Source organism: Pseudomonas frederiksbergensis (assembly GCF_003732705.1).
GTDB classification, from domain to species: domain Bacteria; phylum Pseudomonadota; class Gammaproteobacteria; order Pseudomonadales; family Pseudomonadaceae; genus Aquipseudomonas; species Aquipseudomonas frederiksbergensis_F.
The window spans coordinates 353,287-408,996 of record NZ_MOBR01000006.1; the positions used below are offsets into that span (position 1 = coordinate 353,287).

Here is a 55,710-nt window from a genome sequence, read left to right on the forward strand (position 1 = left end):
TTCGGGTTATGAGCCCGACGAGCTACCAGACTGCTCCATCCCGCGTCTGTGTGTCGGCATTCTACAGAGGAACGCAGGGGTGTCAACCTTCAATGTGAAGAAAACCTGTTCCTGTTCAATCGCTTAGGTGCAAAAAGGAGAGGGCGGCAGCGCTGCAACGCAGGCATGGCAAGGCTTTCAGCTCTATCGACAGGTGTTATTCGATTGAGAAAATAAATTCATCGGGCCTTTTCCTACAGCAGATAAAGAAGATTCAGAGTACTGGTGCTATATACAGGTGTCAGTGAGATACTGCCGATCCGGCTCGTCATTACGTCATTTCTTTACCATGAACACCGCTTTTATATGACTCAACGCAAAATCATCCACGTCGACTGTGACTGCTTCTACGCCGCCATCGAGATGCGTGATGACCCGCGTCTGGCCGGCAAGCCACTGGCGGTGGGTGGCTCGGCGGACCGGCGCGGGGTGATCGCCACCTGCAATTACGAAGCCCGGGCCTATGGCGTGCGTTCGGCGATGTCCTCCGGGCATGCCTTGAAGCTGTGTCCGGACCTGACCATCGTCAAGCCGCGGATGGACGCCTATAGAGAAGCGTCGAAGGAAATTCATACGATCTTCAGCGATTACACTGACTTGATCGAGCCGCTTTCCCTCGATGAGGCTTACCTGGACGTGTCGGACAGTGCGCATTTCGGCGGCAGCGCCACGCGAATCGCCCAGGATATTCGGCGTCGGGTTTCCAATCAGTTGCACATCACCGTCTCGGCGGGCGTGGCGCCGAACAAGTTCCTGGCCAAGATCGCCAGTGACTGGAAGAAGCCCAACGGCTTGTTCGTGATCACGCCGGATCAGGTGGAAGACTTTGTCAGTGGTCTGCCCGTGAGCAAGCTGCACGGCGTGGGCAAGGTGACTGCCGATAAGCTCGCCCGGCTCGGCATCATTGATTGCGCGCATTTACGTGAATGGAACAAGTTGGCGCTGGTGCGTGAATTCGGCAGTTTTGGCGAGCGACTCTGGAGCCTGGCCCGTGGGATCGATGAGCGCCTGGTACACAACGACAACCGTCGACAGTCCATCAGTGTCGAAAATACCTACGACGTGGATCTGCCGGATCTGGTGAGCTGTCTGGATAAGCTGCCCGAATTGCTGGAAACCCTGGCCGGGCGCATGGCGCGCATCGACAGCAGCTATCGGCCGGGCAAGCCGTTCGTCAAAGTGAAATTCCATGACTTTACCCAAACCACACTGGAGCAGGCCGGGGCAGGGCGGGATCTGGGGAGTTACCAGTTGTTGTTGACCCAGGCATTCAATCGCGGCGGCAAACCGGTGCGGTTGTTGGGGATCGGGGTGCGGCTGGAGGATTTGCGGGGAGGGTTTGAACAGATGGAGTTGTTTGAGCGGTAGTTCGGTGTTGAAGGTCCGGGCCTCTTCGCGGGCAAGCCTCGCTCCTACAGATAAATGTCGTGCGCGATATTGCGTTCAACCGATTACCTGTAGGAGCGAGGCTTGCCCGCGAAGCTTTTGCCTTTAATTCGGGTTCGGATCTGCAACCAATCGCCCGGCATCCTTGGTCAGCGACTTGAGGAATTCGGTCTGCAGTTCAGGATCGTTGCGAGTCAGTTCGATCAGGCTCTGCTCCAGCTCACTGGCTTCTTCTTCCAGACCCAATTCCGACAGGCGTTTGACCCGGTGTACCCACTGGCTCACTTCGTCGTCTTCGAGGTCATCGTAAATTAACCCGTGAGCTTCGAGCAGCTTGCCCCGCAAGCCGCTGCTAACCGCCAAAGACGAGTCGGTGTGCACGTCGTCCTGGGCGTCGGCGACCGTAATTAGCAGCCGGCTCAGATGGTTGATGTCATGTTCAGCGAACGGACTGTCCAACAGGTTCAGGCGTAACACGCCGTTTTTGTCGGTATTCAGGTCGAAGGTTTCCTTGCCGGCCTTGACCTGTACCGGGCGCTCGCTCCAGGGCAGGCTCGAGTATTCCGTGCGCTTGTCACGCTGGACTTCGTCGATGCCGGCCAGGTTTTGCTGGGCGCGACCATGGGACTGCACGTTCATGAACGGGTTGATCCCGGCGAACCCGTAGCTCAGCCAATCCTTGGTCACGCTGTCCGGCAGGTTGCCGAGGGCAAACACGTTGACCACGTTCGCGCCCACGCCGGCCACGATGGCCACCATGCCCAGCGGGATCTCGTAGACCTCCCGCCAGGGTTGGTATGGCGTATAGCGGTCGTAGTGACGCGTGACTTCGAATTCGGTGACTTCGAAGGTCTTTTGCTCGTGGATTTTCACCCGTCGTTGCGGCAGCTCAAGCACCTTGGGCTCACCGACATCGATCTGCAGGCTGTGATCGAGCAATTTTCGCTCGACCCGTTCCTCGTGCTCGCTGCGTTGTGACATGTGATTGGCACAGCCGCTGACCAGCAGGGCGCCGCACAGGGCGGCACCACCGAGGCCTAAGGTGTTTCGCTTGAACATGACTTCTCTATCTGGTGTCAGCGGCGGATACGGGCCTGGAGGAAGGACAGCACGTCAGCGACCGGTAGGGCTTGCGCCTCGGCCTCGGTGCGGCTCTTGTATTCCAGATTGCCATCGGCGAGGCCGCGGTCGCTGACCACGATCCGGTGAGGAATGCCGATCAGCTCCATGTCCGCGAACTTGATGCCCGGGCTGGTTTTCTTGTCGCGGTCGTCCAGCAGCACTTCGAAACCGGCCGCAGTCAGTTCTGCGTACAGCTTGTCGGTCGCTTCGCGAACCTGTTCGTTGTCGTAGCGCAGTGGTACCAGGGCAATCTGGAACGGCGCCAATGTGTCGCTCCAGATGATCCCGTTGGCATCATTGTTCTGCTCGATGGCCGCAGCCACCACGCGGGAGACGCCAATACCGTAGCAACCCATTTCCAGGGTGACCGGCTTGCCGTTCTCGCCCAGCACTTCGCACTTCATCGCTTTGCTGTACTTGTTGCCCAGCTGGAAGATGTGCCCGACTTCGATGCCGCGCTTGATTTCCAGGGTGCCCTTGCCATCCGGGCTTGGGTCGCCGGCCACGACATTGCGCAGATCGGCCACGGTCGGAACCGGCAGGTCGCGTTCCCAGTTCACGCCGAAGTAGTGCTTGTCGTCGATGTTCGCGCCAATGCCGAAGTCGCTCATCAGCTCGACCGAACGGTCGATGATAATCGGCAGCGGCAGGTTCAACGGGCCGAGGGAGCCGGCGCCGGCGCCAATCGCGTCGCGCAGTTCGGATTCGGACGCCATGACCAGCGGGCTGGCAACGCCTGGCTGTTGAGCGGCCTTGATTTCGTTCAGCTCATGGTCGCCACGGATGATCAGGGCAATCAGCTTGCCTGCTTCTTCAGCGTGAACCACGAGGGTCTTGATGGTTTTTTCGATCGGCAGGCCAAAGCCTTCAACCAGTTGCGCAATGGTCTTGGCGTTCGGGGTGTCGACCAGACGCAGCTCTTCGGCCGGCGCGGCGCGTGAAGTTTCGCGCGGTACGGCTTCGGCTTTCTCGATGTTCGCGGCGTAGTCGGAACCGTTGCTGAAGGCGATATCGTCTTCGCCGGACTCGGCCAGTACGTGGAACTCGTGGGAACCGGCACCGCCGATGGAGCCGTTATCGGCTTCCACCGGGCGGAACTTCAGGCCCAGACGGGTGAACACGTTGCAGTAGGCCTGGTGCATGCGATCGTAGGTGATCTGCAGCGAAGGCTGGTCCGCGTGGAAGGAGTAAGCGTCCTTCATGATAAATTCGCGACCGCGCATCAAACCGAAGCGTGGACGGATTTCGTCACGGAATTTGGTCTGAATCTGATACACGTTGATTGGCAGCTGTTTATAGCTGCTCAACTCGTTGCGCATCAGGTCGGTGATCACTTCTTCATGGGTCGGGCCGGCGCAGAAGTCGCGACCGTGACGATCCTTGAAGCGCAGCAGTTCAGGGCCGTACTCTTCCCAGCGACCGGATTCCTGCCACAGCTCAGCCGGCTGAGTGCTCGGCATCAACACTTCAAGCGAGCCGGCGGCGTTCATTTCTTCGCGAACGACGGCTTCGACCTTGCGCATTACCCGCAAGCCCATGGGCAGCCAGGTGTACAGGCCCGAGGCGAGTTTGCGGATCATGCCGGCGCGCAGCATCAGCTGGTGGCTGATGACGACCGCGTCGGAAGGCGTTTCTTTCTGTGTGGCGAGCAAAAATTGACTGGTGCGCATGGTTGGCCGTTGTCGGTTGCTGATGACGAGAAATGACGGAGCATTGTACGGGCGAGATCCGCTGACGTACAGAAGTGCGGCCCGCGGTGAGGCTTGATGGCGGGAAACCTCCCGCCAATCGGGAGGTTTCCTACAGCTCTTCCACGGCCGGCGTCTGCACGGGTTCAGGCTTGGGCGTCGGGCCGGCCCGGCGGCTCTCCTGGAACCAATGCAGAGCGATCAGCAGCAGCGTCGGAACGCCGAGCAGGGCGGTGATCAGGAAGAAGCTGTGATAGCCGAACTTCTCCACCATGACCCCGGAATAACCGCCAATCAAGCGTGGCAGCAAGAGCATGATCGAACTGAGCAGGGCGTATTGGGTGGCGGAGAACTTGAGGTTGGTCAGGCTCGACAAGTAGGCGACGAACGCTGAGGTCGCCATGCCCGAACTGAAGTTGTCCAGCGAGATGGTGACGATCAGCATGTTCAGATTGGCGCCCATGTCGGCGAGCATCACGAACAGCAGGTTAGTGCCGGCGGAGGCTACACCGCCTATGAACAGGATCGGCAGGATGCCGAAGCGCACAATCAACAGACCGCCCATGCCGGCACCGACCAGGGTCATGATCAGGCCGAAGATCTTGCTGACGCTGGCAATCTGATCCTTGGTGAAGCCCTGGTCGATATAGAACACGTTGGCCATCACACCCATGACCGTGTCGGACATCCGGTAGGTGGCGATCAGTCCGAGCAGCAGAAAGGCTTGCCAGCGATAGCGCAGAATGAAGTCGTTGACCGGTGTCAGCACCGGCGCCAGGCCACGGCGGCCAATGGAGGACAGGCACAGGACGGTCAGCGTGGTGTAGAGGATCGCCCGCAGGAACGCGCGGTCTTCGAGCAACAGATCGAGCAGGCTCACGCCGTTGAACAGCACGCTGGCGAAATCAGTGTTGTAGAGCTGGGTGAACATGGCCGGTACGGACACCAGCAGTACGATCAATACAAACACCGACGCCAGTTGATGCACAAAACTGTAGCGTCCGGCCTGCAACTGAGTGCGCAGTGGCACCGGCGGCTCGCGCATGAACAGGGTGGTCAGCAGTGCCGGGATCATCAAGGCGCCAAACAGCACATAGGTGCCGGTCCAGGCCGAGTGCTGGTAGTTGAAGCCGGTGGAGCCAAAGCCTTCCGCGAAGAACAGCGCGCCGGCAGTGGCCAGCAGTGCTGCGATTCGATAACCGGACATGTAGCTGGCAGCCAGCGCAGCCTGGCGACTGTCTTCAGCGATTTCCAGGCGATAGGCGTCTACGGCGATGTCTTGGGTCGCCGACGCAAACGCGACGACCACGGCAATGGCGATCAACCAGGACAGGTGCTTTTGCGGGTCGCAGAAACCCATGCCGATCAGACCGAGGATCACCAGCGATTGGGCCAGCACCAGCCAGGAGCGGCGGCGGCCGAGTTTGCCGAGCAGTGGCAGGCGCCATTGATCGAGCAGCGGTGACCACACCCATTTAAAGGCGTAGGCCAAACCGATCAGGCTTGCATAGCCAATGGTTTCGCGGGCCACACCGGCCTCACGCAACCAGACCGACAGCGTCGAAAACACCAGCATGTAGGGCATGCCGGCGGCGAAACCAAGCAGCAACAGCACGAGCGTTGATGGGCTGGCATAGGCGGCGAGCGCGGCGCGCCAGGTTTTACGGGGCATGGGCTGAAGTCTGCCTCAAGATTACGGAAACAAAGCGCGCACTCTAACCGCTGTGCTCTACCGGGCGCCAGCCATGACGCTGAATATCAACACGATTGTTCAGGATACTGATGCCCTCCATGCGCAAACGCGCCCGTTGTTCATCCCCTGAAGGACTGCCAACCGGCAGACTGATCCGACCGCCGGCACCCAGCACTCGGTGCCAAGGCAGTTTGGTGTCGCCGGGCAACTGACTCAGCGTGCGCCCGACCCAGCGCGCCGCGCGGCCCAGACCTGCCAGCTCAGCCAATTGTCCGTAGCTCACGACTTTGCCCTCAGGCACTTGGGCCAGGGTCAAGTAGAGCGCCGTGCGTCGGATTTGCGCCGGGCTTTCGGTTTCGGTGGTCGGGTCTGTCACGTCCGCAGTTCCTGAAGAAATTCGATTTTGCGCCCACAGATTAAGTCCAGAAGTGGCAATTGAGAAATGAACTCAATAGAAATAGTCGGGTCAGTCCTTGCTAGCGCCTTATTCCTTGGGATAATGCCGACTTTTTTTCGCAAACCAGAGCCTTCGATCTGCTTATGTTGTCCAGAACCTTGTTGTGCCTCGCTGTCTTCAGTGCTTCCACGCCTTTGCTCGCCGACACCGTATGGTTGAAAAACGGTGACAAATTGAGTGGCAAGATCACCGTGTTCGACGGCGGCAAACTGTTGATCCAAACCGAGTACGCCGGTGCGATACCGATTGACTGGAAACAGGTCAAAACCCTGGAAAGCGATCAGGAGTTGCTGGTCAAGCAGGATGCCTATAACGGTGAGAAAGCCAAATCATTGAAGGCGGCCGAAGATGGCAAGGTAACCCTGGCCAATGGCGAGGCGCCGAAAACCGTCGAGCTGGCGAGTATCCAGCAGATTCTCAAGCCCAAGCCGATCGTTGAAGATCTGGTATGGAAAGGCAATGTCGACATGGCCCTGGATTACCAGCGCGCCGAGAAGGACACCGACGACTACGATGTCGGTTTCAAAACTTCGGCCCGTCATGGCCGCTGGCGGCATACCGCAGAGGGTGAGTACAACCGTGAATTCCAGAATGATGTAGTCACCACCGACAACTGGCGTGCCGAGTATTCCCTTGACCGATTCCTCACCGAACACTGGTACTGGGATGGTCGCGTGAACTACAAGCGCGACAAGGTCGAAGAGCTGTCCCGTCAGCGCGTGGTCGGTACCGGTCCGGGGTATCAGTTCTGGGATAACGAGCTGGGTGCGTTCTCGCTGGGTTCGCTGCTCAACCGCACCGATTACGAGTACCGCGATGGCGGCAAGGACAACTTCTATTCCGTGGCCATGAAGTGGGATTACAACCGCTACCTGATTGGCAAGAAGGTGGAGTTCTTCACCAACGGCGAAGTGGGCAAGCCGCTGTCCGGCGTGGCCGATTACTCCCTCGATGCGGAAATGGGCTTGCGCTACAAGGTCACCGACTGGGCGTCGCTTAACCTCAAGGCCGAACGGGACATCATCAGCGGGACCGACGATGCTGATTTGAACAAGACGCGCTATACCGCAGGGTTTGGCGTGGCTTGGTAATACGCTAGACGATCAAGACACAAGAGCAAAAGATCGCAGCCTTCGGCAGCGCCTGCACGGGATGGACGTTCACCCTGTAGGCGTTGCCGAAGGCTGCGATCTTTTTTTTTGCGCGGGCAAAAACATACGCCCACAAAAAAGCCCCGCTTTTAAGGGCGGGGCTTTTTACTAAAGCAAGTACAAGTTAGATAACTTGAACTTCTTCAGCTTGCATGCCTTTCTGACCGCGGGTAGCGATGAAAGAAACCTGTTGGCCTTCTTTCAGGCTTTTGAAGCCGTCGGATTGGATAGCTTTGAAGTGAACGAACAGGTCGTCACCGGATTGTGGAGTGATGAAGCCGAAGCCTTTTTCATCGTTGAACCACTTAACGGTACCAGTTTGGCGATTAGACATGGTGTAACTCCTTGAACAAAGATAACTGCGACACAGGAAGAACCCTGGCCGAGACTGAGTGCAAAGAGCAGGAAAAATTCTTGTAGATGGTTGGATCGAAATTCAACATATCGTGTAGAGATTCTCAGTGACACAAGCAGCACAGTGGCGCCACCTTAACCCTTTTTCCGGAACGTGCCAATGCTTCCTGCGAAGGTTTCTCTGTTTTCGTGACTGACGGTGCATCGTTTCGACGGGAAGGCCCGGCAATCAGGGGGGATCGGCGAGAATTACGCCTCGCACTTTGAACCCGAGGCGCGCGCCTTGTAAGATGCCGGACAGAATTTTTCCACCTCGCTATTCAGGACACCCGCCATGAGCATCAAATCGGACAAGTGGATTCGCCGCATGGCGCAAGAGCACGGCATGATCGAACCGTTCGTCGAGCGCCAGATGCGCGGCGAAGGTGCCGAGCGGCTGATTTCCTATGGCGTGTCGAGCTACGGCTACGACGTGCGCTGCGCCGGTGAATTCAAGGTGTTCACCAACATCAACTCGGCGATCGTCGACCCGAAGAACTTTGATGAGAAGAGCTTCGTCGATGTCACGAGTGACGTCTGCATCATCCCGCCGAACTCGTTCGCCCTGGCCCGCACCGTGGAGTTCTTCCGCATTCCGCGCAACGTGCTGACCATCTGCCTGGGTAAAAGCACCTACGCCCGCTGCGGCATTATCGTCAACGTGACGCCGCTCGAGCCTGAGTGGGAAGGTCACGTGACCCTGGAATTCTCCAACACCACCACCTTGCCGGCGAAAATCTACGCCAACGAAGGCGTCGCACAGATGCTGTTCTTCGAATCCGACGAAGAGTGCGAAGTCTCCTACAAGGACCGTGGCGGCAAGTATCAGGGCCAGCGCGGCGTCACCCTGCCACGCACCTGATCCATCCATCTGACAGTTGCCGGGAATTCTTGAGCGGGTAGACACTCTATTGGGTGTACTGCCCGGTTCGCGTACAGCGGACGGGGCCATTGCTCAGGAGTGCCCTATGAAGATCGATCCCCGAATAAGTGCCGAACTGGCAAGGCTTGAGCCCAATCAGATTGGCGTTTTGGCCTGGTCATTGTTGGCACATCCGCCAATCAACATGGCAGGGGGCATCCCCGGCCAGCCTGATCCTGATACCCCCAACGAACAGCCGACCGAACCCGGTGAACCCACCCTGCCGGATGAGCCGCCTCCTGCTCCGGTGGCTTGATGCGCGTCCTGCGTTTGTCGCACGATGCGTCATCCTGTAGGAGCAAAGCTTGCTCGCGAAGGCCGTGTATCAGTCAAAAATGATGTCGACTGATATACCGTCTTCGCGAGCAAGCTTTGCTCCTAGAGGGTGAGCGTCGGTCGGGTGAGCGTCAGTTCACGGGCCATATTTCGTTGTCGCCGATAACGAAAATCCGACAACGCTCGTCGATATCGACTTGATACCCGCCGGTAAACGCGCCGAACGCGGGCAATAAACTGATTTCCATCCCGAGCCTGAAACACGCCAGGCGCAAGCTTTGACGACCTCTGCCGTTCAGCCGATAGACCGGATGCACATGCCCCGCCAGAACATGACGGCTCGGGTGCGGATCCGGTTCATGCTGCAGGGCAAACGGTCCCAGCAGTAAAGGCTCGGGCACCACGCGGATGTTCAGCGAGGCCGGCGGATCCCCGGCCCGTTTGTCATGATTGCCGCGAATCAGCGTCATCGGCAGATCGCGATGGCGTTCTCGCCAGTCTGCCAGCGCCCTCAAGGTGTCCACCGCGTGCGAGCCAGGTCCGTGGAGAAAATCCCCGAGGAATATCAACTGGCGACAGGGCAGGGCGGCCAGCAATTCGTCCAGTACCGCGATGTTTTGCGCGGTCGTGCCCCGTGGCACAGGCTGGCCGAGGTTGCGATAGGCCGCTGCCTTGCCGAAATGCACATCGGCGATCAGCAAGGCTTGCTGGGCAGGCCAGTAGACCGCTTTCTCGGGTAGCAACCAGAGTTCTTCACCGGCCAGACGCACAGGATAAGGCGTGCCCATCAAACTTTCCCGGTCTGGGCGGTTTTCTCGAGATCGCCGACCATTCGTCTGATGCGATCCGCCAGTTTCTCGGAACTCATGCTTTCGCGCATCCGCTCCACCAGCAGCGGAAAGCCCAAAGGCGTAGGACGTTTGATCTGATGCAGATCGAATTTAAGACGGTTGATGCGGGCCAAGGTCTGCTCCAGTCGCCGAATATCCAATTCTTCCCGTAGGACTTCTTCCCCGGCCTGTGCCAGCAACAGGTTGTCGGCGTCGTATTGCTTGAATACTTCGAAGAACAAACCGCTCGATGCCTGGACCTGTCGCGTACTTTTGGGCGCGCCGGGGTAACCGGCGAACACCAATCCGGCAATCCGCGCGATTTCCCGGAAACGCCGAAGCGCCAGTTCACCGGCGTTGAGGCTGGCGAGAACGTCGGGCAGCAAGTGCTCGGCGCTGAATAAATCGGGATTCAAATGAAGGGACCAGTCAATGGGCGTTGCACTGAGCAATTCCAGGCCGTAATCGTTGACCGCAATCGAAAACGTCACGGCCTGCCGCTGACTTACCCGCCAGGCCAACAGGCTCGCCAGGCCCAGATGCACCTGGCGCCCGGCGAACGGGTAGAGGAACAAGTGCCAGCCTTCACGGGACTTGAGTGCTTCCGCCAGCAGGGAATCAACGGTCGGCAGCCCTGACCAGCGTTCCTGCACCTCTAACAGCGGACGCAGCGCCGTCATCTCCGGGCCGACAAACTGACCCGCTGCCGCCGCACTGAACCGCGCGACCACCGCCTGGGCCAACTCGCTGGACAGCGGCATCCGCCCGCCATTCCAGCGCGGCACCGCGGCTTTTTTCACGTTGCTGCGCCGCACGTACGCGGTCATGTTTTCCACGCGCACCAATTCCAGCAAACGCCCGGCGAACAGAAACCCATCCCCGGGTTTCAGGCGAGCGATAAAGCCTTCCTCGACACTGCCCAATTGCTTGCCGCCACCACCCTTGCTCCAGAACTTCAGCTGAATGCTCGCATCGCTGACGATGGTGCCGATGCTCATGCGATGCCGCCGTGCCAGCCGCGCATCTGGCACACGCCACACGCCGTGTTCATCGGGTTCGACCCGGCGATAATCCGGATAGGCTGTCAGGGAAAATCCGCCGTGGCGTACGAAAGCCAGCGCCCAGGCCCAATCCGCCGGCGTAAGGTCCCGATAAGCCCAGGCGCCGCGTACTTCTTCGTACAGCTCATCGGGTACAAACCCACCGCCCAACGCCATGCTGACCAGATGCTGCACCAGTACATCCAGCGGTTTGTAGGGCGATTCCCGCGGTTCGATCCGCCGCTGCGCCACGGCGTCCTGCGCGGCGGCGGCTTCGATCAGTTCCAGGCTGTGGGTCGGCACCAACGTCACCCGAGATACGCGCCCCGGTGCATGCCCGGAGCGCCCCGCACGCTGCATCAGTCGCGCCACGCCTTTGGCCGAGCCGATTTGCAGCACCCGTTCCACCGGCAGGAAATCTACGCCCAAGTCGAGGCTGGAGGTGCAGACCACCGCTTTGAGTTGCCCGTCCTTGAGTGCCCGCTCGACCCAGTCACGTGTTTCCCGTGACAGCGAACTGTGATGCAAGGCAATCAACCCGGCCCAATCCGGACGCGCTTCCAGCAACGCCTGATACCAGATCTCCGATTGAGCGCGGGTGTTGGTGAACACCAGCGTGCTGGGGCTGGAGTCGAGTTCGGCGACCACCTGCGGCAACATCTTCAACCCGATATGCCCGGCCCAGGGGAAACGCTCGATAGCCGGCGGCAGCAGCGTATCGACGCGTAGGTCTTTTCCGTTCTGGCCCTGAACGCTGACGCCGCTACCCTGTGGGATCAGGACCTGTTCGGCGTGGGACTGATTACCGAGCGTCGCGGAAACGCCCCAGACGATCAACTCGGGATGCCAGCGGCGCAAACGGGCAAGGGCCAATTGCAGTTGCACCCCGCGTTTGTTGCCGAGCAGTTCGTGCCATTCGTCGACCACCACCATGCGCAAGGTTGATAGCGCGGTTTGCGCATCGGCACGGGCGAGCATCAGGGTCAGGCTTTCCGGGGTGGTGATCAGTGTGGTGGGCATGCGCCGGCTCTGACGGGCGCGTTCGCTGCTGCTGGTGTCGCCGGTGCGCAGGCCGACGCTCCACGGTATGTGCAAATCAGCCAGCGGCGCTTCCAGCGCACGGGCGGTGTCGGCGGCCAACGCACGCATCGGGGTTATCCACAGCACTGTCAGCGGTGGCGCAATGAATTTGCGTTTGCGAGGTGTTTCAACGGGGGCGACAGCAGAAGCGAAGCGATTGAGCGCACCGAACCACACCGCATAGGTTTTACCGGCACCGGTGCTGGCATGCAGCAACCCGGACTCGCCGCGTTTAACCGCCATCCACACCAGTTTCTGGAAGGCGAACGGCTTCCAGCCGCGGGCGGCGAACCAGTGTTTTGCGTAGTCGGGGGAGGTGCCCATGCCCGCGGTGTGCGCTCTGAAAGTCCTCTTTCAGTGACCGCAGCGGGAGGCGAAAGGTTTAATGACGTAACGCAGGCTTGTAGGAGCAAGGCTTGCCCGCGATGGCGATCTCAGGGGCGCCATCGCGAGCAAGCTTTGCTCCTACAGGGGCACGGTGGCAGGTTACTTGAGGTTGCCGCTGAGGAATTGCTTGAGCCGCTCGCTCTTCGGACTGCCCAACACATCCTCCGGCGCGCCTTCTTCCTCCACCAACCCCTGGTGCAGAAACAACACCTGACTCGACACCTTACGGGCGAAGCTCATTTCGTGAGTCACCATAATCATGGTCCGGCCTTCTTCGGCCAGCCCCTGAATCACGCGCAGTACCTCACCCACCAGTTCCGGGTCGAGGGCCGAGGTCGGTTCGTCGAACAGCATGACTTCCGGCTCCATCGCCAGCGCGCGGGCAATCGCCACACGTTGTTGCTGACCACCGGAGAGAAACGCCGGGTACTGATCGGCAACACGCGCCGCCAGCCCCACCTTGTCGAGGTAGCGCCGGGCGCGGTCTTCGGCTTCCTGCTTGCTGCAACCCAGCACCCGGCGTGGCGCCATGGTGATGTTTTCCAGCACGGTCATGTGGCTCCACAGGTTGAAGTGCTGGAACACCATGGCCAGGCGCGTACGAATCCGTTGCAGTTCATCGGCATCGGCCACGTGCATGCCGTGACGGTCCTGAATCATGCGGATGTTCTGGCCATCCAGGCTCATGGCGCCATCGTTGGGCTGTTCGAGAAAGTTGATGCAGCGCAGGAAGGTACTTTTCCCCGAGCCGCTGGCGCCGATCAGGCTGATGACGTCGCCGGTCTTGGCCTTGAGTGAAACACCTTTGAGTACCTGGTGATCGCCGTAGCTTTTATGCAGGCCTTCGATGGTCAATTTGTACATGGGGCATGCATCCTCAAGGCGAAAGTAGGTAGCCGCTGCGATAGGCTTCGGTGCCCGCGACGTGGGCGATCACCATGCCGGCAGTGGCCATGCGTCGCAGCGAACGGGCGTACATCAGCCCGGCGGCGGTGCAATGGATTGGGGTGACCTGATCGTTGATCGGGTCGATGACTTCGGCAATCAACTGCCCGGCTTCCAGGTATTGCCCAGGCCGCGCGGTGAACACCAGCAACCCGCCGACCGGCGTGGCTACCGGTTCGACGCCGGCCAGCGGCGTGGCCGGGTAGGGCAGCTCGGGCAGGGGCGCCGCTTCGCCAGCGATGGCGCCGAAGTGAATCAGGTAATCGATCAAGGCCTGGCAGTCATTGCTGGCCAACGGGTGATACACATCCCCTTGGCCACGCAATTCGACGGTAACCGAGAAACTGCCCAGCGGAATATCGAAGTGTTCGCCGAAGCGCTCCTTCACCTGCCACCACAGCAACGTGAAGCATTCATCGAACGACTGACCGCCGGAATCGGTGGCCAGCAGACTCGCCTCGGCACCGATGTAGCGCGCCAGCGGCTCGACCTGCGGCCAGGCCTCGGGCGTGGTGTAAAGGTGCGCAACGGCTTCGAAATCGCAATGCAGGTCCAGCACCATGTCGGCATCGCAGGCCAGCCGTTGCAGGGTCAGGCGCTGGGATTGCAGTTGAGTGCTGGCGCTCTGCCGGGCGAGGGCGTTGCGCAGACTGGTGCGGATCAGTTCGAGGTTGTGCCGCGGATCGTCGCCGAGCTGGCCTTCGATCTCGTTACCGACTTCTTCGCTCAAATCGACAAACCAGCGATTGAAATTCTGCCCGCTCTCCAGCTCGTAGCGGCCCAATGGCACATCCATCAGCACCTGTTCCAGGCCGACCGGGTTGGCCACCGGCACCAGCACGATTTCGCTGCGCAGGCGGCCGGCGGCTTCCAGTTCCGCCAGGCGTTGCTTGAGGTGCCAGGCCACCAGCATGCCGGGCATTTCATCGGCGTGCAGGGACGACTGGATGTAGATCTTGCCTTTGCCCGACGCGGGGCCGAAGTGAAAGCTGTGGATCTGTCGTGCGGTCCCCGGCAGCGGGGCCAGCAAGTCATGTTTCTGGTGGCGCATTGTGTGAAAAATCCTAGTGAGTCGGCCCGAGGAAGGCCAGCCATCGGCGTTCGGCGAGGCGGAACAGGCCGACCAAGGCAAAGGTCACGGTCAGGTAGATCAGCGCGGCAATGCCGAACGACTGGAAGGTCAGGAAGGTCGCCGAGTTGGCGTCCCGCGCAACTTTCAGGATGTCCGGGATGGTCGCGGTGAACGCCACGGTGGTCGAGTGCAGCATCAGAATCACTTCGTTGCTGTAATAAGGCAACGAGCGACGCAGGGCCGACGGCATGATCACGTAGGCATACAGCTTCCAGCCTGTCAGACCATAGGCCTTGGCCGCTTCGACTTCACCGTGGTTCATGCTGCGGATCGCCCCGGCGAAAATCTCCGTGGTGTAGGCACAGGTGTTCAGGGCGAAGGCCAGGATGGTGCAGTTCATCGCATCGCGAAAGAACGCATCCAGTACCGGTTGTGCACGGATGGCCGCCAGGCTGTAAATCCCGGTGTAGCAGATCAGCAACTGGATATAGAGCGGTGTGCCACGGAACAGGTAGGTGTAGAACTGCACCGGCAGGCGAATGTAGAAGTGCGGCGAGACCCGGGCGATGGACAACGGGATCGACACCAGGAAACCGATGAAGATCGAGGCGCTGAGCAGCCACATGGTCATGGCCAGGCCGGTGATGTGGTAACCGTCGCTATAAAGGAAGGGTTTCCAGTATTCCTGCAAGAGTTCGATCATCGTACGGCCTCCCGGGAGCCGGCGGCGTAGCGGCGTTCAAGCTTGCGCAGGACGAAGTTGGATACGCTGGTGATCAACAGGTAAATCAACGCGGCGAGCACCAGAAAGTAAAACAGTTGATAGGTGCTTTTACCGGCGTCCTGGGCAGCCTTGACCAGATCGGCGAGGCCGATGATCGACACCAGGGCGGTGGCCTTGAGCATCACCATCCAGTTGTTGCCGATGCCCGGCAGGGCGAAACGCATCATCTGCGGGAACACCACGATCCAGAAGCGCTGGCCGCGTTTGAGGCCATAGGCCGTGGCGGCTTCGACCTGACCCCGCGGCACGGCAAGGATCGCCCCGCGGAAAGTTTCGGTGAAGTACGCGCCGTAAATGAAGCCCAGGGTGATGACCCCGGCGCTGAACGGGTTGATCTCGATGTATTCCCATTCCATGTATTCGGTGAACGTCGTCAACCAGGTTTGCAGGCTGTAGAAGATCAGCAGCATCAGCACCAGGTCCGGTACGCCGCGAATCAGCGTGGTGTAGAGCTGGGCCGGCAGGCGCAACAATTTGGATTTCGACAGTTTGGCACTGGCGCCCAGCAAGCCGAGTAAAACGGCCACCAGCAGCGACAACGCCGATAATTTGATGGTCATCCAGGTGCCTTCCAACAGCAAAGGACCGAAGCCCTTGAGGCTGAAGGCAGAGAGCCCCAGGTTTTGTAATAGGTTTTCGAACATAAATCAGCAACCTGATCGAGTAAAAAAAGCGCCCATCGCGAGATGGGCGCCGGGCATTATTTGCCGCTGTACAGATTCAGATCGCCAAAGTGTTTCTTCTGAATGGTGGCGTAGGTGCCATCGTCGTGTAACGCTTTGATACCTTTATCCAGAAGTGCCTTCAGCTCTTTGTTACCTTTCGAGATACCGACAGCTGTTTTGGCTGGCAGCAGGGGCGCATCAATCGGCTTGCTGACTTCGTAATCGGCACCTTGTGGCGACTTCAAAAAGCCCAGTTCGGCTTGCAACATGTCCTGGACACCGGCGTCAAGACGACCGGAAGTCAGGTCGGAATACACCTGATCCTGATTCTGATAGGCCTGGGTTTTCACGCCAGCCTTGTCCAGAACGGCTTTGGCGTAGGCTTCCTGGATGGTGCCTTGTTCGTAACCGACGGTTTTGCCCTTGAGCGAAGCCACGTCAGTGGTAATGCCAGAACCTTTCTTCGACACGTAAGCGGTTGGGCCGGAGAACAGCTCGCTGGAGAAGTCGATGACTTTTTCGCGGGCTTCGGTGACGGTCATCGAAGAGATCACACCGTCGAATTTATTGGCCTTGAGGCCCGGAATCATGCCGTCGAAATCGCTTTCGACCCATTTGCACTTGACCTTCAGCTCGGCGCAAATCGCATTGCCCAGATCGATGTCGAAGCCCACCAGACTACCGTCAGCCGCTTTGGACTCGAAGGGTGCGTAGGAAGGGTCAACGCCAAAACGCAGTTCTTTGTACTCCTTGGCCAGCGCGGAGCCGGCAGCCATGCACAACGCCAGTGCAGAAAGGGTCAGCAATGCTTTTTTCATTATTCAATCCCTAAGAACCAATATGAGCGCTTGTGGCGCAGAATTATTGTTACTGGAAAGCGTAAGACCTAATGAAAGTAGCAATTTCCGAACCAGAGTCCCGAACAAGCGTTTTAAAAGGTGAATAAAGAAAAGGTTGTGACGCATTTGTGCACGAAAATGGGCGACGGAAATTTCTTGCACCAATATAGAACAGGCTGCCGCGAATCTCTCTGTGGGAGCGAGCCTGCTCGCGAAGTCGGAGTGTCAGTTAAAAGAGAGGTTTCTGATACACCGCATTCGCGAGCAGGCTCGCTCCCACAGGGGATTGGGTTTAGGTCAGGAGGTCTTGCAGGGTTGCGAGGCTATCGGCTTCTTCCACGGATTTATCCTGGCGCCAACGCAACATTCTGGGAAACCGCACCGCAATCCCGCTCTTGTGCCGTCGCGACAGGGCGATCCCCTCAAACCCCAGCTCAAACACCAGGCTCGGCTTCACACTGCTCACCGGCCCGAACTTCTCCACGGTGGTTTTACGCACGATGCTGTCGACCTGGCGCATTTCTTCGTCGGTCAGCCCTGAATAAGCCTTGGCGAAGGGCACCAGCGTCCGTTCACTGGCGTCGGGTGGGCCGTCCCACACGGCGAACGTGTAGTCGCTGAAGAGACTCGCCCGGCGGCCATGACCCCGCTGCGCGTAGATCAACACTGCATCGACGCTGAACGGGTCGACTTTCCACTTCCACCAGACGCCCATGTCTTTGGTCCGGCCCACGCCGTACAGCGCATCCCGGGCCTTGAGCATCATGCCTTCGACGCCGAGTCGGCGAGACGCTTCCCGTTGCCGGGCGAGGTCAAACCAATCTTCCCCGGTCAGCACAGGCGATGCCAGTAGCACCGGGCTGTTGCAACTGGCGATGACCTGCTCCAATTGGGTGCGCCGTTCGGCCTGAGGATGGTTGCGCCAGTCCTCGCCTTGCCATTCCAGCAGGTCGTAGGCGAGTAACACCACCGGCACATCGTCGAGAATTTTCTTACCCAGGGTTTTACGACCGATCCGTTGTTGCAGCAGGGCGAAGGGTTGCACCGCGGGGGGCGTTGTTGATTGTGGGTCGAAGGCGTCCTCGGTGGCTGGATGCGTGACTTTCCAGGCGACGATTTCCCCGTCGATCACCGTGCCATCCGGTAAAGCGTGGGTCAGGGCATCCAGTTCGGGAAAACGCTCGCTGACCAGTTCCTCGCCCCGGGACCAGACCCACAACCGACCCTCGCGTTTGACCAGTTGGGCGCGGATGCCGTCCCACTTCCATTCCACTTGCCATTGGCTGGGCGGGCCGAGCAGCGCCTCGAATTGGTCCACCGGTTGTGACAGGGCGTGGGCGAGGAAAAACGGGTATGGCTGGCCACCACGCTGGGCATGTTCGTCGGAGGAGGGCGGCGCGATAAGTTTGAGGTAGTGGGCCGCCGTCGGACGGTTGGACAGGTCGGTGTAACCCACCAGCCGTTGGGCCACCCGTTTGCTGTCGAGCCCGGCCATGGCGGCCAGTGCCCGTGTAACCAGTAATTTGGAAACACCGACGCGAAAACTGCCGGTGATCAATTTGATGCACAGCATCAGGCTCGGGCGGTCCAGTTGCGCCCACAGGGCAGGCAGTCTTCGGCCCAGGAACTCCGGGGTTTCACCGCGTAGGGGCAGCAGTTTGTCTTCAATCCACACCGCCAGCCCATCGGTGGAACTGTGGGCGGTTTCGGGTAGCACCAACGAGATGGTTTCCGCCAAATCACCGACGGCTTGATAACTCTCTTCGAACAGCCACGTCGAGAGCCCGGAGATTTCCACTGCCAGTTCCCGCAGCGCGCGCACCGGTACCAACTGCCGAGGCCGGCCGCCCGAGAGAAAGTACACCGCCCACGCGGCATCTTCCGGCGTGGCGTGGGCGAAGTAAGCCTGCATCGCCGCCAGTTTGGCGTTGCTCGAGGTGGTGGCGTCGAGTTCGGCGTACAACTCGGCGAAGGCTTTCATGGCAGCACCTCGGCGGGTTCCGGGGTGACGGCGGCGTGGTCTTCTTCATCATCGCCGTACTCGGTACTGAAGCCCTGGGCATCCAGCCCTTGTTCGCGCAGATGCCGCACCAGCACCGCGACCGAACCGTGGGTGACCATCACCCGTTCGGCCCCGGTCTGTTCGATGGCCCAGAGCAGGCCGGGCCAGTCGGCATGGTCCGAAAGGACGAAACCCCGATCCACCCCGCGCCGGCGCCGCGTGCCGCGCAGCCGCATCCAGCCGCTGGCGAAACCGTCGCTGTAGTCGCCGAACCGGCGCATCCAGCTGCTGCCACCGGCCGAGGGCGGGGCGAGGACCAGGGCCTGGCGCATGATCGGGTCGTTCTTTTTGACCTCACCGGCATAAATCGTGGGTGGCAGATAAATCCCACTGTCGCGATAAACCCGGTTGAGCGGTTCCACCGCGCCATGCACCAGAATGGGGCCGATCCGGGCGTCGATGCCGTGGAGAATGCGCTGGGCCTTACCGAAGGAGTAGCAGAACAGCACGCTGGTCTTTTCGGCCGCGAGGTTGGCCTGCCACCACTGATTGATTTCGGCAAATACCTGCGCCTGGGGCTGCCAGCGGTAGATCGGCAGGCCGAAGGTCGATTCGGTGATAAAGGTGTGGCAGCGCACGGGTTCGAACGGTGCGCAGGTGCCGTCGGGTTCGATCTTGTAATCCCCCGAGGCGACCCAGACTTCGCCGCCGTATTCCAAACGCACCTGGGCTGAACCGAGGACGTGGCCGGCGGGGTGAAAACTCAGGGTGACGCCGTGGTGCAGCAAGCGATCGCCGTAAGGCAGGGTTTGCAGGTTGATGTCCTGGCCCAGGCGCGTACGCAGGATCCCTTCGCCGGGGGCCGCGGCCAGGTAATGTTGATTGCCGGTTCGAGCATGATCACCGTGGGCATGGGTAATCACCGCGCGCTCCACCGGGCGCCACGGGTCGATATAGAAATCCCCGGCGGGGCAGTACAAACCTTCGGGGCGCGCGATAACAAGATCCATGTTGTTACCAAAATGGAGGGATTTGTTAGCTAAGAGGTTTTTGCGAGGCTAGAAGTTCTATCGAGTTTTCAGGGCAGATGAAATGATCGTTCCCACGCTCTGCGTGGGAATGCAGCCCGGGACGCTCCGCGTCCCATTGGAACGCGGAGCGTCCCTAGAGGCATTCCCACGCAGAGCGTGGGAACGATCAATCACGGGTTACTTGCCGGGTGTCAGGGTCAACCGCGCCTTGCCATACGCCTTGTCGAAGTTCTGCGGCTGCATCGGCAGGCTCATGTACTGGCCCTTGAGCCACGGATCGATGCTGTCGAGGTAGTTCGGGCTGGCCGGGTTGCCGGACTGGCCTGTACCGTTCTGGCCCATCAACGGTTCGGTCTGGCCGAAGTCGACGATAAAGCGCATGGACGGCACCAGCGTGGTGTTGAAGTCCTGGCCCCAGGCAAACGCCGCGGTGTTCAGCGTGGTGTGATCGCCGCCGGCGGCCAGCGGACCGCGCACGGTCTGGCCACTGGCATTCTTCCACTCGTAGCGATGCAGTTTGCCCCACTGCCAGGCCTTGTGATCGCCGCCCAACTGACTGTCGCCGGCACTGATGGCCGCCGCCAGGCTACGGGCTAGGATCGCCGGTTTGTCTTCTTTCTGCGGGGTACGCGCGTCATCCCAGAACGGGCTGTCTTCGCGACCGAGCAGGTGATCGGCCTGGGCTGCGTAGGACAATTTGCCGTTGGCGATAAAGGCTTTCCACGCCGGGCTGCTTTCCGGGCCGAGTTCGTCGAGGAAGATCTGCTTGGCGCTTTCCTGCAAAAACAGCTCATAGATCGCCGCATCGCTGGACGTCGGGCTGAGCTTGCCGTCGAACGCCATCAAACGGGTCAACGCCTCGCGCGCCTTGCCACGATCGGCTTCCGGCAGCGCGTCGATTGCCTGTTTCAGCGGCTGGGCCATGCCCGGCGCTTCAAACATCTTCTTCAGTTTGGCGGCGAACGTGGTGGTCTGGTCGTACTGCATCGCGATCAGGCTGCGGCTGTCGTGTTTGCCGGCGCCGGCCAGTTCGGCCATGCGCTCGCCACGTTCCGGGGCCGACCAGGAATTGGATAACTGCATACCGTAGCCGTGGGGGATGACCCGCTGGTTGGCCGTGCCGAGCCAACCCTGGGCCGGGTCCTGGTCGTACGGGTGCAGCATCGGGTCGGCGTAACCGTCCCAATCGTAGCGACCTTCCCAGCCTGGCGACGGCAACAGGCCTTCGCCTTCGCGGCGGTTCGGGTAGCGACCGGTGACTTGCCAGCCAATATTGCTGGCGTCGGCAAACACCAGATTCAGGGCGATGGCGCGAATTTCACGGCTGGCGTCCGAGGCCTTCTCGACGGTTTGCGCCCGGGACAGGTCGAAAAACGCGTCCAGAGTCTTGTCATCGGTGAAGCTCGGGGTCTGCAAGGCCAGGCCGAAACCGTTGGCCATGCTCAGGCCCTGGGCGCTGTTGAGCAGTGGCCCGTGGCGGGTTTCGTACACCGCTTCGCGCAACGGGCGCTGGCCTTTGGCGAAGTAGGTTTCGTTGCGCACCACCACCGGCAGCCATTTGCCGTTGACTTCATAGGTAAGGCCATTGCCCTGGCGTTTGATTTTTTCCAGGAACAGGTCCTGGTTATCGCCCATGACCGTGGTCATGCTCCACGCCACTTTGCCGTTGAAACCGCCGAGCACCATCGGCAGGCCGGCGATGCTCACGCCCGCCGCCTGATATTTCGGCGCGCGGATCTGCACGTAGCTGAACAACGACGGCACGCCCATCGGTCCGTGGCTGTCGCTGGCCAACAGGCTTTTGCCGCTGCGGCTGCGTTGTGGGCCGATCGCCCAGTTGTTCGACGAGGTGGCGCCGAGCAAACTCAGGTCGGACAGTTGCCCGGTGGCTTTGGTGATTTGCGACAGACCGGGGATCGCGCCGTTGAGCTTGATGCCCTGGAGCTTGTCCGCTTCGCCCAACGGCAGTTTTTCGTCGGGAGCGGATGGCGTCAGCCACGGCAGTTTGTCGGTGGTGACGGTTTGCGCCAGCACCAGCGAGGAGATTTCTTCCGGCAGGTTGGCCGACTGACTGAAATTCAGCAGGCAGAAAATCAGCGCCGAGTCTTCCGGCTTCCAGTATTCAGGCTTGTAACCGCTGGCCGCGAGGTCCGCCGGCAGCTTGTCGCGGTAGCGGAACAGGTAGGCGTTGACGCCCCGGGCATAGACTTCGAAGAAGCGTTTGAGCCGTGGCGAGGAGGCTTTGTACAGCTCACCGGCGCTTTTCTTCAGGTTGACCGCGCGCATGTAGCGGTCGGCGTCGAGCAGGTCCGGGCCGGACATCTCCGCCAGACGGCCCTCGGCCAGCAGGCGCATGGTCACCATTTGCGTGAGGCGGTCGCTGGCGTGGACGTAGCCCAGGGTGAACAGCGCGTCGTGGAAGCTGTTGCTTTCGATCAACGGCATGCCCATGGCATTGCGTCGCACCGAAACGTTCTGCGCCAGGCCCTTGAGCGGCTGCACGCCGGTGGTCGGCGGGAGGGTGTCCTGAGTGTTCCAGGTCTGACAACCGGTCAGGCTCAAAACACCGGCCACTGCTGCGGCAACGCCGAACCGGGGAAGAAAATGTGTGAGGGCTGGCGAGGCCATGGCAAAGCTCCTGCGGGGGTAGTAACGCAATAAAGGCGCTACGTTAGTGAGCAGGAGGTGGCCGCGCAAGCGGGGCGCGGTTATTTCTTCACGGTGATCGTTCCCACGCTCTGCGTGGGAATGCCTCAACGGACGCTCCGCGTTCGGCTTTGGAGGAGACGCGGAGCGTCCCGGGCTGCATTCCCACGCAGAGCGTGGGAACGATCATCGCGTCGGTCTCAGGACTTAGGTGGGTTGACCTTCGCCGCAATCGCATACGCCTTCACCGTCGCCGGACGGTTCTGGATGTGGGTGAACCAGCGCAGCACATTCGGGAAGTCTTCGAGGTTCTGGCTCTGCCACTTGTGGGACACGATCCACGGGTAGATCGCCATGTCGGCAATGCTGTACTCGTCGCCGGCGACAAATTCATTGCTCGCCAGTTGTTTGTCCAGAACCCCATACAGGCGGGCGGTTTCGTCGATGTAGCGTTTGATCGCGTAAGGAATCTTTTCCGGAGCGAATTGACTGAAGTGGTGATTCTGCCCGGCCATCGGCCCCAGGCCGCCCATCTGCCAGAACAGCCATTGCAGCGCTTGCTGGCGCCCGCGCAGGTCCTTGGGCAGGAACTTGCCGGTCTTCTCCGCCAGGTACAGCAGAATCGCTCCGGACTCGAACAACGGCAGAGGCTCGCCGCCATCAGCTGGCTCGTGATCGACGATGGCGGGGATTTTGTTGTTCGGGGAGATTTTCAGGAATTCAGGCTTGAACTGGTCGTTCTGGCTGATGTTGATCGGGTGCACGTCGTACTTGAGGCCGGCCTCTTCGAGGAAAATCGAGATTTTGTGGCCGTTGGGGGTGGTCCAGTAATACAGGTCGATCATGGAGTACTCCAAAAAATAGACGTCGTCAGGTTCGGACAGCAACCGCTCGCATCAGGTCGTCCTGTGTGCACCGCTAACTTGCTTGTAGGAAGAGGTGATGCTGAAGTGCGTGAAATTCAATGACCCGGCACGAGAAAAGTCAGCATGGAGCTCAAGACCAACGCGGCACTGATCATCATCGACCAGCAAAAAGGCATCCTGCACCCCAAATTGGGACGTCGAAACAATCCCCAGGCTGAAGAGCGAATCGTCGCGTTGCTGGCGCATTGGCGGCTGACCGGACGGCCGGTGATCCACGTGCAACACCTGTCCCACTCGCCGGAATCGGTGTTCTGGCCGCAGCAATCGGGGGTGGAGTTTCAGGAACGGTTCCTGCCATCGGTCGGTGAGCGACTGATCCAGAAGCGAGTGCCGGATGCGTTTTGTGCGACGGGGCTGGAGGCGGGGTTGCGCGAAGCGGGGATTGAACAGTTGATCATCGTTGGCGTGGCAACGAACAACTCGGTGGAATCCACGGCACGCACGGCCGGGAATCTCGGGTTTAACGCGTGGGTGGTGGAGGATGCGTGCTTTACCTTCGACAAGGCTGACTTTTTTGGCCATCCCCATTCAGCCGAGGAGGTTCACGCCATGTCGCTGGGCAATCTGCATGGCGAGTACGCCACCGTCGTCAGCACTGCGCAGATCCTTACGGCTGGCTAAATTCCTGTAGGAGCGAGGCGTGCCCGCGAAAAGGGCGCCTCGGTCAATCAGGCAAACCGCGTCATCGTTCTTCGCGGGCAAGCCTCGCTCCTACAGGAGGCTATGTCGTTCACAAAACCCATGTGGGAGCGAGCCTGCTCGCGAAGGCGATTCAACCGGCGAAGGCGATTCAACCGGCGAAGCCAATGTTCGCCCGAAGCATCAAGCGCCGTGGCACTTCTTGAATTTCTTGCCGTTGCCGCATGGGCAAGGGTCGTTGCGGCCGACGTCTTTCAGGGCGTTGCGCACCGGTTCCTGGTGGGCGTGGCCGCAGTTCGGGCCGTGGACATGGCCATGGTCGTGATCATGGTGATCGTGGGCATGATCGTCGTGATCGTGATTGCAGTCAGGGCCATGGACATGGGGTTGCTGGGTCATCGGGGTTACTCCGGAATTAAATCGGCGGGGATTATCACGCCATTACGCGCCAGGTGCACGTAGTGCGCGATGAATAAACCGGTTTCCAGTTCACCTTCCAGACGATAGGGGACGGGTTGCTTGGGGCTTTTGAGCATTTTCACCAGGTCGCGCACCTTGGGCCACAGGTTGGTGCGGATCGGCACTTTGAAATAGGCGCTGCGCTTGGGGCCCACCGTGAACCAGTGCTCGTGCTCGCCTTCGGTCAGCAGCATGTCGCCCAAATGAATGCGGTATTCGAGGCTGCGCACGGTCAAGTCGCTGTCGTTGGGGTTGTCGACGCGAAAGTGCAGCAGGAATTTCTGTTCCAGCAGTTTGGCCCGCACCACTTCGACCTTGACCAGATGCACCTGGGGATCCGGCTCGTCGTCACTGAACCAGGACGCGCAGCCGCCGAGGCTCAGGAGGATGAGCAGGGTGAGCAGATGTAAGGCGCGGCGCTGACTGGTCATGGTGGTGGTTCTCCCTTGAGAACCAGTCTAGCCTCTGTAGGAGCGAGGCTTGCCCGCGAAGAGGCCGTAACATCCAACTTCTATGTTGGCTGACACACCGCCTTCGCGGGCAAGCCTCGCTCCTGCAAAAGCAAAAAATCCAAAGCGCGGTTACCTCAAGCGCCGAAATACCCCGCGCAACACTTCTTGAATTTCTGCCCGCTCGCGCACGGGCAGGCGTCATTGCGCCCGGCCTTGAGCTGTACGGTCGGGTCGATGAAGTACCAGTGGCCGTTGTTCTGCACAAACGAGGAGCGCTCGCGGTGACTGTGTTCACCGCCGTCATCGTGCCAGCGGGCCGTGAACGTCACGAAAGCGTGCTCCGGTTGACCGCCAAACACCTCGGAGTTTTCCACTTCAAGGCCCAGCCAGGTGCTTTGGGCGCTCCAGTCGCTGATGGACTGGCGGTCCAGCCCGGCCTGTTGGGCGGGCAGGGTGGTCGCCACCAGATAGTCGATCAACCCCAGCACATAGGCGCTGTAGCGCGAACGCATCAAGGCTTCGGCGCAAGGGGCCGGATGGCCGGCATGGTAATGACCGCAGCAGGCATCCAGCAGGGTGCCGCTGCCGCAAGGGCAAATGGATGTACTCATTGCGTTACCACCAGTATTTCCCGAAGTTTTCCGGATTGGCCCAGAACCGTGAATTGAGCCAGTCGGGCACCTGTTTATAGTCAAGAAGATCATAGGTGAACAGTGTGAGCACCTGATCGTCGCGCTGGAAACGTTCGCTGGCTTGCAAGGCCAGGGAGAAAAAGTCGGTTTCCTGCCAGCCGCTGGCCGGCAAGTCCGCCAAGACCGCGATGCGGCTGGCGTTGAGGTTGCGGATCCCGCCCAGCAGGTTCAGGCCATCGCGTTTGGGCAAGTGCTCCAGGCAATCAACCACCAGCGCCAGGTCAAAGCGCCGCGCCGCCAACTCTGCCGGCAACGGTCCGGGCTCGGCATGGGCGACGCACGTGTCCGGGTGCGCGAGCTTGAACGCCTCCAGCGCCGGGAACTGGCTGGCGCCAATCAGCAACAGGCGCGCCGGGGCGTAGCGGTCAAGCAACGCGGCCAATGCCTGTTGCGGCGTGCGTGAAGAAATACCTGCAATCATCGAAGATCCTCAATCAGAACTGCCAAGACTAGCCTGCCCCAACGTTCGGGCCTAGAGCCACGGAGTGCCAAAAGTGTCGATCTGCCGTGAACATTGGGGAAAACGCCTATGGCCTATTGCTGGCGGAGATTAAAACTCCGGTCTTTACTCCTCTGAATCGGTTCTAAGCCGATCCCTCAGGAGAAAACTAGATGAGCATAGTTCGGACAGCATTACCCTTGGTTCTGCTAACCAGTGTGTTGACTGGTTGTGCAGGTTTGCAGAAAACCGATTGGCCGACCTGTGCGGCAGTCGGGGGCGTTGTCGGCGCCGGTCTCGGCGCAACCGAGAGTTCGGCGTGGGCGGGGTATGGCGCGCTGCTGGTTGGCGGCACGGCAGCGGCTTATTGCTGGGTGCACGGCGATGGCGACGAAGACGGCGATGGCGTGCCGGACAGCCGCGACAAGTGCCCGCACACGCCTAAAGGCGTGCAGGTCGATGCCAACGGTTGCCCTCCGCCAGTAGCCCCTGCACCAGTGGTTGAAGAGGCCGTGGTGGTCAAGGAAGAAACCATCGTCATCCGCGATGTTCACTTCCAGTTCGACAAAGCCACCCTTACTCCATCCGATAAAGAGGTGCTCGACAAAGTCGCTACTCGCCTGAAACAGGAATCGTCCACCGCGCGCCTGACCGTGACCGGCCACACCGACAGCGTGGGCAGCGATGCCTACAACAAGAAACTGTCGGATAAACGTGCACATTCGGTGGTGGAATACCTGATCCACGATGGCGTACCGCGCAGCAGCTTCGTCTCGGTAACCGGTGCCGGCGAAAGCCAGCCAGTGGCCGATAACAAAACTGCGGACGGCCGTGCGTTGAACCGTCGCACGGAAATCAAAATCGATCGTTAAAGCCCCTTCCGCTCCGCGGCTTGTGCAGTCGCGGATGCGGGTCTTTACTCCTGTGTAACCGGTATGGGCCGGTAACACAGGAGCATTCACAAATGAGCGTTCTCACAAGGACCGTCTTACCGGTTCTGCTGCTTGGCAGCCTGTTGACCGGTTGCGCTACTCACAGCGATGGCACTGCCCCCTTGAATCAACGTACCTGGCCGATCTGCAGCGTCATTGGCGGCCTGGTCGGCGGTGGCCTGGGCGCTATCGAAAGTGGCGGTTGGGCGGCCGGTGGAGCCGCGCTCGGTATCTTGACCGGCGGTTTGATTTGCTACGCCCAGGATGGCGACGAAGACAGCGACGGGGTCTTCGACCGCCGCGATCGTTGCCCCGACACGCCGGAAAATACCCCGGTCGATCATCGCGGTTGCCCGTTGCCGCAATACCCGGCCAGCGTGAAACCGGTCGAACCTGCCCCCGTCTCCGAAGTCATCACCCTGAGCGATGCCGGCAACGTGCTGTTCGCGTTCGACAAGTCGGACCTGACCCCCGCCGCCCGCAGCCAACTGGATGCATTGATGGGCAAACTGCAGAACGCTGACGTGGTCAGCATCAAAGTGGTGGGCCATACCGACAGCAAAGGTTCGGATGCTTATAACCAGGCGTTGTCGGAACGTCGCGCGAGCAGCGTGGCGGCCTATCTGTTGAGCCAGGGCCTGGCGCCGAACAAACTCACCAGCGAAGGCAAGGGTGAAAGCCAACCCGTGGCCGACAACGAAACTGAAGAGGGCCGGGCAAAAAACCGACGTGTGGAATTGCACATCAACCGCTGACGCATGACGTAGAGCCTCGATCTAGAGCCGCCGGGCGAAGAAATTGGTTAATCCGGCGGCCTTCTGGATGAATTTTCTCTCGCCCACTGGCATATCCCTTGCGGAAGCCGTTACTGTGCGCTCAAAGAATAATTCACAACGGGGGAGCGTATGAAGGTGTTTTGGGGGCTGGGGAAGCTGTTGACCCTGCTGTTCTGGTTGGTGGTGCTGGTCAATCTGCTGATCCCGTTTATCAATCCGCTGCACCTGTTGGTCAACATGGCCGGGGCGCTGCTGGCGGTCATCCATTTTCTGGAGGCGCTGCTGTGTTTTCGCAGCCTCAAAGGTCGCGCCCACCCATGGCGTGATCGTCTGAAGATCCTGTTCTTTGGCGTTTTCCACCTGCAAACCATTCCGGCCCCGGCCGTACCAGGGGCTTCCCATGCGTAAACTCTGCCTGCTTGCTGCACTCATCAGCCCATTGGCCTGTGCCCAGGTCGTGAGTGTCGAAACCAATTCCCTGATGCGCCTGCCCAACACCGCCAGCACCTTGCAACTGGAACGGCTGGAAGTGGCCGACCACGGCACCTTGCTGATCCCCTCGAACGTGACGGAAGTGACGGTGGGCGAATTGCACCTGGGGCGCGACGCGCGGATTGCCATCGTGCCCGGCGAACAGGCATTGGAACTGAAAGTCAGCCGCGCCGAGTTGTCCGAAGGCAGCCTGATCACCGCTCGCGGTGCGCCGGGGACGTACCTCAAGGCTGCGCGCTCCGGGCGTAACCTGAATTTGCTGATCAAAACCCTGAGCGCACCGACATTGACGGTCGATGCGCGCGGCGGTGCGGGAGCACCGGGTTTTGTCGGTCTGGATGGCGCCAACGGCGAGGATCCGGGTTGCACGTGGGGCGAGGCCGGTCGTGGCTTTGACGGCAGTAATGGCAGCGACGGTCAGCCTGGGGCGGCCGGTGCGCTGGTGCGCCTGCAAGTGCCCCGGGATTACCCGGTGGAGCAAATCAAGGTGCAGGTCGCGGGCGGTGCCGGTGGTCTGGCCGGCCCTGGCGGTAAACCGGGAGCGGGCGGCAAGTCCAAGGGCTGCCTGGTTTACAAGGCCGATGGCGGCAAGAGCGGCAAGCCGGGGGCTGATGGCCAGCCGGGACCTGCCGGTGCGGCGGGGGCTGTGACGGTTCAGCGGTTGTAATGCCGTAACTGACGGATTGTTCCCACGCTCCGCGTGGGAATACAGCCCGTGACGCTCCGCGTCACTGGACGCGGAGCGTCCCTTGAGGAATTCCCACGCAGAGCGTGGGAACGATCACGGCCGAGCCGCCGCAATCGCCACCAACACCAACCCGACAATCAAATTAATCCCCACCAACTTGCGAATCTTCCCCAGCGCAGCCGCACCCGCCGGCCAATCCTGCGCGTCCACCGCCGTGCGCAACTCCGGCAACAACAACGCCTGAATCCGGATAAACAGCGCGGTCATCACCACGTACAAGCCCATCATCACCTGCACATAACGCGGCGCGGCTTCAAAACCGGCGTATTGCAGATGAATCATGCCCACACCGCTGATCGGCAAAAGCACCACGGCCACCCAGACCCAGCGGAAAAAACCTTGAAACACTTCTACCCACAGCTTCAACCGGCCGGGGCCTTCCAGGGCCTTCATCGCCGCGGGGCGCAGGACCATCCAGGCGAAAAACATGCCGCCGACCCATACCAGGGCGGACAGGACATGCAGGGTATACACGAGGCTAAAAGCGGTCATTGAGGTACTCCGTTCTGCGCGGGATTAATTAGCGCGGTATGATAGCCGCCATCCGAAACCACTGAAAATTTATCCAGCGTTTTTTGCGCCCGACAATCCATGATCAGCACCGAACTCAAAACCACGATCCAGGGCGCCTATACGCGTTTTCTTGAAGCCAAGAGCCTCAAACCGCGTTACGGCCAACGCCTGATGATCGCCGAAATTGCCAAAGTCCTCGGTGCCATCGACACCGACGACGAAGGCCGGCGCAGTGGCGACCCCGCGATTGTCGCGGTGGAAGCCGGCACCGGTACCGGCAAAACCGTGGCCTACAGCCTGGCGGCGATCCCGACGGCCAAGGCTGCGGGCAAACGCCTGGTGATTGCCACGGCCACGATCGCCTTGCAAGAGCAGATCGTCTTCAAGGATTTGCCCGACCTGATGCGCAACAGCGGGCTGAATTTCACGTTCGCTCTGGCCAAGGGCCGTGGGCGCTACATGTGCCTGTCCAAGCTCGACATGTTGCTCCAGGAAGGTCAGGCGCAAACCGCCACCGCGCAGTTGTTCGAAGAAGAAGGCTTCAAGATCGAGGTGGATGAGGCCAGCCAAAAGCTCTTCACCAGCATGATCGAGAAGCTGGCCGGCAATAAGTGGGACGGCGACCGCGACAGTTGGTCCACCGCCCTGGAAGACGCCGATTGGGCGCGCCTGACCACCGATCACAGCCAATGCACCAACCGCCATTGCCCGAACTTCGGGCAGTGCGCCTTCTACAAGGCCCGCGAAGGCATGGGCAAGGTCGACGTGATCGTCACCAACCACGACATGGTCCTGGCCGACCTGGCCCTGGGCGGCGGCGCCGTGCTGCCGGACCCGCGCGACACCATCTACGTGTTCGACGAAGGCCACCACTTGCCGGACAAGGCGATCGGTCACTTCGCCCACTACACGCGCCTGCGTTCCACCGCCGACTGGCTGGAAACCACCGCCAAGAACCTCACCAAGTTGCTGGCCCAGCACCCGTTGCCGGGGGACCTGGGCAAGTTGATCGAACAAGTGCCGGAGCTGGCGCGAGAGATCAAGACCCAGCAGCAGTTCATGTTTACCGCGTGCGAGCAGGTCGCCGATTTCAAACCCGGCGAAGACGTCGAAGGTCGCGAGCGGCCGCGTCACCGTTTCGTCGGCGGGGTCATTCCCGAGCACATGCGCGAGATGGGCGTCGAGCTGAAGAAAGGCTTCGCCCGCCTGACCGACCTGTTCACCCGACTCACCGAACTGCTCAAGGAAGGCATGGACGGCGAGGTCAACATCGGCATCGCCAGCAACCAGGCCGAAGAGTGGTATCCATTGTTTGGCAGCCTGTTGTCCCGTTCTTCGGGCAACTGGGAATTGTGGGTCGCGTTCACCGCCGAAGACCCGGAAGACAACCCGCCGATGGCGCGCTGGCTGACCCTGGCGGAAAGCGGTTCGCTGTTCGATATCGAGGTAAATGCCAGCCCGATCCTCGCGGCGGAAATGCTCCGGCGCAATTTGTGGAACGTGGCTTACGGCGCTTTGGTGACCTCGGCGACGCTGACTGCCCTCGGTACGTTCGATCGCTTTCGCATGCGCGCCGGCCTGCCGAAAACCGCCGTCACCGCCGTGGTCCCGAGCCCGTTTCATCATGCCGACGCTGGCGTGCTGCGGGTCCCGGACCTGAAGGCCGATCCCCGTGACGCACCGGCCCACACCGCTGCGATCATTCGTGATCTGCCATCACTGGTGGAAGGTTCGCGGGGCACGTTGGTGCTGTTCTCTTCGCGCAAACAGATGCAGGACGTGTTCGACGGCCTCGATCGCGACTGGCGCAAGCAAGTGTTCATTCAAGGCAACCTGTCGAAACAGGAAACCCTGAACAAGCACAAGGCGCGGGTCGATGGCGGGGATTCGAGCGTGTTGTTCGGCCTGGCGAGCTTCGCCGAAGGCGTGGATTTGCCCGGTGCTTATTGCGAACACGTGGTGATCGCCAAGATCCCGTTCTCGGTGCCCGACGATCCGGTGGAAGCCGCATTGGCCGAGTGGATCGAAGCCCGGGGCGGCAACCCGTTCATGGAAATCTCCGTGCCCGACGCCTCGCTGAAACTGGTTCAGGCTTGCGGTCGCTTGCTGCGTACTGAAGAAGATCGCGGCACCATCACTTTGCTTGATCGACGTCTGGTCACCCAGCGTTATGGCAAAGCGATCCTCAATGCGTTGCCTCCTTTCCGACGTGAAATTTCCTGATACACGCGTGGGCAATTTTGCCCACCGCGTTGTCTATCTCTCTGCCATCGCTTTTCCACTGGCCATTGTTGGTCGTTAGGGAGAATTTCGTTCTCATGATTCGTCGTTCGTTGCCTGCTGTATTTGCCCTGTTGTTCGCAACGCCCTTGCTGGCCGCCCCTGCGGGCCAGCAGACGCTGTTCAACTTTGTGCGCCCCGCCGATGTAGTCACGGTGGCGACCCAGGACGCCAGCCTGCCGCAATCCAACGCCGAGCAAACGGCCGAAGGCGAAGTGCTGCGCCGGGTGACCTTCAACCCGGTGGCCAAACCTACGTTGCGCCTGACTCCGCAAACCGGCGCCTGGGACTGGTCGCAGTCCGGTGTCATGAGCTTGCGGGTCCAGAGCGCGATGAACTGGGCCTTGACCCTCTACGTGACCATCCAGAGCAATGACGGCAAGACCCTGGTCAGCCGCGTCGATCTGCCGGCCGGCCCGGCGCAAACCCTGCTGGTGCCGCTGGTGGCCAGTTCGCCGCTGAGCCAGGGCATGAAGGCGGGTCCGCCGATGCCCATGACCGTCGACGGTCAGCGCGTATTGTTGGCCAGCAGCGCGGGTGAACTGGATCGCAGCCAAGTGGTGTCGGTGAGCGTGTCGATGGATCAGCCGAACGTGGCCCAGAGCATCCTGCTGGAGCGCTTCGGCGTGCAGGATGGCGAGGATGTGAACAAAGCGGTGTATGGCGCTCTGGTGGACGCTTACGGTCAGTCGACCCGAGCCAAGTGGCCAGAAAAAGTCAGCAATGACGAGCAACTGAAAGCCGCCGCCGCGAAAGAACAGCAACAACTGAAAACCTGGCTGGCCGAGCGCGAGAAATCGTCACTCGACAAATTTGGTGGCTGGAACAAAGGCCCGGCGTTCAAGGCCAGCGGTTTTTTCCGCACCGAAAAGCGTGACGGTCGCTGGTACCTGGTGACGCCGGAAGGTCATCCGTTCTATTCCCTGGGTGTAAACACCGTTGCCCCGGACGTCGATCAAACTTACGTCGCCGGTCGCGAGTGGATGTTCGAAAACCTGCCAAAACCCGATGAGCCGCTGGCCAGCCACTTTGGCGACGGCGACAACCGGGGCGGCAACGGTGCCGATCAGGGCCGGGCCTACAACGCCGGGCGCTGGTATGACTTTTATGGCGCCAACCTGCAACGCCTCTACGGTCCGCCTTGTGCGGTGCCTAGCGAAACCAAGGCCGGTGTGGCCGAAGCGGCCAAAGCTGATGCGGTTGCGCAAACGGCGGAAAAAGCCGCTGAGCAACCTGTGGCGCCTTCGACGGCCGAATCCGGGATTGCCGAAGCTGCCAAGACCGGAGCCACCGAAGCGACAGTCGCCAAAGCAGTCGAACCCTGCAAAGCCGTGGTGGATGAACAACGCTGGACCACGCACACCCTCGATCGCCTGCAAGCCTGGGGCTTCAACACCGTCGGCAACTGGAGCGCCCCGGCGCTGGCGAACGCGGATCGCGTGCCGTACACCTTGCCGCTGTCGATCGTTGGCGACTACGCCAGCATCAGCACCGGCACCGATTGGTGGGGCGGCATGCCCGACCCGTTCGACCCGCGTTTCGCCATGGCCACCGAGCGTGCCGTGGCCATCGCAGCACGGGATCATCGTGACGATCCATGGCTGATCGGTTACTTCGCCGACAACGAACTGGCCTGGGCCGGTCCCGGCAATGATCCGAAGTCCCGTTATGCCCTGGCCTACGGCACCTTGAAAATGACCACCGACGTGCCGGCCAAACGCGCGTTCCTCAAGCAATTGCGCGACAAGTACCGTAACCAGGCGGGCCTGTCGAAAGCCTGGGGCATTGACCTGCCGGCGTGGGAATTGATGGAGGATCCGGGCTTCGAAGCGCCGCTGCCTGACGCCGAACACCCGGAAATCGAAGCTGACTTCAAATACTTCCAGAAAGTCTTTGCAGACACCTACTTCAAGACCATTTCCGACTCGCTCAAGTGGCACGCGCCGAACCAGTTGCTGCTCGGTGGCCGTTTCGCCATCAGCACCCCGGAAGCGGTCGAGTCCTGCGCGCAATACTGCGATGTGTTGAGTTTCAACATGTACACCCTGCAACCGCAGGACGGTTACGACTTTGCCAAACTGCGCAGCCTGGACAAACCGGTGCTGATCACCGAGTTCAACTTCGGCTCTGCGGATCGCGGCCCGTTCTGGGGCGGCGTGACGCAACTGGCCAAGGAAGAAGACCGCGGCCCGGCCTACGCCAACTTCCTCAAACAGGCGATGAGTGAGCCGTCGATTGTCGGCGTGCACTGGTTCCAGTACCTCGATCAGCCCGTGACCGGTCGTCTGCTGGATGGCGAGAACGGCCACTTCGGTCTGGTAGGCATTACCGATGTGCCGTTCCAGGGCTTCGTCGACAGCGTGCGTAAAAGTAACCTGGCGACCGTCGATCAACTGGGCAAAGAGGCCGAGAAAGCCAGGGCTGAGGCGGATAAGGCCAGCCACGCAGGCGAGGGCGGCAGGAAAGCAGACGCCGGCAAAGGCCCGGGGCAGGGCGCCGGGCATGCGGGTGGGCATTCGGGCAATGGTCATTAATATTTGAGACCGCGTTATCGTTCTTCGCGGGCAAGCCTCGCTCCTACAGGTTCTGCGTAATCCCTGTAGGAGCGAGGCTTGCCCGCGAAGGCGGCCTCAAATTCACTAAAGATTTCTAAACAAATCTATGGGCGGCTACACCGCCCAGCCCGCCCCTGTTCCCAAAACCCTCTAGGGCTGGAACAATGCGGACCACTTTGTAGAGCGTTTATCCGGGGGAGTTGCGTTTGCAGATTCAGGGTCATTACGAGCTTAAGTTCGAAGCGGTGCGCGAGGCCTTCGCCGCACTGTTCGACGATCCCCAGGAACGTGGCGCTGCGTTGTGCATCCAGGTCGGCGGTGAAACCGTCCTCGACCTTTGGGCCGGTACCGCTGACAAGGACGGCCTTGAGGCTTGGCACAGCGACACCATCGCCAACCTGTTCTCCTGCACCAAGACCTTCACCGCCGTCACCGCGCTGCAACTGGTGGCCGAAGGCAAGCTGCAACTCGATGCCCCGGTTGCCAACTACTGGCCCGAATTCGCCGCCGCTGGCAAAGCATCCGTGACCTTGCGCCAATTGCTCTGCCATCAGGCCGGCCTGCCGGCCCTGCGCGAGTTGTTGGCTCCCGAAGCCTTGTATGACTGGCAAACCATGGTCGACGCGCTGGCCGCCGAAGAACCCTGGTGGACGCCGGGCCAAGGCCATGGCTATGCCGCGATCACTTACGGCTGGCTGGTGGGCGAGTTGCTGCGCCGTGCTGACGGTCGTGGTCCGGGGGAATCCATCGTTGCGCGGGTCGCCAAACCGTTGGGCCTGGATTTTCATGTCGGCCTGGCAGACGAAGAGTTTCACCGCGTGGCGCACATCGCCCGGGGCAAGGGCAACGTCGGCGATGCCGCGGCCCAGCGTCTGCTGCAAGTGACCATGCGCGAGCCGACGGCCATGACCACCCGGGCGTTCACCAACCCACCGTCGATCATGACCAGCACCAACAAACCGGAATGGCGGCGCATGCAACAACCCGCCGCCAATGGCCATGGCAATGCCCGCAGCCTGGCCGGGTTCTACGCCGGTCTGCTCGACGGGAGCTTGCTGGAAAGCGAGATGCTCGACGAACTGACCCGCGAACACAGCCTCGGTGACGACAAGACTCTATTGACCCGGACCCGCTTCGGCCTGGGTTGCATGCTCGATCAACCGGACGTTCCGAACGCCACCTACGGCCTCGGCCCTCGGGCATTCGGTCATCCGGGCGCTGGCGGTTCCATCGGCTTTGCTGACCCAGAGCACGATGTGGCCTTTGGTTTTGTGACAAATACGTTGGGACCGTATGTCTTGATGGATCCACGCGCGCAGAAGCTCGTACGGGTACTTGCCACTTGTCTGTAAAGCTTTGCTGAACGTTCCTGCACAGGAACCTCGTAACCTTTTTCGATTCAAAGCGTCTGTTTATGCGGTCCCGATGTGGGCCTGTGTTTATTACTTCATTTTGTGGATATCCAATGTCATCCAATAAAACTCTCGCTTTGGCACTGTGCTTCGCCATCACCGGTTGCGCGCAAACTCCGCAAAATGACGCCGAGGGCGGCAGCCACTGGTGGCAGTTCGGTTCTTCCGACAAAGTCGCCGCCAAAGAGCCAGCTCCAGCCCCGACGCCTGATCCATTGAAAGCGGCGATCACCGCGCCGGTGGTCAAGGCTGAAAGCAGCAGCCGTTGGTACTGGCCGTTTGGCTCCGATGAAAGCGCCGACAAGCCTGCGGACAAGGCAGACGTCAAACCTGAAGCCAAGCCCGCAGCCAAACCGGCTGATGTCGCCAAGGCTGACGCCGATGCGGGTGGCAAGTGGTGGTGGCCGTTCGGTGGCAAAGACCAGAGCACCGCCAAAGCCGTGCCGATGCCGGATCCGAAAGTGACCCAGGCCTGGCTCGACGATTACGAACCGCGTCTGCGCGAAGCGATCAAGGACAGCAACCTGCAACTCGAGCGTCGTGAAAACGTGCTGGTAGTCACCGCGCCGGTGGACAGCTCGTTCAACCCGGACCGCCCGGCCATGCTGCTGCCGGTCACCTTGGGCCCGTTCAGCCGTGTCGCGAAAATTCTTGAACTCGATCCGAAGACTGCTGTGTTGGTACTGGGTCACAGCGATACCTCGGGCGCCGTTCCAGCCAACGTAAAACTGAGCCAGGAACGCGCCCAGGCCGTGGCCGCGATCTTCCGCCTCAGCGGTTTGCAGCGTGATCGCCTGATGCTGCGTGGCATGGGCGGTGAAGCACCGCGTGCCGCCAATGACAGCAATGAAGGCCGTGCCTTGAACCGTCGCGTGGAATTGCTGGTGACCCCGCAAAACACCATGGTGGCGTTGCTGAGCAAGTACAACATGCCAGCCCCGGCGCCGGTGACCATGGTCGCTGCCCAGACCGCCAAGCCAGTGGTCGCGCCTGTGACACCTGCGCCAGCCGCCAAGAAAGCCGCTGTGCCCGCTGCGAAAAAGGCTCCAGCCAAGAAAGCAGCTGCCAAGACGCCGGCCAAAAAAGCCCCAGCCAAAGCCGCGACCCCGGCGAAAAAACCTGCGCCGGCCAAAGCTGCTGCTGATTCGAAGAAAGTCGTAGCGACGGATGCTGCGAAGAACTGATCGTTAACCAGAAGGAATGTGCCATGACCCAGGCCCTGGCTGATATGCGTCGCGACTACACCCGTGACGGTTTGACCGAGGCGCAAGCCCCGGCCGAGCCGTTCGCGCTGTTCCATCAGTGGTTCGCCGATGCGGTGAAAACCGAACAGGTGCCGGTCGAGGCCAATGCAATGACCCTGGCCACCGTCGATCTGGACGGTCGGCCCCATTGCCGCATTCTGCTGCTCAAGGGCCTGGATACTCAGGGCTTCACCTTCTTCACCAACTACGACAGCGCCAAGGGCCAGCATCTGGCGGTGAACCCGTTCGCCGCCATGACGTTTTTCTGGCCGACCCTGGAGCGCCAAGTGCGCATCGAAGGGCGCGTGGTGAAGGTTTCGCCTGAAGAGTCCGACGCCTACTTCCAGGTCCGGCCCCTGGGCAGCCGTCTCGGTGCCTGGGCTTCGCCCCAGAGCCGGGTGATTGCCGATCGTGGTGAGCTGGAAGAGTTGCTCAAAATCACCGAGCAGCGCTTCAGCGATACCCAACCACACTGCCCGGAACACTGGGGCGGTTACCGTTTGCTCCCTGAGCGCATCGAGTTCTGGCAAGGCCGTCCGAGCCGCCTGCACGATCGCCTCAACTACCGCTTACAAGGCGCCGACTGGATTCTTGAACGTCTGGCACCCTAAGCAGTCTACCGACGGGGATAGCCTGCCGCAGCGGCCTCAAGCCACTGCGGCAGGTCCCGACGCTTGATCTTCTGCGTCTGAGCGTTCGCCAGTTGCTGGAGCATGAAGGCTTTTTTGTGCTCGTCCTTCCCGGCCAAGGCTAACGCCAAATCACGGTCCATCCAGCGTTTGATCCGTACGTACAACCACCAATGGAAGTACAAACCGGCCACCGTCGTGACGACAATGATGAAGTAATCCATGAAAAATCCTTGGGTCAATGGCGCAGTTTTTGGTATTTGCCGCTACTGTGGTGTGAGTTCAGAAGTGTCTGTACCGGGCCTGAATGAAACCAATTTTATCCGGGCGATGCCGTGACAGGCGTCAAGCTGCGGAGTTTAATGAATACCTGTCCTTTGGAGTTGATGCTATGCGTAAGTCTGTTTTGCTGGTTGCTTCCTTTTCCACGATGGCGATGTTGCTCACCGGCTGCCAATCCAGCCTGACCGGTGACTCCTACTCCCGTGACGAAGCGCGTCGCGTGCAGACGATTCGCATGGGCACCATCGAATCCCTGCGCCCGGTGAAAATCGAAGGCACCAAAACCCCTGTCGGCGGTGTTGCCGGTGCCGTGGTTGGTGGTGTTGGCGGCAGCGCAATTGGTGGCGGTCGCGGCAGTATCGTTGCTGCGGTGATCGGTGCCGTTGCGGGTGGTTTGATTGGTTCGGCCACTGAAGAAGGCCTGACCCGTACTCAGGGCGTTGAAATTACCGTGCGTGAAGACGACGGCAGCATGCGTGCCTATGTGCAGCAGGTTCAGGAGAATGAAGTGTTCCGTGTTGGCGAGCGGGTGCGGATTTCTACGGTTGGCGGGACTAGTCGCGTTTCGCACTAAGCGCAAGCGAGTACAAGAAAACCCCGATCAGGTGACTGGTAGGGGTTTTTTGTGTCGGTGGTTTCCGTTTAGGATTTTTTCAACGCCGTTAGGCGTTGGCAAAGTCCCAAGTAATAAACCAAATCGTTTCTGAAAGAACTACCTACGATTTCCATAATCGCAACAGCTTGAGTGTGGGATAACTCGTGCTCACCTTCAGGTATATCCCACAAAGCCGACCAACCCATTGCCTTAAGCACCGCTCCTTCTAAGGCTTGCGGTACATCCTTTTCATACTGTAGTGAATCGTCTGTATTGGGTTCAGAGAAGAATCCAGAAAGTGCGATAAAGATGTTCACCAGGCCTTCCTATACCGAAACGATATTTGGTAGTCGAAGGTGGCTGGTTCGATTCTGTGAATAAACAAGGGCTGAAGTTTTTGAATCCAGTCAGCTTTTACATCGAACCCGCCGTCATAAATATTGCCGGCATCCATCAAGCCCAACGCGTCAATTATTGAGCCGTCGTCTCCTAAATCTGCGGAGTATTCTTTCCCGCTCGCGATTTCCGTTTTTTTATCGTACCAATCCAAACTGACTTTCAAGCCCATACAATCCTCACAAGTACTTTTTAATGCTTCGTTTCTTCTTGGGTGGATCTATTTGCTCGCCCGTCGTGTGATCGAATGAGCCTAAATGACTGCCATCGCTAGCGAGGTATGCCTCTAATTCGCCGTGCAGGGAATCCCACTCATAAATCGTCCGTCCTTTAGCATCCATCCAACGGGACCTGAGCCCTCCGCCACCTTGTTTGGGCGTTTTCTTTTTAACCTCCTTCAGCCCTGAAAAGCCTGTGATCTCCTCTGTTTCAGGTGGTGAGTGATAGTCGTGATCAGGGTTCGGAAGTTTTCTTCCCGATACGTTAACCACAATGTAAACGGGCTTTACCCCCGACCCCACCGGAAACACAAGAATGAAATCCTTGTACTCAGGCGGATAAACCGGGTTCACGATGATGCTGTCCGCCGCTTTCGTCGGTGGATAAACCCAGATATGCGGGGCTTGCGGCGCGGCTTCCAAAGCAGGAATACCAAGGATGTCGGAGCCATCCACCGCCGGGGTCCAGATCAGTTCGATGCCATCCCCGAGATCCGCTACCTGCTGACTGCCGCGCAGCTCGAACTGCGCGACATCCACCATTTCCCAATCGCGGTTTTTGCCGGTGTAGAAGCCGTAACCCTTGAGACTGCCGTCTGCTTGTTGTTCAACTCTGAGGCGAACACGGGTGCGAGCCTGTTTAAGTGCGCGCAGTTGGTCTTCGGTATAGAGCGCGCTATCGCCCAGGCTCGGCGTCCAGAACAACGCGACCAAACCGGCTAATACGGTGGCGCCTGCCGCGCCAATGGCTGGCACTGCAGGAATGGCCGGAGCGCGTAAAGCGATACGTCCGATGCCAAGCGGGAGGGTATTGGCGCTGATGGTCTGCAGATTCAACAGCCCGGCTTCATCCACCTCGCGAGCACCAAGCCAGGCAACTTCCCCGTAGTCCTTGAGGCTGTCGGTAGGCACCATCCCCGAAGGATTGGAGTAATCGATGATTGCGTCCGGCAGCTTGCAGGACTTGGCGAAGACGCACCCCGCGCGAACGTTTTCGTCTTTGGAGGAGGTGATGGGAAGATTGCGTTCGAAGGCTGCCTGCCTCGCGAGCATGTCGTCGTAGGCTTGCTGTCGGGCGTCCCGCTCAGCCAGTTCAGTGGCGCTCATGAAGCGATGGGTGACGCGATGCCCGTCACCCGACGGTGGGTTTTTAACCCGGGGAATGTCCTTGTTGCCAGCCACTGATCGTCCTTGAAATTCGTCCGTCGACAGCCCCATGAAAGGGCTGAACGACGTTAACGAATGTGGCTAATCGTGGCTGTAGGACGAGTCTCTGATATCTCTAGGAGTGTTCTCTGTTACTCAGGATTGCAGCGCGGCGCTTTTGCGACTCGCCGCCGCCGTCACCGCATACCCAATCAACGCCGCCAGAATCGAACCGGTCAAGATCCCCATCCGGTCCATCCCGGCGTAGTCGCTGGCACCCGGCACAAATGCCAGGGAGCCGACGAACAGGCTCATGGTGAAACCAATCCCGCAGAGGATCGCGACGCCCAGCACCTGGCCCCAATTGGCGCCTTGGGGCAGGGCGGCGATGCCGATTTTCACGGCCAGCCAGGTCAGGCCAAACACGCCGAGGGTCTTGCCCAATAGCAAACCGACCGCGATGCCCATCGGTACGTGGTGGGTGAAGCTTTCCACGGTCACGCCGCTCAGGGACAGGCCGGCGTTGGCGAAGGCGAACAGCGGCAGAATGCCGTAGGCCACCCACGGGTGCAGCGCATGCTCCAGGGTCATCAGCGGCGAAGGTTCGGCGTTTTTCGTGCGCAATGGAATGCAGAACGCGAGAGTCACGCCGGCCAGGGTCGCGTGGACACCGCTCTTCAGTACGCAGACCCACAGGATCAGGCCGATGATCATGTACGGCCCAAGCTTGACCACGCCGAGCCGGTTCATCGCGATCAACGCGACGATGCAGGCCCCGGCCAAGGCCAGCGACAACGTCGACAATGTGCCGGAGTAGAAAATCGCGATGACGATGATGGCGCCGAGGTCATCGATGATCGCCAGGGTCATCAGAAACAGCTTCAGCGACACCGGCACGCGCTTGCCGAGCAAGGCCAGCACGCCGAGGGCGAAGGCGATGTCGGTGGCCATCGGGATGGCCCAGCCACCCAGCGCCGACGGATCGTCACGATTGAGGAACCAGTAGATCAACGCCGGCACCACCATGCCGCCAATCGCCGCTGCGCCGGGCAGGACGATTTGCGAGGGTTTCGACAACTGGCCGTCGAGGACTTCGCGTTTCACTTCCAGGCCGATCAGCAGGAAGAACATCGCCATCAGGCCGTCGTTGATCCACAGCAGCAGGGGCTTGGCGATTTTCAGCGCGCCGATCTGGGCCACCACGGGGGTGTCCAGCAAGCCGTTATAGAGCCACGACAACGATGAGTTGTTGATGATTAGAGCCAGGGCTGCGGCGGCGATCAGTAACAGACCGCTGGCAGCTTCCAACTGAAAGAAACGCGTGAACGTGCTACGCAGAGGCAAGGTCGCTCTCCATCGATGAATTCAAAAGGTGGCACACCCTAACCCGTACCGTTAGTTGTTAAAACAAAAGTTATATTCTTTTTTGTTATATGCCGTTACAACGCTAACGGCTGCAAGGCCCAATGAGCACTGAGCCTAGCAGTTGCCGGACGTATTGGACCTCAGCTGTATCTGTGCGTGATGTAGGTTTTTTCCTAAGCTTGGGGGCTGAGCCTTGCAACAAGGCCGCCCCTACAACGAGATCATCATCATGAGCGACACCCGACAGTGGGCCCGCGAAGCCATCCGGATCATCGAAGCCGACTTCCAGCGCAGCGCCGACACCCACCTGATTCCCTTGCCGCTGCCGGGTTTGCCGGGCATCGAGTTGTATTTCAAAGATGAATCCAGCCATCCCACCGGCAGCCTGAAACATCGACTGGCCCGTTCGCTGTTCCTCTATGCGCTGTGTAATGGCTGGCTCAAGCCCGGCGCGCCGGTGATCGAGGCGTCCAGCGGTTCGACGGCGATTTCCGAGGCTTACTTCGCCCGTTTGCTGGGCTTGCCGTTTATTGCGGTGATGCCCGCGACCACTTCCAAAGAGAAAATCGCGCAGATTGCTTTCTACGGCGGCAAGAGCCACTTGGTGGACGATCCGACCCAGATCTACGCCGAGTCCGAGCGACTGGCGCGGGAAAACGATGGTCACTTTATCGACCAGTTCACCTATGCCGAACGCGCCACCGACTGGCGGGCGAACAACAACATCGCCGAATCGATCTTCCAGCAGATGCGCTTCGAACAGCACCCGGAACCGAGCTGGCTGATTTCCAGCCCCGGCACCGGCGGCACCACTGCGACCCTGGGCCGTTACGTGCGCTATCGCCAGCATTGCACCCGTGTGCTGTGCGCCGATGCCGAGCGTTCGGTGTTTTTCGACTATTACCAGACCGGCGATGCGAGTTTGCGCCTGGACTGCGGTTCGCGGATTGAAGGCATTGGCCGGCCACGGGTGGAAGCGTCGTTCCTGCCCAAGGTGATCGATGCGATGGTCAAGGTGCCGGATGCCTTGTCCCTGGCGGCCATGCATTACCTGGCGCAACGCCTGGGTCGGCGTGTGGGCGGGTCGAGCGGGACCAACCTGATCGGCGCCTTGATCGCGGCCCAGCAAATGGTCGCGGCGGGGGAGTCGGGGTCGATCGTGGCGATTTTGTGCGACGGCGGCGAACGCTATGCGACCACCTATTACGACCAGGATTGGCTCAAGGGCCAGGGATATGAATTGAGTGGGCTGATCGATGCCGTGGCAGCAAGCGTCGAACGCGGCGAGCCACTGCCGGCCACCGTGCTGCGCGCCAACATCTGACGTGACGATCGTTCCCACGCTCTGCGTGGGAATGCCTCACCGGACGCTCTGCGTCCGCCTTTTGGACGCGGAGCGTCCCAGGCTGCATTCCCACGCGGAGCGTGGGAACGATCGTGAACACCGTCCCTGTAGGAGCGAGGCTTGCCCGCGAAGAACGATAACGCGGTCTTTCAGATAGACCGAGGTGCATTCTTCGCGGGCAAGCCTCGCTCCTACGGGGTTTTGTGTTGTTCCCGGGATCAGGCCTCGAGGCCAAGGATGTCGCGAGCTACCGCTTCGGCAATCCGAATCCCATCAACCCCCGCCGACAAGATCCCACCCGCATAACCCGCGCCTTCACCGGCCGGGAACAAGCCTTTGACGTTCATGCTCTGCATCGATTCGTTACGGGTAATCCGCAACGGCGACGAGGTGCGGGTCTCAATCCCGGTCAATACCGCGTCATGCAGCGAATAACCACGAATCTGCTTCTCGAACGCCGGCAAGGCTTCGCGAATCGCTTCGATGGCAAACGCCGGCAAGGCCAGGGCCAAATCACCCAGGGCAACCCCCGGTTTGTAGGACGGTTCGACGCTACCCAGCTCGGTGGACGGCTTGCCCGCAATAAAGTCGCCAACCAGTTGCGCCGGGGCTTCGTAGTTGCTGCCGCCCAGCACAAAGGCGTGGGATTCCAGGCGTTCCTGCAACTCGATACCGGCCAGCGGGCCGCCCGGGTAATCGACTTCCGGGGTGATGCCGACGACGATCCCGGAGTTGGCGTTGCGCTCGTTACGCGAGTATTGGCTCATGCCGTTGGTGACCACGCGGCCCGGCTCGGAGGTCGCCGCCACCACGGTGCCGCCCGGGCACATGCAGAAGCTGTAGACCGAACGGCCGTTCTTGGCGTGGTGCACCAGTTTGTAATCTGCCGCCCCGAGTTTCGGGTGGCCGGCGTATTTGCCCAGGCGCGCGCGGTCGATCAGCGACTGCGGGTGTTCGATGCGGAAACCCACCGAGAACGGTTTGGCTTCCATGAACACACCACGGCTGTGGAGCATGCGGAAGGTGTCCCGGGCGCTGTGGCCGAGGGCCAGGATCACGTGTTTGGAATGGATCTGCTCGCCGCCATTGAGCTCGACGCCGACCAGTTGGCCGTCCTCGATCAACACGTCGGTGACCCGCTGCTGGAAGCGCACTTCGCCGCCCAGCGCACGAATCTGCTCACGCATGTTTTCCACCACGCCGGTCAGACGGAACGTACCGATGTGCGGTTTGCTGACGTAGAGGATTTCTTCCGGCGCGCCGGCCTTCACGAACTCATGCAGGACTTTGCGGCCGATGAATTTCGGGTCCTTGATCTGGCTGTAGAGCTTACCGTCGGAGAACGTCCCCGCGCCGCCTTCACCAAACTGCACGTTGGACTCAGGGTTGAGCACGCTTTTACGCCACAGGCCCCAAGTGTCCTTGGTGCGCTGGCGTACTTCGGTGCCGCGTTCGAGGATGATCGGCTTGAAGCCCATTTGCGCCAGCAGCAACCCGGCGAAAATCCCGCACGGCCCGAAACCGACGACGATCGGGCGCTGCGCCAGATCGGCCGGCGCCTGGCCGACCACTTTGTAGCTGACATCCGGCGCCACGTTGACGTTACGGTCATCGGCGAACTTGTGCAGCAGCGCGGCCTCATCCTTGGCGGTGAGGTCGATGGTGTAGATGAAGCACAGTTCGGAGGACTTTTTGCGCGCATCGTAGCTGCGCTTGAACAAGGTGAAATCGAGCAGGTCATCACTGGCGATGCCCAGGCGCTGCACGATGGCAGGGCGCAGGTCTTCTTCGGGATGGTCGATCGGCAACTTGAGTTCGGTGATTCGTAACATGACAGGATCCGGTTCGCGGGGCGCACAACTGCGCCAAGGCGTTTGAAGGCGGCGATTATAAGCCCCAAACGCCGGCCCCGTGAGGCAAAAACGATCAGTCGCTACGCGCGCCGCCGAAATACCCGCAGCCGCGCTGCACCTGGCCGTCGATTCGCAGCTCGGCGCTCATGTGCTGGATGCTGCCGGTGCTGCTGTCGACGCAACGATTGGGCGCGACCCACAGTTCAATGTGCTTGCCGTTGGCTTCGCTGCTGAGATTGAAACGGCCATCGCCCAGTTGCTCTTCAACGTACGGCACCGCCAGCGGCGGCTCACCGACACGGTCGATGACCATGCCTTTACCGCTGACCTTGACGTTCCACTCCGGCCCATGACCGGCGGCCCGCAGGATCAACAGTTTGAAATTGGGATCGTCGCACGCCGTGCCCGAGCGCTCGACGCGGTACAACTGCGCAAGGTCAAGGCTGCTTCCATTGATCTTGCCACGCACGTCGGCGAACAATTTGCCCTGATCATCGGCCAGGCTCGCGGCCTCTTGCAGCACGCTGGTGCCGCCGGTGTCGTTGACCACCAGACTGCGCTGTTCATTGCACGGCTGAAACATCAGTTTGCCGTCCGCCGCGATCAACTGGCCCTGCATGCGGGTCTGGCCCACGTGGGAGGCGCTCTGCCGCGGGCCGTCGAACAACTGGCACGCGGCGAACAACGGAAGCAGGGCAACGAGGACGAGGGAACGGGCAACACGCATCTTTGGTTCTCCAGACAAGTGCCGCCACGTTACGCAGCCTGACCGTTCATCACAACCCCGCCTTTCGACGATCCTTGTAGGAGCAAGACTTGCCCGCGATGGCGTCCTTAAGCTCACCGCGTGTAGGAGCAAAGCTTGCTCGCGATAGCGATCTCAAGGACGCCATCGCGGGCAAGCCTTGCTCCTACGGATTGGGGTGGTCTTAACCGACGTGGAATGTCTGACCGGTCTGCAAGCCTTCGACACTTTTGGCGTAGGCCAATGCCACATCCGCCGCAGGAACCGGCTTATAGCCACGGAAGTACGGCGCATAGCTGCCCATGGCTTCGAGCAATACAGTCGGGCTGATCGAGTTCACCCGCAGACCACGAGGCAGTTCGATGGCGGCGGCACGGACGAAGCTGTCCAGCGCACCGTTGACCAATGCAGCCGAAGCGCCGCTGCGAATCGGGTCGTGGCTGAGCACGCCGGTGGTGAAGGTGAACGAGGCACCGTCATTGGCGAATTCGCGGCCGATCAGCAGCAGGTTAACCTGGCCCATCAGCTTGTCTTTCAGGCCCAGGGCGAAACTGTCGGCGGTCATTTCGTCCAGCGGGGCGAAGGTCACGTTGCCGGCGGCGCAGACCAGCGCATCGAACTTGCCGGTCTTTTCAAACATCGCACGAATCGAGGCGCTGTCGCTGATATCCACATGCAAATCACCGCTGTTGCGGCCAATGCGGATGACTTCGTGACGTTGCGACAACTCTTTGTCGACCGCCGAACCGATGGTGCCGCCTGCGCCTATCAAAAGAATCTTCATCGTGCTGTTCCTCGAAGTGGTTGAACGAGGCTTAAGTCTAGAGTGGATTTTCTGCTTGATAAGCGCGCTAATGGGCAACCTTTGGTTTTCAAATGGAAACAATCCATGAGCGAAATGGATGACCTGGCGGCGTTCGCGGTGTTGATCGAAGCCGGGAGTTTTACCTTGGCAGCCCAGCAATTGGGCTGTAGCAAGGGCCAGCTCTCAAAGCGAATCAGTCTTCTGGAGACGCGGTTTTCCGTGGTCCTGCTGCAACGCACTACGCGCCGATTGAGTCTCACGGCAGCCGGCGCTGCGCTGTTGCCGCAAGCCCAGGCGCTTGTAGTCCAAGTGGAACGAGCGCGTCAGGCATTGGCGCGATTGAAGGACGACATGGCCGGGCCGGTGCGCATGACGGTTCCCGTGTCACTGGGGGAAACCTTCTTCGATGGTTTGTTGCTGGAGTTCTCCAGCAAATACCCCGAAGTGCAGATCGAACTCGACCTGAGCAACAACTTTCGAGACTTGTCCCGCGATGGTTTTGACTTGGCGGTTCGCTCCGAGGTGGGCAACGACGAGCGCCTGGTGGCCCGACCGCTACTGGCCTGGCACGAAATGACCTGTGCCAGCCCGGCCTACCTCGAGCAATACGGCGAACCGTTGACCCCGCAATCACTCGCCGAACACCGCTGTTTACTTAACAGCCATTACAGCGGCCGCGAAGAATGGCTCTATCACCAGCAGCACGAATTGCTGCGGGTTCGCGTCTCGGGACCGTTCGCGAGCAATCACTACAGCTTGCTGAAGAAAGCCGCCCTGGCCGGCGCCGGCATTGCGCGGTTGCCGTCGTACCTGCTGCAAGCGGAATTGGCTGACGGCCGTTTGCGCTGGCTCCTGCGGGATTATCAGACCCGTCGCATGCCGATGTACCTGGTGCATCCGTATCAGGGCGGGTTGCCGAAACGCACCCAAGTATTGGCCGACTATCTGATTGGCTGGTTCAAACGCAGTGGTGAGGCGTTGGACAGACTCCAACACACCCCATAACCCTGTGGGAGCGGGCTTGCTCGCGAAGGCGTCGTGTCAGGCAACATCTATATTGACTGACCCACCGCCTTCGCGACCAGGCTCGCTCCCACAGGGGATTTGTGGATATACGTGATAAGAGTTTTTGGAATAAACAGAAGTTGTTCATCGTGATTAGTTATCGACACCTGTTATTTCTGACAGTAGAAAACTGCTCAATCGGCTAATACATTGAAAGTCAGGCAGGTTACTGAACAGGAGCAATGTCATGAACAAAGTCGAGTTGAATGACTATCTGGAAACAATGATCCACGTAAAGTCAAAAGTCATTGTCGAGCGCAGAATGCTCGATGGCAGCGCGGCCTTGGGCGAGTTGACGATGTATTACTGCCTTCGCCGAATTTTGAAAGGCAAAGCGACGCTTCAAGATATGGGCGTTCTGCATGCCGTTAGTAACATGCTGCAGGTCGCTGGGGTCCTTGGTCCGAACGAGACGCTTGGTTCAAGAATTGAAAATTGATGATCAGGGAGCGAGAGAAATGTCAGACATAGAAGCGCGTGTAAAAAGAATAATTTGTGACAATTTGGGCGTGAAGCCGGAAGAGTTGAAGAACTCCAACAGCTTTGTTGAAGATCTAGGCGCCGATTCCCTGGATACGGTTGAACTTGTCATGGCGCTGGAAGAGGAATTTGAAATAGAAATTCCTGACGAAGAAGCTGAAAAAATTACAACCGTTCAGGCCGCGATAGACTACGCAGAAAGTCAATTGGGTCTGTAGTCGCTGTCAGTCAGAGCAAAAAAAACGGCCCGAAGGCCGTTTTTTATTCACCGCAAAACCTCAACCACCCAAGTACGCCTCACGCACTTTCGGATCAGTCAGCAGCGCTTCACCAGTCCCTTGCATCACCACTCGCCCGTTCTCCAGAACGTACGCGCGGTCAGCGATTTTCAGTGCCTGGTTGGCGTTTTGCTCCACCAGGAACACCGTCACACCGTCCTTGCGCAGTTGTTCGATGATGTCGAAGATCTGCTGGATGATGATCGGTGCCAGGCCCAGTGACGGCTCGTCGAGCAGCAACAACTTGGGCTTGCTCATCAGCGCACGGCCGATGGCGAGCATTTGCTGTTCGCCGCCGGACATGGTGCCGCCGCGTTGGGCAAAGCGCTCTTTCAGGCGTGGGAAAAGTCCGAGAACCTTGTCCATCTGTTCCTGATAATCGCCCTTGTCGGTGAAGAAGCCGCCCATGGCGAGGTTTTCTTCCACGGTCAGACGGGCGAACACCCGACGACCTTCCGGCACCACGGCAATGCTCTTGCGCATGATCTGCGCCGAGGTCTGCCCCACGAGTTCTTCACCCATGTATTTGATGCTGCCGCTGTGGGCTTGCGGCGAACCGCACAGCGTCATCAGCAGAGTGGATTTGCCCGCGCCGTTGGCACCGATCAGGGTGACGATTTCGCCCTGGCGGATTTCCACGTTGACGCTGTGCAGGGCCTGGATCTTGCCGTAGAAGGTGGAAACGTTTTCGAATTGCAGCATTTACGCTTCCCCCAGGTAGGCTTTGATCACTTCAGGATTGTCGCGGATCTGTTCCGGCGTGCCGGTGGCCAGGGGCGTGCCCTGGTTGATCACGACAATGTGGTCGGAAATGCTCATGACCAGTTTCATGTCGTGTTCGATCAGCAGCACGGTCACATCATGCTCGTTGCGCAGCACGCTGATCAGCGCCTTGAGGTCTTCGGTTTCCTTCGGGTTCAGGCCGGCGGCCGGTTCGTCGAGCATGAGGATCCGCGGGCGGGTCATCATGCAGCGCGCGATTTCCAGGCGACGTTGCTGACCGTAGGCCAGGGTGCCGGCCGGACGGTTGGCGAAAGCCGTGAGGTTGACCTTGTCCAGCCAGTACTCGGCGAATTCCATGGCCTCGCGCTCGCTCTTGCGGAACGCCGGGGTCTTGAACAGACCGGCCAGGAAGTTGGTGTTCAGGTGGCGGTGCTGGGCGATCAAGAGGTTCTCGACCGCCGTCATGTCCTTGAACAGCCGCACGTTCTGAAAGGTACGCACCACGCCTTTGCGGGCGATCTCATGGCCGGGCAGGCCTTCGATGGCCTGGCCGTCGAGCAGGATGCTACCGCCGCTCGGCTTGTAGAAACCGGTCAGGCAGTTGAACACGGTGGTCTTGCCGGCGCCGTTCGGGCCGATCAATGCCACGACCTGTTTCTCGTGCACGGTCAGGGCCACGCCGTTGACCGCCAGCAAGCCGCCGAAGCGCATGCTCAGATTTTCGACTTTTAGGATCTCGCGGCTCATTTGCGCAGCTCCATGTGAGGACGTTGCATGGGCAGCAGGCCTTGAGGACGCCAGATCATCATCAGCACCATCAAGGCGCCGAACATCAACATGCGGTATTCACTGAACTCACGCATCATTTCCGGCAACAGGATCATCACCGTGGCGGCGAGCACGACACCCAGTTGCGAGCCCATGCCGCCCAGCACCACGATGGCGAGGATGGTCGCCGATTCGATGAAGGTGAAGGACTCCGGTGTCACCAGCCCCTGACGCGCGGCGAAGAAGCTGCCGGCAAAACCGGCGAAGCAGGCACCGAGGGTAAACGCGGAGAGTTTGATGATGGTCGGGTTCAGGCCCAACGCACGGCAGGCGATTTCGTCTTCACGCAGCGCTTCCCAGGCACGGCCCAACGGCATGCGCAGCAAGCGGTTGATCACGAACAGCGCGAACAGCGCCAGCAACAACGCGATCAGGTAAAGGAAGATCACCTTGTTGATCGAGTTGTATTCCAGGCCGAAGTACTCGTGGAACGTCTGCATCCCTTCAGCGGCTTTACGCTCGAAGGTCAGGCCGAAGAACGTGGGCTTCTCGATATTACTGATGCCATTCGGGCCACCGGTGATATCGGTCAGGTTACGCAGGAACAGACGGATGATTTCACCGAAGCCCAAGGTCACGATCGCCAGGTAGTCACCGCGCAAACGCAGGACCGGGAAGCCGAGCAGGAAGCCGAAGGTGGCCGCCATCAGCCCGGCAATCGGCAGGCAGATCCAGAAGCTCAGACCGTAGTAGTGCGACAGCAGCGCATAACTGTAGGCGCCGACGGCGTAGAAACCGACGTAACCGAGGTCGAGCAGACCAGCCAGGCCGACCACGATGTTCAGGCCAAGGCCCAGCATCACGTAGATCAGCACCAGCGTCGCGATGTCCACCGCGCCGCGCGAGCCGAAGAACGGCCACACCAGGGCACCGACGATCAGCGCAATGATGATCCAGCGCTGGGTGGTCGGCAGGGTCAGGAAGTTACTGGCCTTGGCCGGCATCACTGGCATGTTTGGCGAGGATTTCCACGCCGCGCTGATCTGCTGGTCGAACAGCACCCGCAGGAACATCAACACCGAACACACGGCGATGGTGATCAGCGTTGAGGTGCTGGTGCCATGGACTTCGAGGTTGATGCCGACGATGGTCAGCTTCAACCCGAGTACCGGATACGCAACAGCCCAAACTAACAGCGCACTGAACAACGCCTGTTTAAGATTCCTAGTCATACTTTTTCAACCTCCGGACGGCCCAACAGGCCGGTAGGCCGGAACAACAACACCAGAACCAATAGGCCGAACGCCACGACGTCCTTGTACTGGTCGCCGAAGATATCGGCACCAAAGGCCTCCGCTACCCCGAGCACAATCCCGCCGAGCATGGCTCCGGGGATGCTGCCGATACCGCCCAGTACCGCAGCGGTGAAGGCCTTGAGGCCGACGAGGAAACCGGCGTTCGGGTTGATCACGCCGTATTGCATGCTCAGCAGCACGGCCGCGACGGCCGCCAGTGCGGCACCGATGACGAAGGTCAGGGCGATGATGTTGTTGGTGTTGATGCCCAGCAGGTTGGCCATCTTGATGTCTTCGGCACAGGCGCGGCAGGCACGACCCAGGCGAGAGCGGGAGATGAACAGCGTCAGGCCGAGCATGGCGACCAGGGTCACCACGAACACCACGATTTGCATGTAGGAAATCAGCACTTCTTGTGCGCCACCTGGCCCGATGGAGAAATTGCCGGGGATCAGGTTGGGGATGGATTTGTCCTTGGAGTCTTGCGCCAGCAGAACCGTGTTCTGCAGGAAGATCGACATGCCGATGGCGGAAATCAGCGGGATCAGACGGTTGCTGCCGCGCAAGGGGCGGTAGGCGATCCGTTCGATGCTGTAACCGTAGGCACTGGTGACAACGATGGTGGCGAGGAAAGCGGCGGTCATCAACAGCGGAACACTGTCGAGTCCCATCATGGACAGGCCCGCGATGGCGATGAAAGCCACGTAGGAACCGATCATGTACACCTCGCCGTGGGCGAAGTTGATCATTCCAATGATGCCGTAAACCATCGTATAGCCGATGGCGATCAGGGCATACGTGCTGCCAATGGTCAGACCATTAACCAGCTGTTGGAAGAAGTGATAGATGTCAGGCATTACAGCGCTCCTAAAAACCTGATACGCATTTCACTGGTGGAGTCATTTTCCCGCTCGAGCCCCGTGGATCTGCATCCACTTCGAATTCGAGGTTTGCCAGCGAACCGCTGATGACGGTTTTGAGATTTTCAGGTGGGGAGACTGGCGGATCACGCCAGCGCGGCCCAATACGTTCGTAAAACAAAGCCCACGGCACGCCGTGGGCTTTATTGGCAGTCAGTCAGGCAACGCCTTACTGAGGCGAAACTTCAGTTTTAGGTTTGCCGAAGTGCCACTCGTAGACCACGAATTTGAAGTCTTTCAAGTCGCCCTTGGCGTCGAAGCTCAGGTCGCCAGTCGGGGTTTTGAAAGTGCCGGCGTGGATGGCAGCAGCCACTTTGGCAGGGTCTTCGCTCTTGGCGGCAGTGATACCACCGGCGATGACTTCAACGGCCGAGTAGGCCGGGAACACGAACGGACCGCTCGGGTCTTCTTTCTTGGCTTTGAACGCGTCAGCCAGGGCGACGTTGGCCGGATCCTGGTCGAAGGATTTCGGCAGGGTCACCAACAGGCCTTCGGAAGCGTCCTTGGCGATCTGCGAAATGGAGTCGTTACCCACGCCTTCCGGACCCATGAACTTGGCTTTCAGGCCTTTTTCCTGGGATTGACGCAGGATCAGACCCAGCTCCGGGTGGTAGCCGCCGTAGTAGACGAAGTCGACGTTGGCTTGCTTGAGCTTGGCGATGATCGAGGAGAAGTCCTTGTCGCCGGCGTTGATGCCTTCGAACACGGCAACTTTAACGTTTTTGCCTTCAAGGGTTTTCTTCACGGCGGTGGCGATGCCTTCACCGTATTGCTGTTTGTCGTGCAGCACAGCAACGATTTTCGGTTTGACGTGATCGGCGATGTAGTTACCGGCGGCAGGGCCCTGGGCGCTGTCCAGACCGATAGTACGGAAGATCATTTTGTAACCACGGGCGGTGATGTCCGGGCTGGTGGCAGCCGGGGTGATCATGATCACGCCTTCGTCTTCGTAGATGTCCGAAGCGGGTTGAGTGGAGCTGGAGCACAGGTGACCGACCACGAACTTGACGCCGTCGTTGACGACTTTGTTCGCTACAGCCACGGCTTGTTTCGGATCGCAGGCATCGTCGTATTCAACAGCTTCGAGCTTCTTGCCGTCGACGCCGCCCTTGGCGTTGATTTGTTCGATGGCCATTTTGGCGCCACTGAACTGCATGTCGCCGTATTGGGCTACCGGGCCGGTTTTAGGGCCGGCGATACCGATCTTGATGGTGTCAGCTGCGAACGAATGGCTGGCAACCCCGGCCAGAACCATAGCGGCAAACAGTTTGGAAATCTGCTTAGTAGCCTTAGTCATAGTGCTCCACTCTTACTGTTGTAGTTTTTATAGTCCTGGCGCCGTAGCAGCAGAACCGGGTCAGATATCTTGGATATCCTCCGGAAAATGCCCCCGGCAACTGTACCGGTACAGTGTAGAGCGCCGATTGTTAGCCTGGGAAGGCAGCGCCGGGGGGCAAAACCTGAGGGTGTCGCTATTTTGAAAGAAATATACAGAAATGCGGCGGGTTGTTAGCTGGCTAATCGCTTGATTCATCAGCATTCCTTGGCTTTCCTGCGCTTTTCATTCGGTGACTCAATTGCATCCGGGTTTTTCTGCCGGACCACCGACGTTATCATTCGCGTCGATTTCTTTTCCGGACAGGACCCATGACTCAAGAACCTAGCACCCTCTATGCCAAACTGCTTGGTGAGACCGCATCTATTACCTGGAAGGAACTGGAACCGTTCTTCGCCAAGGGTGCCCTATTGTGGGTCGACCCGAGCCTGGATTTGATCGCCGCCGCCGAAGCCGTGGCGACGGACGAAGGCGAGAAAGTCGCTGCCTGGCTGGCCGCCGACACACTCGCCAAGCTCTCTGAAACGCGGGCGCTGGATCTTTTCGAGCGCGATCCGCAGCTGTGGGCCGTGGTGGTTTCGCCGTGGATTCTGATCCAGGAAAGGGCGACGAGCTGACAGGTTGCACCAAATAAGTGCGCCGCTTTATCGGCTAAAAGTGTGTAGGTGAGTAGCGTGATGGCATGTTGCCGTAGAGAAAGGCCACAGAAGGGTCTTGAAGAGGGTGACGTGCACGTAACGGGAACAGTTTTATGAGCAGCCTGCGGGCTGCTTAATTGTTTCTGGATGTGATCGTTCCCACGCTCCGCGTGGGAATGCAGCCCGGGACGCTCCGCGTCCCAAAAGCGGACGCGGAGCGTCCATTGAGGCATTCCTACGCATTAGCGGTGAAGTTGAGGCCGCCATCGCGAGCAAGCTCGCTCCCACAGGGACCGCGTTCCGTCTGGAGGAATGCGGTCCTTGTGGGAGCGAGCTTGCTCGCGATGGCGGCGACTCGGTCTTGCGCTTGGCTTAGAAAGTCTTGCCGGTGTGGTTATTGAGCGAAATAACCTTGGTCTTGCCAATCCGGTGACGATAAATCTCACGCAGGTATTTGATCGCTTTCTTCACGCAATCACGGGACAGGCGAATGTCGTTGATCGACACGAACTTGTCCTTGTCGCTGATCAGCTCGCGGTACTTCTTCTCGTACATCGGTTTGATCGCGTACCAGTTGGTGTCGAGGATCTTCGCCGGGTTTTCGAACTCGTTGAGCAAGTCGTCGATCAGGTCTTCGTCGAAGTCTTCATGGATGATGAAGTCGAGGATCGAGTTGTCCAGGGTTTCATCAAAGCGGTACGGGTTCTTCGCGAAGCAGCGCTTGATGAAGGCCACGATCAGGGTCAGGAAGTCGTCCGACAGGCACGGGCTCTTGGCGATCAGGGTGGTCAGCGACAGGTTGGCCGAGGCGCCGATCACCAGCGCGTAACGCTTGAGCGTGGTGTTGGGGAACAGGCTGTTGAGGTGGGTCTTCAAGCGGTTCAGGTCCATGTAGGACAGCTTGTAGTCCTTGGGCAACGACACGATCGACACCACCGATGAGCAGTTCTTGAAGAAGTGCAGGTCGTGCAACGCGGCCGCGTCATACCCGGAATTCTTGTACTGCTCAAGCGAGGCGCGATAGCGCTTGGACTCGATCGGCAACAGGCTGATGCCTTCGATGGCCTGGGTGACCTTGTTGAAGTGCGGCAGGTCGATGGAGCGGAAGAACAGGTCGTCGATGTTCAGACGCTGTGGCTCTTTATCGAACACCTTGAATTTGTCGCTGCTCGGCGCCGGGGTTTCCGGCACCACGGACTCGGCGTAGGCAATCGCCACCGGGCCGGCCAGGCTCATGAACAGGTCGTTGGCGTCCAGGCGAATGGTTTCGCCGATGTCGATGCCGGCACGTCGGAAATAGTTCTGGTCGTAGTCAGTCGTGACCGCTTGCGCCGTCAGAATGTTGAAGATCTGCTGCGAGATGTATTGGTTGGCGTGCTTTTCCATCGCATTGACATCAATGTTCTGGATGTTGCCGTCATCGCTCTCTTCGGCATAACGCATGATGTCGTTGGAGATCAGCATCATCGCGTTCCAGGGGCGGATCCGCCCCATGACGCTGGCTTCGCTGCTGTCTTCATTGTCGAAGTTGTACGAAAAGTCCCATTCTTCCGACAGGTATTTGCACAGCAGGCGCCCGGCGTTGATGTGCAGCGCCTCGGACATTTCGCTGCGATGGTCGGAAATGTTTGGCAGCACGCAAATGCCGCTGGTGAAGATCGGCTCGAAGACAAAGGCGTGGCCGCTTTTACTGTCGTGCTCGTCCATCGGCTTGGTGTCGAACGTCTTGTTCATGTACGAGTGCTGCTGGGCCAGGCCGAATTCCGAGGCCATGCCCGAACCGGTACCGCCGCCGGCGCTGAAAATCGAGAAATACAGGCG

At 59.9% G+C, this 55,710-nt stretch carries 55 protein-coding genes (1 of these 55 only partly in view); 20 read left to right on the plus strand and 35 right to left on the minus strand.

Annotation, left to right across the window (positions count from 1 at the left end; all coding sequences use genetic code 11):
- The first annotated feature begins 345 nt into the window (after positions 1–345).
- Positions 346–1,407 (plus strand): DNA polymerase IV, encoded by a 1,062-nt coding sequence (dinB, locus tag BK667_RS06535; RefSeq protein WP_123405903.1) that lies wholly within the window; start codon positions 346–348, stop codon positions 1,405–1,407.
- A gap of 123 nt (positions 1,408–1,530) precedes the next feature.
- Here the strand turns inward: dinB and BK667_RS06540 are convergent, their stop codons facing one another.
- The 4 genes from BK667_RS06540 to BK667_RS06555 all read right to left on the minus strand — a co-directional run bounded on the left by BK667_RS06540 (position 1,531) and on the right by BK667_RS06555 (position 6,304).
- Positions 1,531–2,484 carry a hypothetical protein gene (locus tag BK667_RS06540; RefSeq protein WP_123597116.1) on the minus strand — a complete coding sequence of 318 codons (954 nt, stop codon included), beginning with the start codon at positions 2,482–2,484 and terminating at the stop codon, positions 1,531–1,533.
- Between the two features lie 17 nt (positions 2,485–2,501).
- Positions 2,502–4,217 (minus strand): proline--tRNA ligase, encoded by a 1,716-nt coding sequence (locus BK667_RS06545; RefSeq protein WP_123512043.1) that lies wholly within the window; start codon positions 4,215–4,217, stop codon positions 2,502–2,504.
- A 130-nt stretch (positions 4,218–4,347) separates the two neighbouring features.
- The gene (locus tag BK667_RS06550) at positions 4,348–5,907 is read right to left on the minus strand and encodes an AmpG family muropeptide MFS transporter (protein WP_123512045.1); all 1,560 of its coding nucleotides are present in this window, start codon (positions 5,905–5,907) and stop codon (positions 4,348–4,350) included.
- Positions 5,908–5,950: 43 nt separating this feature from the next.
- A complete protein-coding gene (locus BK667_RS06555; protein WP_123512047.1) occupies positions 5,951–6,304 on the minus strand; it encodes an MGMT family protein in 354 nt (117 codons plus the stop codon).
- A gap of 164 nt (positions 6,305–6,468) precedes the next feature.
- Between BK667_RS06555 and BK667_RS06560 the strand changes: the two genes are divergently transcribed.
- Complete coding sequence (locus BK667_RS06560) at positions 6,469–7,476, plus strand: DUF481 domain-containing protein (RefSeq protein ID WP_123512049.1); 1,008 nt, start codon at positions 6,469–6,471, stop codon at positions 7,474–7,476.
- Positions 7,477–7,660: 184 nt separating this feature from the next.
- Here BK667_RS06560 and BK667_RS06565 read toward each other — a convergent pair whose 3' ends face one another.
- On the minus strand, positions 7,661–7,870 hold the full coding sequence (locus BK667_RS06565; RefSeq protein WP_002554837.1) for a cold-shock protein: 210 nt from the start codon (positions 7,868–7,870) through the stop codon (positions 7,661–7,663).
- Positions 7,871–8,224: 354 nt separating this feature from the next.
- Here BK667_RS06565 and dcd point away from each other — a divergent pair, with 354 nt between their 5' ends.
- Both dcd and BK667_RS06575 read left to right on the plus strand, forming a co-directional pair.
- Entirely contained in the window at positions 8,225–8,791 is a 567-nt protein-coding gene (gene dcd, locus BK667_RS06570; RefSeq protein ID WP_054047011.1) for a dCTP deaminase, read from the plus strand.
- A 106-nt stretch (positions 8,792–8,897) separates the two neighbouring features.
- Complete coding sequence (locus tag BK667_RS06575) at positions 8,898–9,107, plus strand: hypothetical protein (protein ID WP_123405914.1); 210 nt, start codon at positions 8,898–8,900, stop codon at positions 9,105–9,107.
- Positions 9,108–9,258: 151 nt separating this feature from the next.
- On the opposite strand, the gene pdeM is transcribed toward BK667_RS06575, so the two are convergent.
- The 11 genes from pdeM to BK667_RS06630 form a co-directional block, all read right to left on the minus strand.
- The gene (pdeM, locus tag BK667_RS06580) at positions 9,259–9,915 is read right to left on the minus strand and encodes a ligase-associated DNA damage response endonuclease PdeM (RefSeq protein WP_123597117.1); all 657 of its coding nucleotides are present in this window, start codon (positions 9,913–9,915) and stop codon (positions 9,259–9,261) included.
- Positions 9,915–12,401 (minus strand): ligase-associated DNA damage response DEXH box helicase, encoded by a 2,487-nt coding sequence (locus BK667_RS06585; RefSeq protein ID WP_123597118.1) that lies wholly within the window; start codon positions 12,399–12,401, stop codon positions 9,915–9,917. Before BK667_RS06585 ends, pdeM begins: the two co-directional genes overlap by 1 nt.
- Positions 12,402–12,563: 162 nt before the next feature.
- Positions 12,564–13,328 (minus strand): ABC transporter ATP-binding protein, encoded by a 765-nt coding sequence (locus BK667_RS06590; RefSeq protein WP_123405923.1) that lies wholly within the window; start codon positions 13,326–13,328, stop codon positions 12,564–12,566.
- Between the two features lie 13 nt (positions 13,329–13,341).
- Positions 13,342–14,460 (minus strand): succinylglutamate desuccinylase/aspartoacylase family protein, encoded by a 1,119-nt coding sequence (locus tag BK667_RS06595; protein ID WP_123597119.1) that lies wholly within the window; start codon positions 14,458–14,460, stop codon positions 13,342–13,344.
- Between the two features lie 13 nt (positions 14,461–14,473).
- Entirely contained in the window at positions 14,474–15,184 is a 711-nt protein-coding gene (locus BK667_RS06600; protein ID WP_123512057.1) for an ABC transporter permease, read from the minus strand.
- Positions 15,181–15,909: an ABC transporter permease gene (locus BK667_RS06605; protein WP_123512059.1), complete on the minus strand. Its 729-nt coding sequence runs from the start codon at positions 15,907–15,909 to the stop codon at positions 15,181–15,183. Before BK667_RS06605 ends, BK667_RS06600 begins: the two co-directional genes overlap by 4 nt.
- Before the next feature lie 56 nt (positions 15,910–15,965).
- Positions 15,966–16,748 carry a transporter substrate-binding domain-containing protein gene (locus BK667_RS06610; RefSeq protein ID WP_123512061.1) on the minus strand — a complete coding sequence of 261 codons (783 nt, stop codon included), beginning with the start codon at positions 16,746–16,748 and terminating at the stop codon, positions 15,966–15,968.
- A gap of 313 nt (positions 16,749–17,061) precedes the next feature.
- Positions 17,062–18,750: an ATP-dependent DNA ligase gene (locus tag BK667_RS06615; protein ID WP_123597120.1), complete on the minus strand. Its 1,689-nt coding sequence runs from the start codon at positions 18,748–18,750 to the stop codon at positions 17,062–17,064.
- A complete protein-coding gene (locus BK667_RS06620) occupies positions 18,747–19,781 on the minus strand; it encodes a ligase-associated DNA damage response exonuclease (RefSeq protein ID WP_123597121.1) in 1,035 nt (344 codons plus the stop codon). The genes BK667_RS06615 and BK667_RS06620 overlap by 4 nt, the downstream gene beginning before the upstream one ends.
- A 198-nt stretch (positions 19,782–19,979) precedes the next feature.
- Positions 19,980–22,430 carry a penicillin acylase family protein gene (locus tag BK667_RS06625; protein WP_123597122.1) on the minus strand — a complete coding sequence of 817 codons (2,451 nt, stop codon included), beginning with the start codon at positions 22,428–22,430 and terminating at the stop codon, positions 19,980–19,982.
- Positions 22,431–22,648: 218 nt separating this feature from the next.
- Positions 22,649–23,293, minus strand: coding sequence for a glutathione binding-like protein (locus BK667_RS06630; protein WP_123597123.1), 645 nt, complete (start codon positions 23,291–23,293; stop codon positions 22,649–22,651).
- A 144-nt stretch (positions 23,294–23,437) separates the two neighbouring features.
- Between BK667_RS06630 and BK667_RS06635 the strand changes: the two genes are divergently transcribed.
- Positions 23,438–23,995 (plus strand): cysteine hydrolase family protein, encoded by a 558-nt coding sequence (locus BK667_RS06635; RefSeq protein WP_123597124.1) that lies wholly within the window; start codon positions 23,438–23,440, stop codon positions 23,993–23,995.
- A gap of 201 nt (positions 23,996–24,196) precedes the next feature.
- On the opposite strand, the gene BK667_RS06640 is transcribed toward BK667_RS06635, so the two are convergent.
- The 4 genes from BK667_RS06640 to BK667_RS06655 all read right to left on the minus strand — a co-directional run bounded on the left by BK667_RS06640 (position 24,197) and on the right by BK667_RS06655 (position 26,037).
- Positions 24,197–24,412, minus strand: a complete 216-nt coding sequence (locus tag BK667_RS06640) for an SEC-C metal-binding domain-containing protein (protein WP_054046981.1) — start codon at positions 24,410–24,412, stop codon at positions 24,197–24,199.
- A gap of 5 nt (positions 24,413–24,417) precedes the next feature.
- Positions 24,418–24,903 (minus strand): LEA/WHy family protein, encoded by a 486-nt coding sequence (locus tag BK667_RS06645; RefSeq protein ID WP_123597125.1) that lies wholly within the window; start codon positions 24,901–24,903, stop codon positions 24,418–24,420.
- A gap of 155 nt (positions 24,904–25,058) precedes the next feature.
- Positions 25,059–25,535: a YchJ family protein gene (locus tag BK667_RS06650; RefSeq protein WP_123507334.1), complete on the minus strand. Its 477-nt coding sequence runs from the start codon at positions 25,533–25,535 to the stop codon at positions 25,059–25,061.
- Positions 25,536–25,539: 4 nt separating this feature from the next.
- Complete coding sequence (locus BK667_RS06655; protein ID WP_123507336.1) at positions 25,540–26,037, minus strand: DUF6231 family protein; 498 nt, start codon at positions 26,035–26,037, stop codon at positions 25,540–25,542.
- Between the two features lie 191 nt (positions 26,038–26,228).
- On the opposite strand from BK667_RS06655, the gene BK667_RS06660 reads away from it, so the two are divergent.
- The 4 genes from BK667_RS06660 to BK667_RS06675 all read left to right on the plus strand — a co-directional run bounded on the left by BK667_RS06660 (position 26,229) and on the right by BK667_RS06675 (position 28,922).
- On the plus strand, positions 26,229–26,927 hold the full coding sequence (locus tag BK667_RS06660; RefSeq protein ID WP_123507338.1) for a PA1041 family peptidoglycan-binding anchor lipoprotein: 699 nt from the start codon (positions 26,229–26,231) through the stop codon (positions 26,925–26,927).
- 92 nt (positions 26,928–27,019) lie between these two features.
- On the plus strand, positions 27,020–27,742 hold the full coding sequence (locus BK667_RS06665) for a PA1041 family peptidoglycan-binding anchor lipoprotein (protein ID WP_123507340.1): 723 nt from the start codon (positions 27,020–27,022) through the stop codon (positions 27,740–27,742).
- Positions 27,743–27,892: 150 nt separating this feature from the next.
- Complete coding sequence (locus BK667_RS06670) at positions 27,893–28,171, plus strand: DUF1145 domain-containing protein (RefSeq protein WP_123597126.1); 279 nt, start codon at positions 27,893–27,895, stop codon at positions 28,169–28,171.
- A complete protein-coding gene (locus BK667_RS06675; RefSeq protein ID WP_123597127.1) occupies positions 28,164–28,922 on the plus strand; it encodes a collagen-like triple helix repeat-containing protein in 759 nt (252 codons plus the stop codon). Before BK667_RS06670 ends, BK667_RS06675 begins: the two co-directional genes overlap by 8 nt.
- A gap of 114 nt (positions 28,923–29,036) precedes the next feature.
- Here BK667_RS06675 and BK667_RS06680 read toward each other — a convergent pair whose 3' ends face one another.
- Complete coding sequence (locus BK667_RS06680) at positions 29,037–29,495, minus strand: CopD family protein (protein WP_123507345.1); 459 nt, start codon at positions 29,493–29,495, stop codon at positions 29,037–29,039.
- 99 nt (positions 29,496–29,594) lie between these two features.
- On the opposite strand from BK667_RS06680, the gene dinG reads away from it, so the two are divergent.
- The 5 genes from dinG (at position 29,595) to pdxH (ending at position 37,618) form a co-directional block, all read left to right on the plus strand.
- Positions 29,595–31,739 (plus strand): ATP-dependent DNA helicase DinG, encoded by a 2,145-nt coding sequence (dinG, locus tag BK667_RS06685; protein ID WP_123507347.1) that lies wholly within the window; start codon positions 29,595–29,597, stop codon positions 31,737–31,739.
- 95 nt (positions 31,740–31,834) lie between these two features.
- Positions 31,835–34,330, plus strand: a complete 2,496-nt coding sequence (locus tag BK667_RS06690) for a beta-galactosidase (RefSeq protein WP_123597128.1) — start codon at positions 31,835–31,837, stop codon at positions 34,328–34,330.
- Positions 34,331–34,557: 227 nt separating this feature from the next.
- Positions 34,558–35,703 carry a serine hydrolase domain-containing protein gene (locus tag BK667_RS06695; RefSeq protein WP_123597129.1) on the plus strand — a complete coding sequence of 382 codons (1,146 nt, stop codon included), beginning with the start codon at positions 34,558–34,560 and terminating at the stop codon, positions 35,701–35,703.
- Positions 35,704–35,816: 113 nt separating this feature from the next.
- A complete protein-coding gene (locus BK667_RS06700; RefSeq protein ID WP_123597130.1) occupies positions 35,817–36,947 on the plus strand; it encodes an OmpA family protein in 1,131 nt (376 codons plus the stop codon).
- A gap of 23 nt (positions 36,948–36,970) precedes the next feature.
- Positions 36,971–37,618: a pyridoxamine 5'-phosphate oxidase gene (gene pdxH, locus BK667_RS06705; protein ID WP_123507355.1), complete on the plus strand. Its 648-nt coding sequence runs from the start codon at positions 36,971–36,973 to the stop codon at positions 37,616–37,618.
- A gap of 5 nt (positions 37,619–37,623) precedes the next feature.
- Here the strand turns inward: pdxH and BK667_RS06710 are convergent, their stop codons facing one another.
- Entirely contained in the window at positions 37,624–37,860 is a 237-nt protein-coding gene (locus tag BK667_RS06710) for a hypothetical protein (RefSeq protein WP_123507357.1), read from the minus strand.
- Positions 37,861–38,027: 167 nt separating this feature from the next.
- On the opposite strand from BK667_RS06710, the gene BK667_RS06715 reads away from it, so the two are divergent.
- The gene (locus BK667_RS06715) at positions 38,028–38,492 is read left to right on the plus strand and encodes an outer membrane lipoprotein (protein WP_054046952.1); all 465 of its coding nucleotides are present in this window, start codon (positions 38,028–38,030) and stop codon (positions 38,490–38,492) included.
- Positions 38,493–38,560: 68 nt separating this feature from the next.
- Here BK667_RS06715 and BK667_RS06720 read toward each other — a convergent pair whose 3' ends face one another.
- The 4 genes from BK667_RS06720 to nhaA all read right to left on the minus strand — a co-directional run bounded on the left by BK667_RS06720 (position 38,561) and on the right by nhaA (position 41,617).
- Positions 38,561–38,830: a pyocin S6 family toxin immunity protein gene (locus BK667_RS06720; RefSeq protein ID WP_259697924.1), complete on the minus strand. Its 270-nt coding sequence runs from the start codon at positions 38,828–38,830 to the stop codon at positions 38,561–38,563.
- Positions 38,827–39,081, minus strand: a complete 255-nt coding sequence (locus tag BK667_RS06725) for a colicin E3-like toxin immunity protein (RefSeq protein ID WP_123507359.1) — start codon at positions 39,079–39,081, stop codon at positions 38,827–38,829. The genes BK667_RS06720 and BK667_RS06725 overlap by 4 nt, the downstream gene beginning before the upstream one ends.
- A 7-nt stretch (positions 39,082–39,088) precedes the next feature.
- Positions 39,089–40,309 carry a colicin E3/pyocin S6 family cytotoxin gene (locus BK667_RS06730; protein ID WP_123597131.1) on the minus strand — a complete coding sequence of 407 codons (1,221 nt, stop codon included), beginning with the start codon at positions 40,307–40,309 and terminating at the stop codon, positions 39,089–39,091.
- 120 nt (positions 40,310–40,429) lie between these two features.
- On the minus strand, positions 40,430–41,617 hold the full coding sequence (gene nhaA, locus BK667_RS06735) for a Na+/H+ antiporter NhaA (protein WP_123507363.1): 1,188 nt from the start codon (positions 41,615–41,617) through the stop codon (positions 40,430–40,432).
- Positions 41,618–41,864: 247 nt separating this feature from the next.
- Here nhaA and BK667_RS06740 point away from each other — a divergent pair, with 247 nt between their 5' ends.
- The gene (locus BK667_RS06740) at positions 41,865–42,962 is read left to right on the plus strand and encodes a PLP-dependent cysteine synthase family protein (protein WP_185058181.1); all 1,098 of its coding nucleotides are present in this window, start codon (positions 41,865–41,867) and stop codon (positions 42,960–42,962) included.
- 239 nt (positions 42,963–43,201) lie between these two features.
- On the opposite strand, the gene BK667_RS06750 is transcribed toward BK667_RS06740, so the two are convergent.
- The 3 genes from BK667_RS06750 to BK667_RS06760 all read right to left on the minus strand — a co-directional run bounded on the left by BK667_RS06750 (position 43,202) and on the right by BK667_RS06760 (position 46,365).
- Positions 43,202–44,815: an NAD(P)/FAD-dependent oxidoreductase gene (locus BK667_RS06750; protein WP_123507367.1), complete on the minus strand. Its 1,614-nt coding sequence runs from the start codon at positions 44,813–44,815 to the stop codon at positions 43,202–43,204.
- Positions 44,816–44,909: 94 nt separating this feature from the next.
- The gene (locus tag BK667_RS06755; RefSeq protein WP_123597133.1) at positions 44,910–45,563 is read right to left on the minus strand and encodes a COG3650 family protein; all 654 of its coding nucleotides are present in this window, start codon (positions 45,561–45,563) and stop codon (positions 44,910–44,912) included.
- Between the two features lie 202 nt (positions 45,564–45,765).
- Positions 45,766–46,365, minus strand: coding sequence for a short chain dehydrogenase (locus BK667_RS06760; RefSeq protein WP_123597134.1), 600 nt, complete (start codon positions 46,363–46,365; stop codon positions 45,766–45,768).
- Between the two features lie 105 nt (positions 46,366–46,470).
- On the opposite strand from BK667_RS06760, the gene BK667_RS06765 reads away from it, so the two are divergent.
- From BK667_RS06765 to acpP, 3 genes are all read left to right on the plus strand, one after another.
- A complete protein-coding gene (locus tag BK667_RS06765) occupies positions 46,471–47,391 on the plus strand; it encodes a LysR family transcriptional regulator (RefSeq protein WP_123597135.1) in 921 nt (306 codons plus the stop codon).
- A gap of 247 nt (positions 47,392–47,638) precedes the next feature.
- Positions 47,639–47,890 (plus strand): hypothetical protein, encoded by a 252-nt coding sequence (locus BK667_RS06775; RefSeq protein WP_123507383.1) that lies wholly within the window; start codon positions 47,639–47,641, stop codon positions 47,888–47,890.
- Between the two features lie 19 nt (positions 47,891–47,909).
- The gene (gene acpP / locus BK667_RS06780) at positions 47,910–48,149 is read left to right on the plus strand and encodes an acyl carrier protein (protein ID WP_123507385.1); all 240 of its coding nucleotides are present in this window, start codon (positions 47,910–47,912) and stop codon (positions 48,147–48,149) included.
- Between the two features lie 60 nt (positions 48,150–48,209).
- Here acpP and BK667_RS06785 read toward each other — a convergent pair whose 3' ends face one another.
- The 5 genes from BK667_RS06785 to BK667_RS06805 form a co-directional block, all read right to left on the minus strand.
- A complete protein-coding gene (locus tag BK667_RS06785) occupies positions 48,210–48,911 on the minus strand; it encodes an ABC transporter ATP-binding protein (RefSeq protein ID WP_059407957.1) in 702 nt (233 codons plus the stop codon).
- Complete coding sequence (gene livG, locus BK667_RS06790) at positions 48,912–49,679, minus strand: high-affinity branched-chain amino acid ABC transporter ATP-binding protein LivG (protein WP_123597136.1); 768 nt, start codon at positions 49,677–49,679, stop codon at positions 48,912–48,914.
- Positions 49,676–50,932: a high-affinity branched-chain amino acid ABC transporter permease LivM gene (locus tag BK667_RS06795; RefSeq protein ID WP_123507389.1), complete on the minus strand. Its 1,257-nt coding sequence runs from the start codon at positions 50,930–50,932 to the stop codon at positions 49,676–49,678. The genes livG and BK667_RS06795 overlap by 4 nt, the downstream gene beginning before the upstream one ends.
- On the minus strand, positions 50,929–51,852 hold the full coding sequence (gene livH, locus BK667_RS06800; RefSeq protein WP_123507391.1) for a high-affinity branched-chain amino acid ABC transporter permease LivH: 924 nt from the start codon (positions 51,850–51,852) through the stop codon (positions 50,929–50,931). The genes BK667_RS06795 and livH overlap by 4 nt, the downstream gene beginning before the upstream one ends.
- 232 nt (positions 51,853–52,084) lie before the next feature.
- Complete coding sequence (locus BK667_RS06805) at positions 52,085–53,212, minus strand: branched-chain amino acid ABC transporter substrate-binding protein (RefSeq protein ID WP_123507393.1); 1,128 nt, start codon at positions 53,210–53,212, stop codon at positions 52,085–52,087.
- Between the two features lie 350 nt (positions 53,213–53,562).
- On the opposite strand from BK667_RS06805, the gene BK667_RS06810 reads away from it, so the two are divergent.
- Entirely contained in the window at positions 53,563–53,868 is a 306-nt protein-coding gene (locus tag BK667_RS06810; RefSeq protein ID WP_054615938.1) for a DUF2288 domain-containing protein, read from the plus strand.
- 393 nt (positions 53,869–54,261) lie between these two features.
- On the opposite strand, the gene BK667_RS06815 is transcribed toward BK667_RS06810, so the two are convergent.
- Positions 54,262–55,710, minus strand: the 3' portion of a protein-coding gene (locus tag BK667_RS06815) for a hypothetical protein (protein WP_123507397.1). It continues 747 nt past the right edge of the window; only the last 1,449 of its 2,196 coding nucleotides appear in the window; its start codon lies beyond the right edge, outside the window — the gene reads right to left on this strand; the stop codon is at positions 54,262–54,264.

What these genes read in the sequence shown, in the direction of transcription:
- livH (WP_123507391.1), bottom strand. Translation starts at nt 51,852, where the DNA reads ATGCCTGACATCTATCACTTCTTCCAACAGCTGGTTAATGGTCTGACC.
- pdeM (WP_123597117.1), bottom strand. Translation starts at nt 9,915, where the DNA reads ATGGGCACGCCTTATCCTGTGCGTCTGGCCGGTGAAGAACTCTGGTTG.
- BK667_RS06670 (WP_123597126.1), top strand. Translation starts at nt 27,893, where the DNA reads ATGAAGGTGTTTTGGGGGCTGGGGAAGCTGTTGACCCTGCTGTTCTGG.
- BK667_RS06810 (WP_054615938.1), top strand. Translation starts at nt 53,563, where the DNA reads ATGACTCAAGAACCTAGCACCCTCTATGCCAAACTGCTTGGTGAGACC.
- BK667_RS06795 (WP_123507389.1), bottom strand. Translation starts at nt 50,932, where the DNA reads ATGACTAGGAATCTTAAACAGGCGTTGTTCAGTGCGCTGTTAGTTTGG.
- BK667_RS06620 (WP_123597121.1), bottom strand. Translation starts at nt 19,781, where the DNA reads ATGGATCTTGTTATCGCGCGCCCCGAAGGTTTGTACTGCCCCGCCGGG.
- BK667_RS06630 (WP_123597123.1), bottom strand. Translation starts at nt 23,293, where the DNA reads ATGATCGACCTGTATTACTGGACCACCCCCAACGGCCACAAAATCTCG.
- BK667_RS06545 (WP_123512043.1), bottom strand. Translation starts at nt 4,217, where the DNA reads ATGCGCACCAGTCAATTTTTGCTCGCCACACAGAAAGAAACGCCTTCC.
- BK667_RS06575 (WP_123405914.1), top strand. Translation starts at nt 8,898, where the DNA reads ATGAAGATCGATCCCCGAATAAGTGCCGAACTGGCAAGGCTTGAGCCC.
- BK667_RS06605 (WP_123512059.1), bottom strand. Translation starts at nt 15,909, where the DNA reads ATGTTCGAAAACCTATTACAAAACCTGGGGCTCTCTGCCTTCAGCCTC.
- BK667_RS06675 (WP_123597127.1), top strand. Translation starts at nt 28,164, where the DNA reads ATGCGTAAACTCTGCCTGCTTGCTGCACTCATCAGCCCATTGGCCTGT.
- pdxH (WP_123507355.1), top strand. Translation starts at nt 36,971, where the DNA reads ATGACCCAGGCCCTGGCTGATATGCGTCGCGACTACACCCGTGACGGT.
- BK667_RS06560 (WP_123512049.1), top strand. Translation starts at nt 6,469, where the DNA reads ATGTTGTCCAGAACCTTGTTGTGCCTCGCTGTCTTCAGTGCTTCCACG.
- BK667_RS06640 (WP_054046981.1), bottom strand. Translation starts at nt 24,412, where the DNA reads ATGACCCAGCAACCCCATGTCCATGGCCCTGACTGCAATCACGATCAC.
- BK667_RS06760 (WP_123597134.1), bottom strand. Translation starts at nt 46,365, where the DNA reads ATGAAGATTCTTTTGATAGGCGCAGGCGGCACCATCGGTTCGGCGGTC.
- BK667_RS06805 (WP_123507393.1), bottom strand. Translation starts at nt 53,212, where the DNA reads ATGACTAAGGCTACTAAGCAGATTTCCAAACTGTTTGCCGCTATGGTT.
- BK667_RS06585 (WP_123597118.1), bottom strand. Translation starts at nt 12,401, where the DNA reads ATGGGCACCTCCCCCGACTACGCAAAACACTGGTTCGCCGCCCGCGGC.
- BK667_RS06755 (WP_123597133.1), bottom strand. Translation starts at nt 45,563, where the DNA reads ATGCGTGTTGCCCGTTCCCTCGTCCTCGTTGCCCTGCTTCCGTTGTTC.
- BK667_RS06690 (WP_123597128.1), top strand. Translation starts at nt 31,835, where the DNA reads ATGATTCGTCGTTCGTTGCCTGCTGTATTTGCCCTGTTGTTCGCAACG.
- BK667_RS06775 (WP_123507383.1), top strand. Translation starts at nt 47,639, where the DNA reads ATGAACAAAGTCGAGTTGAATGACTATCTGGAAACAATGATCCACGTA.
- dinB (WP_123405903.1), top strand. Translation starts at nt 346, where the DNA reads ATGACTCAACGCAAAATCATCCACGTCGACTGTGACTGCTTCTACGCC.
- BK667_RS06660 (WP_123507338.1), top strand. Translation starts at nt 26,229, where the DNA reads ATGAGCATAGTTCGGACAGCATTACCCTTGGTTCTGCTAACCAGTGTG.
- acpP (WP_123507385.1), top strand. Translation starts at nt 47,910, where the DNA reads ATGTCAGACATAGAAGCGCGTGTAAAAAGAATAATTTGTGACAATTTG.
- BK667_RS06610 (WP_123512061.1), bottom strand. Translation starts at nt 16,748, where the DNA reads ATGAAAAAAGCATTGCTGACCCTTTCTGCACTGGCGTTGTGCATGGCT.
- BK667_RS06785 (WP_059407957.1), bottom strand. Translation starts at nt 48,911, where the DNA reads ATGCTGCAATTCGAAAACGTTTCCACCTTCTACGGCAAGATCCAGGCC.
- BK667_RS06710 (WP_123507357.1), bottom strand. Translation starts at nt 37,860, where the DNA reads ATGGATTACTTCATCATTGTCGTCACGACGGTGGCCGGTTTGTACTTC.
- BK667_RS06540 (WP_123597116.1), bottom strand. Translation starts at nt 2,484, where the DNA reads ATGTTCAAGCGAAACACCTTAGGCCTCGGTGGTGCCGCCCTGTGCGGC.
- BK667_RS06550 (WP_123512045.1), bottom strand. Translation starts at nt 5,907, where the DNA reads ATGCCCCGTAAAACCTGGCGCGCCGCGCTCGCCGCCTATGCCAGCCCA.
- BK667_RS06595 (WP_123597119.1), bottom strand. Translation starts at nt 14,460, where the DNA reads ATGCGCCACCAGAAACATGACTTGCTGGCCCCGCTGCCGGGGACCGCA.
- BK667_RS06750 (WP_123507367.1), bottom strand. Translation starts at nt 44,815, where the DNA reads ATGTTACGAATCACCGAACTCAAGTTGCCGATCGACCATCCCGAAGAA.
- dinG (WP_123507347.1), top strand. Translation starts at nt 29,595, where the DNA reads ATGATCAGCACCGAACTCAAAACCACGATCCAGGGCGCCTATACGCGT.
- BK667_RS06650 (WP_123507334.1), bottom strand. Translation starts at nt 25,535, where the DNA reads ATGAGTACATCCATTTGCCCTTGCGGCAGCGGCACCCTGCTGGATGCC.
- BK667_RS06715 (WP_054046952.1), top strand. Translation starts at nt 38,028, where the DNA reads ATGCGTAAGTCTGTTTTGCTGGTTGCTTCCTTTTCCACGATGGCGATG.
- BK667_RS06590 (WP_123405923.1), bottom strand. Translation starts at nt 13,328, where the DNA reads ATGTACAAATTGACCATCGAAGGCCTGCATAAAAGCTACGGCGATCAC.
- BK667_RS06765 (WP_123597135.1), top strand. Translation starts at nt 46,471, where the DNA reads ATGAGCGAAATGGATGACCTGGCGGCGTTCGCGGTGTTGATCGAAGCC.
- BK667_RS06725 (WP_123507359.1), bottom strand. Translation starts at nt 39,081, where the DNA reads ATGGGCTTGAAAGTCAGTTTGGATTGGTACGATAAAAAAACGGAAATC.
- BK667_RS06645 (WP_123597125.1), bottom strand. Translation starts at nt 24,903, where the DNA reads ATGACCAGTCAGCGCCGCGCCTTACATCTGCTCACCCTGCTCATCCTC.
- BK667_RS06600 (WP_123512057.1), bottom strand. Translation starts at nt 15,184, where the DNA reads ATGATCGAACTCTTGCAGGAATACTGGAAACCCTTCCTTTATAGCGAC.
- livG (WP_123597136.1), bottom strand. Translation starts at nt 49,679, where the DNA reads ATGAGCCGCGAGATCCTAAAAGTCGAAAATCTGAGCATGCGCTTCGGC.
- BK667_RS06700 (WP_123597130.1), top strand. Translation starts at nt 35,817, where the DNA reads ATGTCATCCAATAAAACTCTCGCTTTGGCACTGTGCTTCGCCATCACC.
- BK667_RS06625 (WP_123597122.1), bottom strand. Translation starts at nt 22,430, where the DNA reads ATGGCCTCGCCAGCCCTCACACATTTTCTTCCCCGGTTCGGCGTTGCC.
- dcd (WP_054047011.1), top strand. Translation starts at nt 8,225, where the DNA reads ATGAGCATCAAATCGGACAAGTGGATTCGCCGCATGGCGCAAGAGCAC.
- BK667_RS06665 (WP_123507340.1), top strand. Translation starts at nt 27,020, where the DNA reads ATGAGCGTTCTCACAAGGACCGTCTTACCGGTTCTGCTGCTTGGCAGC.
- BK667_RS06680 (WP_123507345.1), bottom strand. Translation starts at nt 29,495, where the DNA reads ATGACCGCTTTTAGCCTCGTGTATACCCTGCATGTCCTGTCCGCCCTG.
- BK667_RS06615 (WP_123597120.1), bottom strand. Translation starts at nt 18,750, where the DNA reads ATGAAAGCCTTCGCCGAGTTGTACGCCGAACTCGACGCCACCACCTCG.
- BK667_RS06565 (WP_002554837.1), bottom strand. Translation starts at nt 7,870, where the DNA reads ATGTCTAATCGCCAAACTGGTACCGTTAAGTGGTTCAACGATGAAAAA.
- BK667_RS06635 (WP_123597124.1), top strand. Translation starts at nt 23,438, where the DNA reads ATGGAGCTCAAGACCAACGCGGCACTGATCATCATCGACCAGCAAAAA.
- BK667_RS06655 (WP_123507336.1), bottom strand. Translation starts at nt 26,037, where the DNA reads ATGATTGCAGGTATTTCTTCACGCACGCCGCAACAGGCATTGGCCGCG.